At 67.2% G+C, this 57,671-nt stretch carries 42 protein-coding genes (1 of these 42 running past the window's edge); 25 read left to right on the forward strand and 17 right to left on the reverse strand.

What is annotated here, in order from left to right; all coding sequences use genetic code 11:
* The 14 genes from R1101_RS0100005 to R1101_RS0100070 all read left to right on the forward strand — a co-directional run.
* A partial coding sequence (locus tag R1101_RS0100005) for a SpoIID/LytB domain-containing protein (RefSeq protein ID WP_016931436.1) occupies positions 1-1,254 on the forward strand: 1,254 nt, incomplete at its 5' end.
* 143 nt (positions 1,255-1,397) lie between these two features.
* Complete coding sequence (locus R1101_RS0100010; protein ID WP_016931437.1) at positions 1,398-2,153, forward strand: MerR family transcriptional regulator; 756 nt, start codon at positions 1,398-1,400, stop codon at positions 2,151-2,153.
* 72 nt (positions 2,154-2,225) lie between these two features.
* Positions 2,226-3,446, forward strand: a complete 1,221-nt coding sequence (glf, locus tag R1101_RS0100015; RefSeq protein ID WP_016931438.1) for a UDP-galactopyranose mutase — start codon at positions 2,226-2,228, stop codon at positions 3,444-3,446.
* Entirely contained in the window at positions 3,443-5,380 is a 1,938-nt protein-coding gene (locus R1101_RS0100020; RefSeq protein ID WP_016931439.1) for a glycosyltransferase, read from the forward strand. The genes glf and R1101_RS0100020 overlap by 4 nt, the downstream gene beginning before the upstream one ends.
* A gap of 46 nt (positions 5,381-5,426) precedes the next feature.
* Positions 5,427-5,924 carry a phosphatase PAP2 family protein gene (locus R1101_RS0100025; RefSeq protein ID WP_016931440.1) on the forward strand — a complete coding sequence of 166 codons (498 nt, stop codon included), beginning with the start codon at positions 5,427-5,429 and terminating at the stop codon, positions 5,922-5,924.
* Positions 5,921-6,826 (forward strand): decaprenyl-phosphate phosphoribosyltransferase, encoded by a 906-nt coding sequence (locus R1101_RS0100030; protein ID WP_016931441.1) that lies wholly within the window; start codon positions 5,921-5,923, stop codon positions 6,824-6,826. The genes R1101_RS0100025 and R1101_RS0100030 overlap by 4 nt, the downstream gene beginning before the upstream one ends.
* A 4-nt stretch (positions 6,827-6,830) precedes the next feature.
* Positions 6,831-8,792, forward strand: coding sequence for a flagellar motor control protein ZomB (gene zomB, locus R1101_RS0100035; protein WP_016931442.1), 1,962 nt, complete (start codon positions 6,831-6,833; stop codon positions 8,790-8,792).
* Between the two features lie 267 nt (positions 8,793-9,059).
* Positions 9,060-10,070, forward strand: coding sequence for an alpha/beta hydrolase (locus tag R1101_RS0100040; protein ID WP_026002714.1), 1,011 nt, complete (start codon positions 9,060-9,062; stop codon positions 10,068-10,070).
* Positions 10,071-10,328: 258 nt separating this feature from the next.
* Complete coding sequence (locus R1101_RS0100045; protein ID WP_016931444.1) at positions 10,329-12,245, forward strand: alpha/beta hydrolase-fold protein; 1,917 nt, start codon at positions 10,329-10,331, stop codon at positions 12,243-12,245.
* 259 nt (positions 12,246-12,504) lie between these two features.
* Positions 12,505-13,068, forward strand: coding sequence for a DUF732 domain-containing protein (locus R1101_RS0100050; protein WP_016931445.1), 564 nt, complete (start codon positions 12,505-12,507; stop codon positions 13,066-13,068).
* Between the two features lie 27 nt (positions 13,069-13,095).
* A complete protein-coding gene (locus tag R1101_RS0100055) occupies positions 13,096-14,055 on the forward strand; it encodes a cutinase family protein (protein ID WP_026002715.1) in 960 nt (319 codons plus the stop codon).
* Positions 14,056-14,740: 685 nt separating this feature from the next.
* Positions 14,741-16,630, forward strand: a complete 1,890-nt coding sequence (gene fadD32 / locus R1101_RS0100060) for a long-chain-fatty-acid--AMP ligase FadD32 (RefSeq protein WP_016931447.1) — start codon at positions 14,741-14,743, stop codon at positions 16,628-16,630.
* Between the two features lie 53 nt (positions 16,631-16,683).
* Positions 16,684-21,615, forward strand: a complete 4,932-nt coding sequence (gene pks13 / locus R1101_RS0100065; protein ID WP_016931448.1) for a polyketide synthase Pks13 — start codon at positions 16,684-16,686, stop codon at positions 21,613-21,615.
* 8 nt (positions 21,616-21,623) lie between these two features.
* Positions 21,624-23,165 (forward strand): acyl-CoA carboxylase subunit beta, encoded by a 1,542-nt coding sequence (locus R1101_RS0100070; protein WP_016931449.1) that lies wholly within the window; start codon positions 21,624-21,626, stop codon positions 23,163-23,165.
* 82 nt (positions 23,166-23,247) lie between these two features.
* On the opposite strand, the gene R1101_RS0100075 is transcribed toward R1101_RS0100070, so the two are convergent.
* The 3 genes from R1101_RS0100075 to R1101_RS0100085 are packed head-to-tail and all read right to left on the reverse strand — an operon-like array spanning position 23,248 to position 30,382.
* Positions 23,248-23,682: a hypothetical protein gene (locus R1101_RS0100075; protein WP_016931450.1), complete on the reverse strand. Its 435-nt coding sequence runs from the start codon at positions 23,680-23,682 to the stop codon at positions 23,248-23,250.
* Positions 23,683-23,732: 50 nt separating this feature from the next.
* Positions 23,733-27,041 carry an arabinosyltransferase domain-containing protein gene (locus R1101_RS0100080; RefSeq protein WP_026002717.1) on the reverse strand — a complete coding sequence of 1,103 codons (3,309 nt, stop codon included), beginning with the start codon at positions 27,039-27,041 and terminating at the stop codon, positions 23,733-23,735.
* A 44-nt stretch (positions 27,042-27,085) separates the two neighbouring features.
* Positions 27,086-30,382: an arabinosyltransferase domain-containing protein gene (locus R1101_RS0100085; RefSeq protein WP_016931452.1), complete on the reverse strand. Its 3,297-nt coding sequence runs from the start codon at positions 30,380-30,382 to the stop codon at positions 27,086-27,088.
* 153 nt (positions 30,383-30,535) lie between these two features.
* Between R1101_RS0100085 and R1101_RS0100090 the strand changes: the two genes are divergently transcribed.
* Positions 30,536-33,313, forward strand: a complete 2,778-nt coding sequence (locus tag R1101_RS0100090) for an FAD-binding and (Fe-S)-binding domain-containing protein (protein WP_016931453.1) — start codon at positions 30,536-30,538, stop codon at positions 33,311-33,313.
* A 14-nt stretch (positions 33,314-33,327) separates the two neighbouring features.
* Here R1101_RS0100090 and R1101_RS0100095 read toward each other — a convergent pair whose 3' ends face one another.
* From R1101_RS0100095 to R1101_RS0100115, 5 genes are all read right to left on the reverse strand, one after another.
* The gene (locus R1101_RS0100095; RefSeq protein WP_232284632.1) at positions 33,328-33,987 is read right to left on the reverse strand and encodes a hypothetical protein; all 660 of its coding nucleotides are present in this window, start codon (positions 33,985-33,987) and stop codon (positions 33,328-33,330) included.
* The gene (locus tag R1101_RS0100100) at positions 33,981-34,640 is read right to left on the reverse strand and encodes a hypothetical protein (protein WP_037221803.1); all 660 of its coding nucleotides are present in this window, start codon (positions 34,638-34,640) and stop codon (positions 33,981-33,983) included. Before R1101_RS0100100 ends, R1101_RS0100095 begins: the two co-directional genes overlap by 7 nt.
* Positions 34,641-34,648: 8 nt before the next feature.
* On the reverse strand, positions 34,649-35,728 hold the full coding sequence (locus R1101_RS0100105) for a hypothetical protein (RefSeq protein WP_232284633.1): 1,080 nt from the start codon (positions 35,726-35,728) through the stop codon (positions 34,649-34,651).
* 77 nt (positions 35,729-35,805) lie between these two features.
* Entirely contained in the window at positions 35,806-36,081 is a 276-nt protein-coding gene (locus tag R1101_RS0100110; protein WP_016931457.1) for a hypothetical protein, read from the reverse strand.
* Complete coding sequence (locus R1101_RS0100115) at positions 36,078-36,380, reverse strand: SAV_915 family protein (protein WP_016931458.1); 303 nt, start codon at positions 36,378-36,380, stop codon at positions 36,078-36,080. Before R1101_RS0100115 ends, R1101_RS0100110 begins: the two co-directional genes overlap by 4 nt.
* A 127-nt stretch (positions 36,381-36,507) precedes the next feature.
* On the opposite strand from R1101_RS0100115, the gene R1101_RS0100120 reads away from it, so the two are divergent.
* Positions 36,508-36,948 carry a DoxX family protein gene (locus R1101_RS0100120; RefSeq protein WP_016931459.1) on the forward strand — a complete coding sequence of 147 codons (441 nt, stop codon included), beginning with the start codon at positions 36,508-36,510 and terminating at the stop codon, positions 36,946-36,948.
* Here the strand turns inward: R1101_RS0100120 and R1101_RS0100125 are convergent.
* From R1101_RS0100125 to R1101_RS0100135, 3 genes are all read right to left on the reverse strand, one after another.
* On the reverse strand, positions 36,923-38,800 hold the full coding sequence (locus R1101_RS0100125) for a galactan 5-O-arabinofuranosyltransferase (protein ID WP_051017418.1): 1,878 nt from the start codon (positions 38,798-38,800) through the stop codon (positions 36,923-36,925). The two genes, R1101_RS0100120 and R1101_RS0100125, sit on opposite strands and share 26 nt — an antisense overlap.
* A gap of 115 nt (positions 38,801-38,915) precedes the next feature.
* Positions 38,916-39,677: a decaprenylphospho-beta-D-erythro-pentofuranosid-2-ulose 2-reductase gene (locus tag R1101_RS0100130; RefSeq protein WP_016931461.1), complete on the reverse strand. Its 762-nt coding sequence runs from the start codon at positions 39,675-39,677 to the stop codon at positions 38,916-38,918.
* A complete protein-coding gene (locus R1101_RS0100135; RefSeq protein WP_016931462.1) occupies positions 39,677-41,101 on the reverse strand; it encodes an FAD-binding protein in 1,425 nt (474 codons plus the stop codon). The genes R1101_RS0100130 and R1101_RS0100135 overlap by 1 nt, the downstream gene beginning before the upstream one ends.
* A 19-nt stretch (positions 41,102-41,120) precedes the next feature.
* On the opposite strand from R1101_RS0100135, the gene R1101_RS0100140 reads away from it, so the two are divergent.
* Positions 41,121-41,654, forward strand: coding sequence for a GtrA family protein (locus R1101_RS0100140; RefSeq protein WP_016931463.1), 534 nt, complete (start codon positions 41,121-41,123; stop codon positions 41,652-41,654).
* 90 nt (positions 41,655-41,744) lie between these two features.
* Positions 41,745-42,614, forward strand: a complete 870-nt coding sequence (locus R1101_RS0100145) for a DUF559 domain-containing protein (RefSeq protein WP_026002721.1) — start codon at positions 41,745-41,747, stop codon at positions 42,612-42,614.
* Between the two features lie 49 nt (positions 42,615-42,663).
* Here the strand turns inward: R1101_RS0100145 and R1101_RS0100150 are convergent, their stop codons facing one another.
* From R1101_RS0100150 to rfbA, 3 genes are all read right to left on the reverse strand, one after another.
* Positions 42,664-43,101, reverse strand: a complete 438-nt coding sequence (locus R1101_RS0100150; RefSeq protein WP_016931465.1) for a hypothetical protein — start codon at positions 43,099-43,101, stop codon at positions 42,664-42,666.
* Between the two features lie 76 nt (positions 43,102-43,177).
* On the reverse strand, positions 43,178-43,780 hold the full coding sequence (gene rfbC, locus R1101_RS0100155; protein WP_016931466.1) for a dTDP-4-dehydrorhamnose 3,5-epimerase: 603 nt from the start codon (positions 43,778-43,780) through the stop codon (positions 43,178-43,180).
* A complete protein-coding gene (gene rfbA, locus R1101_RS0100160; RefSeq protein ID WP_016931467.1) occupies positions 43,781-44,656 on the reverse strand; it encodes a glucose-1-phosphate thymidylyltransferase RfbA in 876 nt (291 codons plus the stop codon).
* A gap of 33 nt (positions 44,657-44,689) precedes the next feature.
* On the opposite strand from rfbA, the gene rfbB reads away from it, so the two are divergent.
* The 3 genes from rfbB (at position 44,690) to R1101_RS0100175 (ending at position 49,254) form a co-directional block, all read left to right on the forward strand.
* Positions 44,690-45,697 (forward strand): dTDP-glucose 4,6-dehydratase, encoded by a 1,008-nt coding sequence (gene rfbB, locus R1101_RS0100165; protein WP_016931468.1) that lies wholly within the window; start codon positions 44,690-44,692, stop codon positions 45,695-45,697.
* Positions 45,698-45,840: 143 nt separating this feature from the next.
* Entirely contained in the window at positions 45,841-47,745 is a 1,905-nt protein-coding gene (locus R1101_RS0100170) for a glycosyltransferase (protein WP_016931469.1), read from the forward strand.
* Positions 47,746-47,748: 3 nt separating this feature from the next.
* Entirely contained in the window at positions 47,749-49,254 is a 1,506-nt protein-coding gene (locus R1101_RS0100175) for a glycosyltransferase family 39 protein (protein ID WP_016931470.1), read from the forward strand.
* Here R1101_RS0100175 and wzm read toward each other — a convergent pair.
* The gene (gene wzm / locus R1101_RS0100180; RefSeq protein ID WP_016931471.1) at positions 49,242-50,090 is read right to left on the reverse strand and encodes a galactan export ABC transporter permease subunit Wzm/RfbD; all 849 of its coding nucleotides are present in this window, start codon (positions 50,088-50,090) and stop codon (positions 49,242-49,244) included. The genes R1101_RS0100175 and wzm overlap by 13 nt on opposite strands.
* A 131-nt stretch (positions 50,091-50,221) precedes the next feature.
* Entirely contained in the window at positions 50,222-50,635 is a 414-nt protein-coding gene (locus tag R1101_RS0100185) for a DUF2628 domain-containing protein (RefSeq protein ID WP_016931472.1), read from the reverse strand.
* 313 nt (positions 50,636-50,948) lie between these two features.
* Between R1101_RS0100185 and R1101_RS0100190 the strand changes: the two genes are divergently transcribed.
* From R1101_RS0100190 to R1101_RS0100205, 4 genes are read left to right on the forward strand one after another with little or no spacing between them, the layout of a single operon-like run.
* Positions 50,949-52,496, forward strand: a complete 1,548-nt coding sequence (locus tag R1101_RS0100190) for a type I restriction-modification system subunit M (RefSeq protein WP_016931473.1) — start codon at positions 50,949-50,951, stop codon at positions 52,494-52,496.
* On the forward strand, positions 52,493-53,602 hold the full coding sequence (locus tag R1101_RS0100195) for a restriction endonuclease subunit S (RefSeq protein WP_081494008.1): 1,110 nt from the start codon (positions 52,493-52,495) through the stop codon (positions 53,600-53,602). The genes R1101_RS0100190 and R1101_RS0100195 overlap by 4 nt, the downstream gene beginning before the upstream one ends.
* Positions 53,599-54,537, forward strand: coding sequence for a restriction endonuclease (locus R1101_RS0100200; RefSeq protein ID WP_232284634.1), 939 nt, complete (start codon positions 53,599-53,601; stop codon positions 54,535-54,537). Before R1101_RS0100195 ends, R1101_RS0100200 begins: the two co-directional genes overlap by 4 nt.
* Positions 54,538-54,548: 11 nt before the next feature.
* The gene (locus R1101_RS0100205) at positions 54,549-55,133 is read left to right on the forward strand and encodes a hypothetical protein (protein ID WP_016931476.1); all 585 of its coding nucleotides are present in this window, start codon (positions 54,549-54,551) and stop codon (positions 55,131-55,133) included.
* Positions 55,134-56,700: 1,567 nt separating this feature from the next.
* Here the strand turns inward: R1101_RS0100205 and R1101_RS0100210 are convergent.
* A protein-coding gene (locus tag R1101_RS0100210; protein ID WP_232284635.1) for a Fic family protein crosses the window boundary here: on the reverse strand, positions 56,701-57,671 show its 3' portion. The gene runs 70 nt beyond the window's last position; 971 of the gene's 1,041 nt are visible here — the last part of the coding sequence; the start codon falls outside the window, past its right edge; it ends in the stop codon at positions 56,701-56,703.

Genomic DNA, 57,671 nt, shown 5'->3' on the forward strand with positions numbered 1-57,671 from the left:
ATCATCGCCCACTACTACGGCGGCACCGAGCTCGGCACGGTCGACGATCCGATGATCGCGGTGCGCCTCGTCGGCCGCGACGACCACACCCTCGACGTCTATTCCGACACCGGAATGATCGTCGCCGGAAAGCAGCTCGCGCCCGGTGAGGCCGCCCACCTGACGCCCACCCCGGACGGCGGCGCGAACGTCGTCGTCACCGCGGGGTGCAGCGGCGAAGTACTGTGGCAGGCCGCCACCGACCTGCCGTGGGTCGACCCGATCGACCTCGCCGAGGACCGGCCCGCGAACGAGCACCTCACGATGTGCTCGGACGACAAGACCTACCGCGGCGCGCTCGGTGTGGTGCTCGACGGCACCGCCCCGCGCACCGTCAACCGCCTCTCGGTCGAGGATTATCTGCGCAGCGTGGTTCCCGCCGAGGCCCTGCCCGGCTGGGCGGACACCGGCGGCGCCGAGGCCCTGCGGGCGCAGGCCATCGCCGCGCGGTCCTACGCACTCGCCGAGAAGCGTCACGAGAAGTGGCAGACCTGCGACACCACCGACTGCCAGGTCTACGGCGGCTCGGGTGTCGAGGATCCGCGCACCGACGACGGTGTGCGCACCACACGCGGAACCGTCCTGATGAAGGACGGTGAGGTCGTGCGCAGCGAGTTCTCCGCCTCCACCGGTGGCTACTCCGCCGGCGGCGCCTTCCCGCCCGTCGAGGACGAGGGCGACAAGGTCGCCCCGAACCGTGAATGGGCCAAGACCTTCACCGCGGCCGAGATCGGCAGCAAGTTCGGCGTCGGCGACCTGCAGGCCTTCGAGGTGCTCTCCCGGAACAATCTCGGCGCGGAGGGCGGCCGCGTGACCCGGGTTCGGGTGATCGGCTCCGACCGCACCATCGAGACGACCGGCGCCGAGGCGCGGACCAAGCTGGGACTGCGTTCCGACTGGTTCACCGTGAAGGAAGGTATCGACGAGGACGCTCCGGAGATCACTCCGGCGCCCGAACCCGGCCCGGAGGTCGGCACCGATCCCTTCGGCAGCGGCAGCGGCACCTCGCCCATCGAGCAGGCCTATCTGGACCTCGGCGGCGTCGACAGCGTGCTCGGCTCGCCCATCGGCCCCGAACTGATGCTGCCCGACGAGATCGGCAAGTTCCGGGTCTTCACCGGTGGCGCGATCGTGTGGACCCCGGATCTCGGCGCCCAGGTGATCGATGCGAGCTTCCTGAAGGACTGGTTCCCCGCCACGGGTAGCGCCGAGTAACCCGTCACGGCACCTACCGACGACCGGCCGGTCGCCCGAGAAGGGCGGCCGGCCGGTCGTCTCACCGTTGCGGTGCACGAGGGTTGACATTGACGCAACGTCACGATGCACGCTGGTCGCAGCCGGAAGGAAGAGGTGAGCACGTGCCACGCGAATGGTCCATCCAGGAACTGGCCCGAGCTGCGGGCGTCACCAGCCGCACCCTGCGTCACTACGGCGAGGTCGGGGTGTTGCCGCCGTGCCGGACCGGTCGCAACGGCATGCGGTTCTACGACGAGGACGCCCTCGTGCGACTCCAGCGCATCCTGCTGCTGCGCGATCTCGGGCTGGGACTGCCCGTCGTGCGCGACGTGCTCGCCGGGCACGACGACACGACCACCGCGCTGCGCACGCATCTCGACCTGCTCGAACACGAGCGCCGGCAGCTGGACCGCCGAATCGAGGCGGTTCGCACCACCCTGGCGAAGACGGAGAGAGGGGAGGAACTCGTGGCAGACGAAGTGTTCGACGGGTTCGACCACACGCAGTACCGGGACGAAGTGGTCGAAAGGTGGGGCAAGGACGCCTACGACGCCGGCGACCGCTGGTGGCGGGGCATGGACGGCGAGGCGCGAGGCGACTGGACGAAACAGGTCGAGCAGCTGAACCACGACTGGATCGCGGCGGCCGGGGCCGGACTCGACCCGGCGGGCCCCGAGGCACAGGACCTCGCCCGGCGGCACGTCGCCTGGCTGTCGTCGATCCCGGGCACCCCGGGATACGGCACGCCCGAGGGGAGTTCACGGGAGTACGTGCTCGGTCTCGCCGACATGTACGTCGAGGACGAGCGTTTCGCAGCGAACTACGGCGGCCGGGAGGGTGCCGAATTCGTCCGTGACGCACTCCGGCTGTACGTGTAGGTGTGATCGCCCTCTCGGCCCCGATGGACCGAGAGGGCACCCCCACGCGGGAGTCGCATACCCTGGTCTCCCGTGACTGCTGCATCAGCGCCCCAGCCCTCCACCGGTGAGTACGACCTGATCGTCGTCGGCTCCGGATTCTTCGGACTGACGATCGCCGAGCGCGCGGCCACGCAGCTCGGCAAGCGAGTGCTCGTGATCGAGCGTCGCCACCATCTCGGTGGCAACGCGTACTCCGAGCCCGAGCCGGAAACCGGTATCGAGATCCACAAGTACGGTGCCCACCTTTTCCACACCTCCAACAAGCGGGTGTGGGACTACGTGAACCGGTTCACCGAGTTCACGAACTACCAGCACCGCGTCTTCGCGATGCACAAGGGCCAGGCCTACCAGTTCCCGATGGGCCTCGGGCTCGTGGCGCAGTTCTTCGGCCGGTACTTCAGCCCCGAGGAAGCACGCGCCCTCATCAAGGAGCAGGCCGCCGAGATCGACACCGCCGACGCGAAGAACCTCGAGGAGAAGGCGATCTCCCTGATCGGCCGCCCGCTGTACGAGGCGTTCGTCCGCGACTACACGGCGAAGCAGTGGCAGACCGACCCGAAGGAACTGCCCGCCGGCAACATCACCCGGCTGCCCGTCCGCTACACCTTCGACAACCGCTACTTCAACGACACCTACGAGGGCCTGCCGGTCGACGGGTACACGGCGTGGCTCGAGAACATGGCGGAGAACGAGCGGATCGAGGTCCGGCTCGACACCGACTGGTTCGAGGTGCGCGACGAGGTCCGTGCCGCGAGCCCGGAAGCCCCCGTCGTCTACACCGGCCCGCTCGACCGCTACTTCGACTACTCCGAGGGCCGGCTCGGATGGCGCACCCTCGACTTCGAGACCGAGGTGCTGCCCACCGGCGACTTCCAGGGCACCCCGGTCATGAACTACAACGACGCCGACGTGCCCTACACCCGCATCCACGAGTTCCGGCACTTCCACCCCGAGCGCGACACCTACCCGACCGACAAGACGGTCATCATGCGTGAGTACTCGCGTTTCGCCGAGAACGACGACGAGCCGTACTACCCGATCAACACCCCCGAGGACCGCGAGAAACTCAACGCCTATCGCTCCCTCGCGAAGAAGGAAGCCGCGGACAACAAGGTGCTCTTCGGTGGCCGGCTCGGCACCTACCAGTACCTCGACATGCACATGGCGATCGCGAGCGCGCTGTCGATGTTCGACAACGTCCTCGCCCCGCATTTCGACTCGGGAGCGCCCATCGCCGGGGACGCCTCGTGAGCGCCGCCAAGCACGCGGCCGTCGCGAAGCACGAGGCGGCGAGTGCCCCCGCCACCGAGGACGAACTGCTCGGCCGGTCGCTGCTGCAGCGCATCATCCTGCCGCGCCCGGGCGAGCCCCTCGACGTGCGCACGCTCTACCTCGAGGAGTCACCCACCAACGCGCGTCGCGCCCACGCGACTAGCCGGACGACGCTGGCGATCGGCGCCGAGTCCGAGGTGTCGCTGTGCACCTACTTCAACGCCTTCCCGGCGAGCTACTGGCGTCGCTGGAGCACGCTCGGCTCGGTGGTGCTGCGACTCGAACTCACCGGCCACGGCCGCGTCGACCTGTACCGCAGCAAGGCCGACTCGAGCCGCATCCACGTCACCGGCCGCGAGTTCCGCGGGTCCGACACGGTCGTCGAGATCGACGCCGACCTGGGGCCGTTCGAGGACGGTGGCTGGCTGTGGTTCGACGTCACCACCGACAGCGACGTCACGCTGCACGCCGCCGGCTGGTACGCACCTGTCGAGGCGCCCGGACACGCCTCGGTCGCAGTGGGCATCCCGACCTTCAACCGCCCTGCCGACTGCGTGAAGGCGCTGCGTGCGCTCGCGTCCGACCCGCTGGTGATGGACGTCGTCGACGCCGTCATCATCCCCGACCAGGGCACCCGCAAGGTGCGCGACGAGGCCGACTTCGCGGAGGCCGCCGAACCCTTCGGCGACCGTCTCGTCATCCACGACCAGGGCAACCTCGGTGGCTCCGGCGGCTACAGCCGCATCATGTACGAGGCGCTGAAGACCACTTCCAGCCCGTACATCCTGTTCATGGACGACGACATCGAGATCGAACCCGACTCGATCCTGCGCGCGCTCGCCCTGTCGCGATTCGCGAAGAAGCCCATGCTCGTCGGCGGGCAGATGCTCAACCTCCAGGAACGCAGCCACCTGCACACCATGGGCGAGGTCATCCACCGCTCGAACTTCATGTGGGGTGCCGCGCCGAACGTCGAGTACGACCACGACTTCTCCACCAAGCCGCTGCGCGACCGGGAGAACTCGAAGCTCCTGCACCGACGCATCGACGTCGACTTCAACGGCTGGTGGATGTGCATGATCCCGCGTGTCGTCGCGGAGGAGATCGGCCAGCCCCTGCCGCTGTTCATCAAATGGGACGACGCCGAGTACGGCCTGCGGGCACGGGAGGCCGGCTACCCCACGGTGACGATGCCCGGCGCCGCGATCTGGCACATGGCGTGGAGCGACAAGGACGACGCCATCGACTGGCAGGCGTACTTCCATCTGCGCAACCGGCTCGTCGTGGCCGCGCTGCACCAGCACGGCGACGCCAAGCCGATGGTGCTCGACACGATCAAGGCCACGATCAAGCACCTCGTGTGTCTCGAGTACTCGACGGTCGCGATCCAGAACAAGGCCATCGAGGACTTCCTCGCCGGTCCGGAGAACCTGTTCGACCTGCTGCCGCGTGCCCTCGGCGAGGTGCACGCGCTCCGGAAGAACTTCCCCGACGCCGTGGTGCTGCCGTCGTCGACCGAACTGCCGATGGCATCCGGCGCCGAGGTCGGGGCCGTCGGACTGCCCGAGGGTGCGGTCGCGAAGGTCAGGCGTCTCGCGAAGGGTGTGCTGCACAACGTGCGCCCCGAGAACCGCGAGCACCACGAGCGGCCGCAGCTGAACGTGCCCACCATCGACGCGCGGTGGTTCCTGCTCTCGCAGGTCGACGGCGTGACGGTCACCACGGCGGACGGTCGGGGTGTCGTCTACCGTAAGCGCGACCGTGCTCAGGCCCAGGCCCTGCTCACCGAGGCGCTCAGGCTGCGACGCGAACTCGCGCGCCGGTTCCCCGAGATGAAGAAGCGGTACCGGGACGCGGTTCCCGCCCTGACCAGCAAGGAGGAGTGGGAGCGTGTCTTCGGAATCGGCAACTGACCCCGGCACTGCGGCTGCACGTCACTGGAAGAGCACCGACACCGAGGTGCGGGTGCTGCAGACCGTCCAGGCCACCGCCGGTGCCGTACCCGCAGCGACGACGATCGCCCGCGGCATGTCGCACTTCGGTGAGCACGCCCTCGGCTGGATCGCGATCGGCGCCGCCGGTGCCCTCGTCGACCGTCCCCGTCGCCGGAAGTGGGCGAGCGTGGCGGTCGGCGCGTTCGGTGCCCACGCGGCGTCCGTCGTGATCAAGCGGGTCGTGCGCCGTCCGCGACCGGTGGACCCGACGGTGCAGGTCAACGTGTCGACGCCGAGTCGGCTGAGCTTCCCCTCGTCGCATGTGACGTCCACGACTGCGGCGGCGGTGCTGCTCGCCCGCGCCACCGGGCTACCCTTTCCCGCGGTGCTCGTGCCGCCCATGATGCTGTCCCGCCTGGTGCTGGGCGTGCACTATCCGACGGATGTACTGGCGGGGGCCGCGCTGGGTGCGGCATCCGCGGCCGTCGTGGCGCGGGCCGAGACGAAGTGGGGAGATCGATGAGCGAGGAACCGGCACCCGTCAAGGAGGCGCCCAAGAGTCTGGGTGCCGGGATCGTCAAGGCGGTCCGCCCCCGGCAGTGGGTGAAGAACGTCCTGGTGCTCGCGGCGCCGATGGCGGCCGGTTCGGTCACCCAGGTCGACGTGCTGTTGCCCGTCGCTCTCGCCTTCGTCGTCTTCTGCATGGCCGCCTCCGGCATCTACCTCGTCAACGACGCGATGGACGTCGAGGCAGACCGCGCGCATCCCACCAAGCGGTTCCGGCCCATCGCGGCCGGTGTGCTTCCGGTGCGACTGGCCTACATCCTGGCGGTGGTGCTGCTCGTCGGCTCGATCGCACTGTCGTTCCTCGCGAACTGGCAGCTCGCCGCCGTCATGGCGGTCTACATCGGCATCCAGCTCGCGTACTGCTTCGGACTCAAGCACCAGGCCGTACTGGACATCTGCATCGTCTCGTCGGGCTTCCTGATCCGGGCCATCGCCGGTGGTGTGGCCGCCGAGATCCCGCTGTCGCAGTGGTTCCTGCTGATCATGGCGTTCGGCTCACTGTTCATGGCGGCGGGCAAGCGCTACGCCGAGTTGCGCCTCGCAACCCGGACCGGTGCGAAGATCCGCAAGTCGCTCGAGTACTACACCGAGACCTACCTGCGGTTCGTGTGGACCGTGGCCGCGACCGCCGTGGTGCTCTGCTACGGCCTGTGGGCATTCGAGCAGGACAATGTCGCCGGGTCCAACTGGTACGCCATCTCGATGATCCCGTTCGTCGTCGCCATCCTGCGGTACGCGGTCGACGTCGACGGGGGTGAAGCCGGCGAACCCGAGGAGATCGCGCTGCAGGACCGGGTGCTGCAGTTGCTCGCGGTGGTGTGGATCCTGGTGGTCGGCGGTGCTGTCTACCTCTTCTGACGTCGTGCGCGACGTCCACGACAGCGAGGCCGGACCGTCCCGTACGGTCCGGCCCGTTCGGCATGACCGCTTCGCCGGCGGTGTGTTCGCCGCGGGCGTGATCGTCTCCGCGCTCCTGATGTTCTGGGGAGCATGGGAGCGGCGCTGGATCGCCGACGACGGGCTCATCGTTCTGCGGACCGTGCGCAACCTCCTCGCCGGCAACGGACCGGTGTTCAACGCGGGGGAGCGCGTGGAGGCCAACACCTCCACGGCGTGGACGTACATCGTCTACGCGGGTGGATGGCTCACCGGGATCCGCCTCGAATACGTGGTGCTCGCGATCGCTCTGGTGCTGTCGACGAGTGCGATCGTCCTCGCGATGGTCGGCGCGGCGCGCCTGTACCGGTGGCGGCTGCGGGCGGCCTCGGGAACCGTGCTGCTCCTGCCCGCCGGTGTCCTCGTCTACATCGCGGTGCCCCCGGCCCGCGACTTCGCGACCTCGGGCCTCGAATCCTGCCTGGTGATCTGCTGGCTGGCTCTGCTGTGGCTGCTCATGGCCAGGTGGGCGACCCCCGCACCGGGGGGCAATGGAAGGCTGCCGGGCACCGCGCAGATCCTCGCCACCGCCTTCGTCGCCGGGCTCGGCCCGCTCGTGCGGCCCGAACTCGCGCTCGTCGCCGTGCTCGTCCTCGCGGTGTTGTTCCTCGCACCCGGACTCGACCTGCGCATCCGGATCGCGATGGTCGCGGTGGCCGGGGCGATTCCGGTCGGTTACCAGATCTGGCGCATGGGCTACTACGGGCTGCCCTATCCGAACACCGCGGTAGCCAAGGACGCCGGCGGCGCGAAGTGGTCGCAGGGCGCCGAATATCTCGGCAACCTCGTCTCGCCGTATCTGCTGTGGCTGCCACTGCTGTTCCTCGTGCTTCTCGCCGCGCTCGTCCTCCTCACCAGCCGCGACGCCACCGGCCGTGACGCCGCCGGCCTCACCGCCGGTGCCGCACGGCCCGATCCGCGCGACGTGCGGGCCACGATCTTGCGGGTCCAGAATCTGCTGCGCACCCCGACCGCCGTCGTCGTGCTCTTCCTCGGGTCCGGTGTGGTGCTCGCGCTGTACTCGCTTCGCGTGGGCGGCGACTTCATGCACGGCCGCGTCCTCCTGCCGCCGCTGTTCTGCCTGCTCCTGCCCGTGGCGGTCGTCCCTCTGCGGATCCCGGACCGGGCGGAGATCGGCAACAACCGGCCGACGCAGGTCGCGGGCGTGCTGGCCGTGCTGTGGCTCGGCACCGTCGTGTGGACGGCCGCGGCGGCCAACACCACCGGCATGACCGAGGGTGCCGTAGTGGGCCGGTCCGGCATCGTCGACGAGCGCGCCTTCTACGCCCTCAACACCGGGCATCGGCACCCCATCCGGGCCGAGGACTATCTCGATTACCCGCGTATGCGGGCCATGGTCGAGGCCATCTCGAACACCCCGAACGGCGGTCTGCTGCTGCCCACCCCGTCCTACGATGCGTGGGACGTGGTGCCGCCGCCCGAGCCCATCCCGCCGGGCGGGGCCGGGCACACGGTTTTCTTTCTGAACCTGGGCATGACCAGCATGAACACGGGGCTGGACGTGCGGGTCGTCGACCAGATGGGTCTGGCCTACCCGCTCGCCGCGCACACCGAGCGTCTCGAGGACGGGCGGATCGGGCACGACAAGATCCTGTTCCCCGACTGGGTGGTCGCCGATTCGGGCATGGTCGACGTCCATCCGTGGTTGCCCGGCTATCTCGACGAGGACTGGGTGGCGATGGCGAAAACCGCGCTGACGTGTCCCGAGACCCGTGAGATGATCGACTCGTCGAGCGCCGAACTGACGTGGCAGCTGTTCAAACGGAACCTGCGCAACGCCGTCGAGTACGCCTCGTACCGGATCGAACGGGTGCCGGAGTACGAGCTCCAGCGCTGTGACCTGCCGATGCCGCCGCCGCGGGGGTGACGGACGGAACCGAGATCGACTTGGACCCTCACCTGTTGTCTCGATAGGATCACGGCGCATCACGGATGAGTTACTTTCCGGCAGCGTCGCCTTGACCTACGAGTCAAGAGGTGCCCAAGAGCTGTTGAAACCGAGGTTTGTCAGAGATCACGCGGTCCTTTACAGTTTTGACCGCAGTGTGACTTGGGGCGGCCTTCCGCGGCCGTCTTCGCCGGAATCCGGGGGACGCGAACGCGGACGCCGCAGACGAGAAAGAGAGCATTGTTCATGCGTTTTGTCCCGAGGTTGAGGCAGGGCCTTCGCCGGCGACTGCTCGGTACCGCCGCCGCAGCTCTGGTCCTCCCCGTGGCTGCCGGCCTCGTCGGAACCACCGCCGCGGTCGCCGCGCCGGCGCAGGGAGCTCCGGTGTCCCACCGCGCGCCTGCAGGGGGCTTCGAAGAGGTCTTCGTCGACTCCGACATGGGTCCGATCAAGGTTCAGATCCAGTGGGCTGCGCGCGGTGGCGACGCGGCTCTCTACATGCTCGACGGCCTGCGCGCTCGGGACGACGTGAACGCCTGGACGTTGGAGACGAACGCCCTGCAGCAGTTCTCCAACGACAACGTCAGCCTGATCATGCCGGTCGGCGGACAGTCGAGCTTCTACACCGACTGGTACGCGCCGTCCAACCTGAACGGCCAGGATGTCACCTACAAGTGGGAGACCTTCCTGACCCAGCAGCTGCCCGACTATCTCGCCACCCGTGGCGTGTCGCGCAACAACAACGGCATCCTCGGCCTGTCGATGGGCGGTTCCGCCGCTCTGACGCTGGCCGCCTACCACCGCGACCAGTTCAAGTTCGCGTCGTCGCTGTCCGGCTACCTCAACCTGTCGGCTCCCGGCATGCGTGAGGCCATCCGCGTGGCGATGCTCGACGCCGGCCGGTTCAACGTCGACTCCATGTGGGGCCCGCCGTGGAGCCCGGCATGGCTGCGCAACGACCCGTTCGTCTTCGCTCCGAAGCTCGAGGGTCTGTCGCTGTACATCTCGGCCGCCAGCGGTCTGCCCGGCGAGCACGACAACCCGCAGGGCTTCGTCGGCTACTACAACACGGCCAACGGTATGGCTCTCGAGGCACTGTCCCTCGCCCAGACCCGCGCCTTCCAGCTCAAGCTGGCCACGCTCGGTATCCCGGCCACCTTCGACTTCCCGGCGCGCGGCACGCACGCGTGGAAGTACTGGGAGGATCAGTTGTGGAAGGCGCGCCCGCAGATCCTCGAGGCGCTGAACGCGTTCTGATCTCCGGTCCGCACTGCTGGTAAGGACGCCGCCCACCCACCGATCCGGTGGGTGGGCGGCGTCGTAACTTTCTGCAACAATTTTCTCACCTGTCACAGCGCGGCACCCTCGATTCGGGGTGCCGCCGGTGTAGAAACAACAGTCGGGACTCCGGTACCCCGAGTCGGCACACCCAGCCGGGACGCCCTGCCACTGCCGCCGTCGCGGTTCATCCGAAGCCGCACCACGGCAGGAATCCGGCAACGCAGAAAGTGAGCGATGCAGATGCGAACTGAGCTCGAGCACGGTGAGCGACGGACAGGGCCGGCCAGGAGAGCGGCTCGCAGTGCGGGTGCGCGGAGCGGCAGATCCCGTGCGCTCGCCCTGATCGCGGCGGCCCTCGTCGCACCGGTCGCCGCGGGACTGACCACCGTGTCGGTGGCCACCGCCGACCCCCTCATCGCCCAGTCCGGCCCGACGAGTACCGCCGGCGCGACCGTCCGCACCGTCGACTGGCTCACCGACCGTCGCGTCGCCCTGTGGATCGACTCGCCGTCGATGGGCACGCCGATCCAGGTGCAGCTGCTGCTCGCGCGCGACTGGAACAGCAAACCCGACGCGAAGTTCCCCTCGGTGTACATGCTCGACGGCATGCGGGCGCGCGACGACGAGAACGGATGGACGCTCGAGACCGACGCGGAGGCCTTCTTCGCCGACAAGAACGTCAACGTCGTCCTCCCGGTGGGCGGCCAGTCCAGCTTCTACTCCGACTGGGTCGACCAGAACAACGGGCAGAACTACAAGTGGGAGACCTTCCTGACGAAGGAACTTCCCCCGCTCCTCGAACGCGACTGGCGCACCACCGACAAGCGGGGCGTCGTCGGCCTGTCGATGGGTGGCACCGCCGCGATGTTCCTGCCCGCCCGCAACCCGGGCTTCGCGCAGTTCGCGGCGTCGCTGTCCGGCATCCTCACCACGACCACCCTCGGCATGCCCGAAGCCATCCACTACGCGATGCAGGACGCCGGCGGTTTCGACTCGGAGGCGATGTGGGGTGCGCCCGGCTCCGAGGGCTGGGAGTCGCACGATCCCTACCTGCTCGCCGACAAGCTCAAAGGCGTGAGCCTGTACGTCTCGAGTGGCAGCGGCACCACCGGCCCGTACGACGATCCGTCGGGCATCCCCGGTGTCAGCACCAACTACGCCGGCATGGGCCTCGAGATCCTCTCCCGCCTCACCTCGCAGGCGTTCGCGACGAAGCTCGAGAAGCAGGGCATCCCCGCCCAGATCGTGTACCGGCCGTCCGGCACCCACACGTGGAAGTACTGGGAGTTCGAACTGCACCAGCTGTGGCCACAGCTCGCCAACACCCTCGGCGTCGGGGTCGACAAGCCCGAGTGCAACCCCACCGGCGCATTCGGCGACGTCGCGAAGGCGAACGCCTGGCTCGGCGACTGCCTCACTTCCGAATACGGCGTCGCAGGCGGCACGGTGCAGGACTTCCGCTTCGGGCGCGTCTTCTCGTCCGAGGGCACGACCGTGCCGGTCGCGGGTGCGATCGGCGGCGCCTACCAGGGGATGGGCGGTCCGGCCGGGCAGCTCGGTTTCCCGACCACCGAGGAACGCGTCGCTCCCGACGGGCGCGGACGCTTCAACCACTTCCGGAGTGGCGCGATCTACTGGACGCCCGAGCACGGTGCCCACGCGGTCCGCGGCAAGATCTTCGAGGAATGGAAGAACCAGGGCTGGGAGGGCGGCCCCCTCGGTTATCCGATCCTCGACGAGGCGGCGACGCCCGACGGGCGGGGCGCGGTCCAGGGCTTCGAGATCGGCGCCATGTACTGGAGTGAGGGCACCGGCGCCCACGCGGTGCAGGGCATGATCCTCGGCAAGTACGCCGAACTCGGCTACGAGACGGGTGTCCTGGGTTACCCGACGACCAGCGAGCGCCCCGCAGGGCGCGACGGTCGTGCCAACGAGTTCCAGCACGGACACGTCTATTGGAGCCCGCTCACCGGTGCCTGGCCGGTCCGGGGCAAGATCCTCGAGGCCTGGCTCGCGGAGAAGGGCGCCGAGGGGCGCCTGGGTCTGCCGATCAGCGACGAGTTCCCGGCCGAGAACGGCAAGGGTGTTCAGCAGAACTTCCAGAACGGCTTCATCACGCTCGACGGCGACGAGGTGAAGCTGCAGCCGTAACCGATCGCGAAGCGGGTCGGCTCGTGTGGCTGCCGATCGCGAAGCGGGTCGGCTCGTGTGGCTGCCGATCGCGAAGCGGGTCGGCTCGTGTGGCTGCCGATCGCGAAGCGGGTCGGCTCGTGTGGCTGCCGATCGCGAAGCGGGTCGGCCCGTGTAACCGTGGGAGGCGGGACGCTCCTACCGGCCGCACGGGCCGCTCTGTAGCCTGGGGCGCATCTGACCCAGTTCGACCGACATCCGGATGTGAGGACCCCACCACATGCCTGCACGGACCCGCTCGCGCTCGACCCGCGTCCTCGGCGCACTCGCCGCGGCACTGACTGCCACGGCCGTTCTGTCCGCGTGCGGAAGCGACGACTCCACCGCGACGAACACGCCGACGACGTCTGCCACCACCGAGACCTCGACGTCGACCTCGGCATCCGCGGCCGAGACGTCGACGTCCACCGGCGCTGCCGCCCCGGAGACCACGGACGACGCCGACACGAGCGATGCGTCCCCGGCCCCGGCCGCGCCCGGCGCCGAAGGCGACACGGGAGCCGGTCCGGGTGCGGCACCCGCTTCCACGCCCGGAGCGCAGGCTTTCCTCGACGGCCTCCGTGAAAAGGGTGTGGAGCCCAGCGACGAGACCGGCGCGGTGAACATCGCCGACTACATCTGCAGCGCCCAGGCGCAGGGTGGGTCGCCGGACGAGATCAAGGTGTTCGTGACGGCACTCGTGGGTAGTGATGCTGCAGCCGGTGGTGTCGAGTTGTCGGAGGAGCAGGCCTCCTCGACGGCCGACACCTACATCGCCGTCGCCGGCGCGACGTACTGCAACTAGAACCAGGAAGCGCGGGGACAGCACGAGATGGTCAGGACGAAGCAGCGTCGCGGACGCAGAATCGTGGTCGTAGGGGCGCTGCTCGTCCTGGCGATCGTGCTGGTGCTCTGGTATCTGCTCGCAGGGCGGTTGGACATCCCGTCGCCGATCCCCACCCCGCCGGGGCCGGAGGAGCCGCAGTCGCAGCCGGCTTCGTGCCCCGACGTGCAGGTCGTCGCCGTGCCGGGCACGTGGGAGTCCGCGGTGGGCGACGATCCGTACGCTCCGGCCGCCAATCCGTACTCGCTCATGCTCAATGTGACCAGGCCGCTGCAGGAACGTTTCGACGCCCAGCGCGCCGACGTCTACACGGTGCCGTACGTCGCGCAGTTCTCGAATCCCATCGCTATTCCGCCGGACGGCCAGCAGTCCTACAACAACAGCCGTAGCGAGGGCTTCGCGGCGACCATCGACATCCTGACGCGACGTTCGGCCGAGTGCCCGCTGACCACCTATGTGCTCACCGGTTTCTCGCAGGGCGCGGTGATCGTGGGTGACGTCGCCGCGCAGATCGGTGCCGGTAACGGCCCGGTTCCCGCCGATCGGGTCCTCGGTGTCGCGCTCGTCGCCGACGGTCGCCGCGACGGGGTCTCGGGTACCGATATCGGTGCGCCCGTCGCCGGGGTGGGGGCCGAACTGTCGCTCGACGGCCTGCGACTGCCGGGCATCACCATGACCGGCGCGCGCCCCGGGGGCTTCGGGGAGCTCGACGACCGCACCGTCCAGATCTGCGCGCCCACCGACAGCATCTGCGATGCGCCGCCGAACGCGCTGAATCCCGCGAACTGGATGTCGGCCGGTCCGCGTCTGCTCGAGTACGTCAACAATCCGATCCACGCGATGTACAACACCTATGTGGTGGACGAGAACGGCACCACCGCGACGCAATGGATCGCGAACTGGGCGGCCGAGAAGATCGACGGCGCACCGCAACCCGCCGAAGAGTGAGACGGCGGCGCCGTCGGTGACCCGGGTGGTTGCACCCTGAGTGAGCCTTCCCACATATTACTCGTCAGTAGTGTTCGATCTCACCACCCGGTACACTCGGTCGACGGGCTGCCTTTAGACTCATCCCTCGGCTGCGTGCCCGGCCGTCCGGGATCGTGGCGCACGACGACTGCCACAGGAGAAGAGGTTCATGGTGCCAGCGACGGCACGGCGAACGGCCGGCCCCCTCCGGGGGTGTACCGACGGCCCGCGACGGGGAATGATCCTTGTCACGAGCTCTCGTATCGGTCGGTCGTACGTATCCGGGCGCCGTTCCTGGGCAGATGAAGGCGACGGGCTGCACCGCCGGCCGGTACCGGCGCCGAAAACCCGCCGCACACAATTGGATCGTGCGCTCGTCTCGTTCGACGGGCGCGGAATGTGTGCGTGAAGACGACCATGTCGTATCTTTGGGTTTCCCGTAAGTACGGGGAATCGTTCCCTCCCGGCGACCGCACTTCGCGAGGGTGCGCATGATGCCGATCTGTAACATATCCGTGATCTGGGGTCGATGGACACATTCGACGAGTGGACCGCCGGAAGCCGTGGGGGGCGGTGTGGGTACGACGATCCGCCGGCGCGGAGGAAAAGTTAGTGGCGCAACCATGTCGAGTGGTTGTGGGATCGCTTCGACAGGGAGAAGGAATTGAGCGTCGGGTTCGAAGAGTTCATCGATGAGAACGGGCGGATCAGGCTGCCGGAAGGGCAGACCCTGCTCGATCACCTCGAAGAGAACTTCGCTTCAAACGGTGACGACCTCGCCTACCGGTACATCGACTACTCGCGGGAACGCGACGGCGAGGTACACGAGCTGACCTGGGACCAGTTCGGCGTGCGCATCAAAGCCATCGCCGCGCGCCTGCAGCAGGTCACCGCTCCCGGCGACCGCGTCGCGATCCTCGCTCCGCAGGGGCTCGACTACGTCGTGTCCTTCTTCGCCGCGATCTACGCCGGCACCATCGCGGTGCCGCTCTTCGATCCCGACGAGCCCGGCCACACCGATCGACTGCACGCCGTTCTGGGCGACTGCACCCCCAGCGCGATCCTCACCGCCACCTCGTCCGCGGCCGGCGTGCGGCAGTTCTTCCGCCCGCTCCCCGCAGCGCAGCGTCCCCGCGTCATCGCCGTCGACGCCATTCCCGACGCGGTCGCCGAATCCTGGAACCGGCCGCCCATCGGCACCGACGACATCGCCTACCTGCAGTACACCTCCGGTTCGACACGCGTTCCCGCCGGTGTCGAGATCACCCACCGGTCGGTCCTCACCAACGTCATCCAGATGGCCGACTCCATCGAGCTGAACGAGTCGTCGCGCGGCGTCACCTGGCTGCCGCTGTTCCACGACATGGGTCTGCTCACCGTGATCCTGCCCGCGGTCGGCGGCAAGTACATCACCATCATGAGCCCGCGTGCCTTCGTGGCCCGCCCGAGCCGCTGGATCCGCGAGCTCGCCGCCGTCTCCGACGGCGCCGGCACCTTCGCCGCCGCGCCGAACTTCGCATTCGAGCACGCCGCGGCCCGTGCGGTCCCCAAGCCGGGTGAAGAACTCGACCTCAGCAATGTCATCGGCCTGATCAACGGCAGCGAGCCCGTCACCACCTCGTCCATGCGCAAGTTCAACGAGGCATTCGGCCCCTACGGCCTGCCCCGCACGGCGATCAAGCCGTCCTACGGCATGGCCGAGGCCACGCTGTTCGTCTCCTCCACCCGTCACAGCGACGAGGCGAAGGTCATCCACGTCGACCGCACCGCCCTCAACGCCGGCCGGATCGTGCGTGTCGAGCCCGACGCCGAGAACGCCATCCCGCAGGTCTCCTGCGGCTACGTCGCGCGCAGCCAGTGGGCCGCGATCGTCGACGCCGAGACCGGCACCGAGATGCCCGACGAGCAGGTCGGCGAGATCTGGCTGCACGGCGAGAACATGGGTATCGGTTACTGGGGCCGCAAGGAAGAAACCGACAACACCTTCCGCAACCGCATCACCAAGCGCCTGCCCGAGGGCAGCCACGCCGAGGGCACCCCGGACGACGGCACCTGGCTGCGCACCGGCGACTACGGCGTCTACATCGACGGCGAGCTCTACATCACCGGTCGCGTCAAGGACCTCGTGATCGTCGACGGACGCAACCACTACCCGCAGGATCTGGAGTTCTCCGCGCAGGAGGCCAGCTCCGCGCTGCGCCCCGGCTTCGTGGCGGCCTTCGCGGTGCCGGCCAACCAGCTGCCGCGCGAGGTCTTCGACAACGACGCCTCCGGCCTGCAGTTCGACGCCGACGACTCGTCGGAGCAGCTCGTGATCGTCGCCGAGCGCGCTCCCGGTGCCGGCAAGGCCGATCCGCAGCCGATCGCCGACGCGGTGCGGGCAGCGATCTCGTCCCGGCACGGTGTCACCGCGCGCGACGTGCTGCTCGTGCCGGCCGGTTCCATCCCCCGTACGTCCAGCGGAAAGATCGCGCGGCGGGCGTGCAAGACCGCATATGTCGAGGGAACGCTGCGTGGTGGCTACCAGCAGCAGGCCTTCCCGGACAGCGTGTGAGAACGAATGTCCTCTTTCCCGGGTAGCGTGGTGGGTTGATGTCTGACACTGAAATGACGGTCGCGCAGCTGCGCGAATGGCTGCGCAACTGGATCGCCGACGCGACCGGCCAGCCGGTCTCCCAGATCTCGGACGATCGTCCGATGGAGGAGTTCGGTCTGTCCTCCCGGGACGCCGTCGCCATGGCGGGTGAGATCGAGGAACTCCTCGGTGTCACGCTGAACGCGACGATCGCCTACCAGCACCCGACGATCGCGTCCCTCGCGACGCGCATCATCGAGGGCGAGCCCGAGGCCCCCGCCGACGACGATTCCGCCCTGTACACGGTCGGTGCGGTGGCGGGTTCGAAGGACATCGCCATCGTCGGCCTGTCCACCCGTTTCCCGGGCAACGTCGACACCCCCGAACAGATGTGGGAGCTGCTGGCGTCCGGACGCGACGGCATCAGCGATCTGCCCGAAGGCCGCTGGTCGGAGTTCGAGAACGACCCGGCGGTGTGGGAGTCGATCCGCAACGCCAACACCAAGGGCGGCTACCTCGGCGACGTCAAGGGCTTCGACGCCGAGTTCTTCGCGATGTCGCCGCGCGAGGTCGAGATGGTCGACCCGCAGCAGCGTCTCGCGCTGGAACTCACCTGGGAGGCGCTCGAGCACGCACACATCCCGCCGAGCGAGCTCAAGGGCGGCTCGGTCGGTGTGTTCATCGGCAGCTCGGCGAGCGACTACATGCTCCTCGCGGTCGGCGACCCGTCCGCAGCGCATCCCTACGCGCTCACCGGCACCTCCACCGCGGTCATCGCCAACCGCGTGTCGTACTTCTACGACTTCCACGGCCCGTCGGTCACACTCGACACGGCGTGCTCGTCGTCGCTGGTCGCCGTGCACCAGGCCGTGCGGGCGCTGCGCAACGGTGAAGCAGATGTCGCCCTCGCCGGCGGCGTCAACATGCTGCTCGCCCCGGCCGGCACCCTCGGCTTCGACGAACTCGGCGTGATGGCCCCCGACGGCCGCATCAAGGCGTTCTCCGCCGACGCCGACGGCATGATCCGCGCCGAGGGCGGCGGTCTCGTCGTGCTCAAGCGTCTCGAGGACGCCGAGCGCGACGGCGACGACATTCTCGCCGTCATCGCCGGTTCGGCCGTCAACCAGGACGGCCGTTCCAACGGTCTGGCCGCCCCCAACCCCGAAGCTCAGGTCGACGTGCTCCGCCGCGCCTACCGCGACGCGCAGATCCTGCCGTCCGGTGTCGACTACATCGAGGCGCACGGCACCGGCACTGTGCTCGGCGACCCGATCGAGGCCGACGCGCTCGGCCGTGTCGTCGGCCGCAGCCGCGAGGACGACAAGCCGGTCCTGCTCGGCTCGGCCAAGACCAATTTCGGTCACCTCGAGTCCGCCGCCGGTGCGGCCGGTCTCATCAAGGTCGTTCTCGCGATGCAGAACGACCGGCTCCCGCCGACGCTCAACTACACGGCGCCCAACCCGTACATCCCGTTCGACAGCGCTCATCTGAAGGTCATCCCCGAGGGCGCGACGTGGCCGCGTTACACCGGCCGGGCCGTCGCGGGTGTGTCCGGATTCGGTTTCGGTGGCACCAACGCCCATGTCGTGGTGCGCGAGTACACCGGCCCCGCCCATCTCGAAGCCTCCGAGGCCGAGGTCGAGGTGCTGCCCGAGGACATCCCGGCAGCCTTCGAGGAACAGACGGAGGAGAAGCCCGAGACTGCTCGGGAGCTGCCCGTGCTGCTCGCCGTCTCGGCCGCGATGCCGTCACGCCGCCGTCGTGCGGCCGCCGACCTCGCCGACTGGCTCGAGACGGAGAAGGGCAGCACGACGCCGCTCGTCGACGTCGCCCGCACGCTCGCGCGCCGCAACCACGGCCGGTCCCGCGCGATCGTCGTGGCGAGCAACCACGGTGAGGCCATCGCCGGTCTGCGTGCCGTCGCCGCCGGTAAGCCCGCACAGGGCGTGTTCACCGCCGACGCTCCCGCATCCAAGGGCGCGGTGTGGGTGCTGTCCGGTTTCGGTGCCCAGCACCGCAAGATGGCCAAGCAGCTGTACCTCGAGAACCCGGTCTTCGCCGCGGCCGTCGACGAAGTCGACGAGCTGATCTACGACGAGTCGGGCTACTCCATGAAGGAGAAGTTCCTCGACGACGGTCAGGACTACGACGTCGAGACCGCGCAGGTCGGCATCTTCACGATCCAGATCGGTCTCGCCGCGCTGCTGCGTCACCACGGCGCCGAGCCCGCCGCGGTCGTCGGTCACTCGATGGGTGAGGCCGCCGGCGCCTACATCTCGGGCGGACTGTCGCTCGAGGACGCCGTGCGCGTCATCTGCTCGCGCTCGCGTCTGATGGGTGAGGCCGAGTCCGGCCTGACCGGCGACGACATCCGTCTCATGGCCCTCGTCGAGTACAGCGCCGCCGAGATCACCGACGTGCTGCCCGACTTCCCGCAGCTCGAGGTCTGCGTCTACGCGGCGCCGACCCACACCGTCATCGGTGGCCCGCAGGAGCAGGTCAACGCGATCGTCGCGCGTGCCGAGGCAGAGGAGAAGTTCGCCCGGGTCCTGCAGACCAAGGGCGCGAGCCACACCTCGCAGGTCGATCCGATCCTCGGCGAGCTCGCGGCCGAACTCGCCGGCATCGAACCGCACCGCCTGAAGGTCGACCTGTACTCCTCGGTCGACCAGGAGACCCTCTACCGCGCAGGTCACGACGGTATCCACGACGTCGAGTACTGGACCAAGGGCATGCGCCACAGCGTGTACTTCACCCAGGCGATCCGGCAGGCCCTGTCCGACGGGCACACCACCTTCGTCGAGCTCAACGCGAACCCTGCGACGCTCATGTCGGTCGCGGCGACGGCCTTCGACGCCGGTGTACAGGACGGCCAGTTCATCCAGACGCTCAAGCGCAAGGAGGACGAGTCCCTCGGCGTCCTCGCCGCCCTCGCACAGCTGTACGTGCACGGGCAGGCGGTCGACCTGAAGACCCTGCTGCCGGAAGGTGATTACGCCGACCTGCCGCGCACCGCCTTCCTCCGCAAGCCGTACTGGGTCGACGCCCGCATCGGCACCTCCGGCAACGGCCGTGCGCCCGGCGCCCGGGTCGCCCTGCCCGACGGCCGCTACGTCTGGGAGGTGCAGGCCTCCGCCGTCACCGACACGGCCGAGCTGCTCGTCGCGGCGGCCTCGCAGGTGCTGTCCGATGTCACGCTCACCGCGTCCATCCCGCACACCGGCGTCCCGGCGACCGGCACCCTCACCACGACTCTCACCCGGCATCCGGGTGGCGCGTCGCTGCAGGTGCACGCGAACACCGGCGACGGTTTCACGCTCGTCCACGAGGGTGTCGTCACCTCCGGTGAGCCGCTGCCCGCACCCGTCGCGGCTGCTGCGAAGCCCGCCGCACAGGCCGAGGAGCTGCCCGAGGTCGTGGAGTCGTTCGGCGACAAGTGGGATCCGAACGGATCGCAGACCCTCGACGACCGCCTGACGCTGATCGTCGCCGAGTCCATGGGCTACGCGCCCGAGGACCTGCCGGCCGAGATCCCACTCATCGAACTGGGTCTCGACTCACTCATGGCCGTCCGCATCAAGAACCGCGTCGAGTACGAGTTCGACATCCCGCAGCTGCAGCTGTCGGCGGTCAAGGACGCGAGTCTGCGCGACGTCTCGAAGTACCTGCGGTACGCCGTCGAGAATCGCGAGGAGGTCGCGCAGCTCGCCGAGCAGCAGGCCGCCGAGAAGGCAGCCGAACGGGCAGCCACTGCAGAACGGGACGAGCTCCCGCAGGTCGAGGACACCACCGCGGTGGGCGAGGCCGAGCAGATCCTCGCCGAGGCCGAAGCGCAAGCCACGGCCGAGGCAACGGCAGCGACCGAACCCGAGCAGGAGTCGAGCGGAGTCGACGTGCCGCCGCGCGACGCCGCGGAACGGTTGACCTTCGCCTCCTGGGCGGTGATCACCGGCAAGTCGGCCAAGGGCATCTTCAACCCGCTGCCGAAGCTCGACCGCGCCGACGCCGAGCGGCTCGCCGCCCGGCTGACCGAGCGGTCCGAGGGCGAGATCACCGTCGACGACGTGCTCGCCGCGTCGACCGTCGAGCAGCTCGCCGAGACCGTGCGGCAGCACCTCGAATCCGCCGACCGCATCGACGGTCTGGTACGCACGCTGCGGCCCCGCGCCGAGGGATCGGACGCCGTGCCGGTCTTCGTCTTCCACCCCGCGGGCGGATCGACCGTCGCGTACGAGCCGCTGCTGCGCCGCCTGCCGGCGCGCACCCCGGTGTTCGGTTTCGAGCGCACCGAGGGTCCGATCGACACCCGCGCCCAGGCGTACCTGCCGCTCGTCGAGGAGATCCAGGGCGACGGGCCGTATGTGCTGTGCGGCTGGTCGCTCGGTGGTGTCCTCGCCTACGCGGTGGCCCGTCTGCTGCGTGAGAAGGGCAAGGACGTGCGTCTCGTCGGTCTCATCGACACGGTCATGGCCGGTGAGAAGGTCGAGGACACGCCCGAGGAGATCCGCAAGCGCTGGCAGCGTTACTCGGCGTTCGCGAAGAAGACCTACGGGATCGACGCGCCGCTGCCCTACGACCTGCTGGCCGAGGCCGGCAGCGACGAGGAGCAGATCGGCATCCTGATGGGGCTGCTCGAGTTGAGCGGAGCGCAGATCCCCGGCGGCATCATCGAGCACCAGCGCACGTCGTGGCTCGACAACCGCGCAATCCAGACCGCGGATCTCGCGCCCTACGACGGCAAGGTCGTGCTGTACATGGCCGACAAGTACCACGACGACGCGATCGATCTCGAGCCGGCCTTCGGCACCCGGCAGCCCGACGGTGGGTGGGGCGAGGTCGTCGGAGATCTCGAGGTCGTACACGTCGGCGGCGATCACCTGCAGATCGTCGACGAGCCGTACATCTCGAAGGTGGGGGAAGACCTGACCCGCAAGCTGGCCGACATCGAGGCCTCGAGGAGCTGAACGAAGAAGTGAGCACCACGGCACAGAAGCTGGCCGAGCTGCGCGAGAAGCTGGAGGTGGCGAAGGAGCCTGCGGGCGAACTCGCCGTCGCCAAGCGCGCGAAGAAGGGCATCCCGAGCGCCCGCGAGCGCATCGACATGCTGCTCGACAGGGGCAGCTTCGTCGAGATCGGCGCGCTGATGAAGACGCCCGGCCGCGACGACGCCATGTACGGCGACGCCGTCGTCGTCGGGCACGGCACGGTCGACGGCCGTCCCGTCGCGGTGTTCTCCCACGACCAGACGGTCTTCGGTGGCAGCGTCGGTGAGATGTTCGGTCGCAAGGTCGCCGCGGTCCTCGACTTCGCGCTCAAGGTCGGCTGCCCGGTGGTCGGTATCAACGACTCCGGTGGCGCCCGCGTGCAGGACGCCGTCACCTCGCTCGCGTGGTACGGCGAGATCGGCAAGCGTCACGAGCCGTTGTCGGGTCTGTGCCCGCAGATCTCCGTGATCGTCGGCAACTGCGCCGGCGGTGCGGTCTACGCGCCGATCAACACCGACGTCGTGGTCGCCACCGAAGGCGCCCACATGTTCGTCACCGGGCCCGACGTCATCAAGGCCGTCACCGGCGAGGACGTCAGCCTCGAGGAACTCGGCGGCGCCCGCAAGCAGGCCGAGTACGGCAACGTGCACCACGTCGCACCCGACGAGAAGGCCGCCTTCGAGTGGGTGCGGCAGTACCTGAGCTACATGCCGTCCAATGCGCAGGAGAAGCCGCCGGTCGTCAATCCCGGTCTCGAACCGGAGATCACCCCCGACGACCTCGAACTCGACACGTTCATGCCCGATGCCGACAACTCCGGCTACGACATGCACGACATCCTGCTGAAGATCTTCGACGACGGCGACTTCCTCGAGGTCCGCGCGCAGACCGCGCCGAACATCATCACCGGCTACGCCCGCGTCGACGGCCGGGCGGTGGGCGTGGTGGCGAACCAGCCGCTGTACCTGTCGGGTGCGCTCGATGCGGCCGCCGCCGACAAGGCGGCGCACTTCGTGCGCGTGTGCGACGCCTACGACATCCCGCTCGTGTTCGTCGTCGACACCCCGGGCTTCCTGCCCGGTGTCGAGCAGGAGAAGATCGGCGTCATCAAGCGGGGCGGCCGGTTCCTGTTCTCGTACGTCGAGGCGTCGGTCCCGAAGGTGACGGTCGTGGTCCGCAAGGCCTACGGCGGCGGTTACGCGGTGATGGGGTCGAAGCAGCTCGGCGCCGACATCAACTTCGCGTGGCCCACCGCGCGTATCGCCGTGATGGGTGCCGAATCGGCTGTCGCGGTGATCGGGCGCCGGCAGATCGAGGCCGCGGGCGAGAACGCTCCGGCGGTCCGCCAGCAGCTCATCAACTTCTACAACGAGCATGTCGCGACGCCGTACATCGCGGCCGAGCGCGGATATGTCGACGCGGTGATCGAGCCGTCGACCACCCGTCTCGAAATCCGCAAGGCGCTGAACCTTCTTCGCGACAAGGAAGTGTTCAAGAACCCGCGGAAGCATCACCTGCTGCCGCTGTAGAGCCGTTGCCGACGGGGCCTGTGCACCAGTGCGTGCACGGGCCCCCGTCGTGTGCATCCGACGCCGCCCCACCGGGCCGGGGTCAGGGAACGATCCAGGAACCCCGGCCCGGCAGGAAGGTGATGTCGGTGGTCGTCACGACCGCCTCGATACGTCCGGAGCCGGTCTCGAACCATGGGTATTCCCACCCTGCGGAGGGGATGGGCGGGTAGATCGGCAGGGTGACGGTGCCACGCTGTCCGGTGGTGACGTTCGTCCAGTTCACGAGGCACGGGCACTGGAAGCTGCTGCCGAATCGCGAGAAGCCGGGGCGCTCGGGGTCCACACCGACGGTCACGCCCTCGTTGACGAGGAGACCTCCCCACCCTGCGGAGCCGGTCCCACCGACCGCGCCTATCACCGGACTCAGGGTCGTAGCCACCACAGGCTCCGCGGATGCTGCGGGAGCGGTGACCGCACCGAGCGCGAGCGCCGCGCCCAGGGCTGCCGTGAATGCGATCTTCCTCGTGGTCGTCATGCCCTGTGTGTCGCCCGTCGACGTCACTTCCGTTACTCGCGCCTCATCCGTCACTCGTAGACGCGCATCGGCGCGGGTTTCCACAGCCCGGACCTCGTCACCTCGGTGGTGGTCAGTTCGGCCGGCTGCGCGTTGGGGTAGAAGCGCACGTACCGCTCCACCGAACCCCAGTCGCGGCCCCAGTCGTTCTCCAGGTAGGTGGGAACCTGCTCGGGTCGCGCCAGGACCTCCGCGAAGCCGAGCGGGCCACCGTTGTCGGCGGACTGCCAGGTGTCGGTCGACGACACCGCGAGCGGACGGTCGGGAAGGATCCGATAGTTCGGCATCTCGGCGACGCCGGCCCAGTGGTCGAACGGTCGCTGGCACGGGAACTGCAGACCCACGGCCCAGTCCAGCAGGAGCGGCTGTTCGGAGCCGAGCTGGGTATCGAGTCGCTCGAGCGTCGGGACGCGCGGCGGCGTGAACGCCAGCCACTGGTCGCCGGTGAGGTTGGGGTCGTTGGCGACGATACGGACGGCGTCGACCTCGTCGGGCAGGTCGGCGAGGGGCACACGCAGGTTCCGCCACGACGGTGCAGGACCGATGTCGCGCGGCAGGTAGGTGCCCTTCGCCTCGACACTGCCGTCGGCCTGGCGGGTGCCGTACTCGACCAGCAGCGACTGGCCGTAGGTCAGTGCGCCGGTGTCGTCGTACGACCAGATGCGCCCGGCCGCGGAGATCACGATCAGCGGGGTCTCGTCGGTGATGTCCGGCAGTGCGTACCAGCTCGAGGTGAGCGAGGCGGGTTCCTGCACACCGTCCTGGTAGCTGCCGAGCACCGGGGTGACGGCCGGATCGAGTCCGAAGGGCAGACGTACGGTGCTGCCGTTGACGGTCTGCTCACCCGAGCCGCCCGTGGTGCCGCCGCCCGCGCCGGTCTCGAAGGTCGGGCCGACGCTCTGGTTGTCGGTGTTGCCCTGACCGGGCTTCACCTCGACGTAGTCGGCGGTCAGGTCGGACGGCACGCCGTCGGGAGTGAAGCCGCGCGGCGCAGCACCGGCGAGCGGATCACCGTTCGCCGGGGGATCGGTGGGGTCGATGATCGGTTCGAGGCGCCCCTCGTCGGGGTCCGCCTCGACGAGCACGTCGTTCGCGAGACCGCAGGTCTGACCGGCGACCGCACCGATGTTCGAGCGGGCGAGCGAGTACGCCGGGTACTGCGACACCGCGCCCTTGAGCAGCGACAACACCTCGAACAGCACCATCGCCGCGGCGACGACCGTGAGCGGCGCGGCCGCGAGGGCGCGGATCCGCCGGCCCTTCCTCGTCTCGGGCGACTCCGGCGGCGGTGCGTAGCCCTCGCGGAGGTACTGCCACGCGACGAGCACGAGGGCGAGACCGAACAGGATCAGGAACAGCGAACTGGACTGGTAGCCGCTCAGCGAGACGGTCTTGTCGAACCACGGCACGCCGTAGCTCGAGACGTACCACCAGCCGTTGATACCCGCGAACGACACCGCCAGGACGAACAGCAGTCCGGCGAGGAAGATCGTGCGGTTGCGCCGCGACCGCAACGCGCTCGCGGAGACCACCACGGCGGTGACCGTCGCGAGCGACCCGGCGATGCCTGCGTACGCCCCGAAGTGGTGGGTCCACTTCGTGGGGTTGAACATCATGAAGAAGATCGTGCCGAAGACGATGCCGAGCAGACGCCAGGTCGGGCTCACGGCGACCCCGGGGATGCGGCGGCGGCGCAGCAGCACGAACAGCGTGGTGAACAGGCACAGCAGCATGACGAGGAACGCGAAGCGGCGCGGCAGCGAACCGTCGACGGTCTGAACCATCAGGTAGTAGTAGCGGAGGAAGTCGTTCCACCACTCCTCGTTGGGGCCGATGATGGTGCGCACGCGGGTCGCCTCGAGGACCGCGGCGAGCGTCTGATCCGAGAACACCACGACCAGCACGAGCATCCCGGCGGCACCGATCGGGGCGAGCAGCGGCAGGGTGCCGACCTCCCGGTGGCGGCGCACGATGATCCGCGTCATCGGCCGGATGCCGGCGATGAGCGCGGCGATACACATGAGGCCGGTCGGAGCCGCGGCGAGGGTGAAGGCGCCGATGAACACCGCCGTCGCGGCGGGCAGCAGACGACCGGTCGCGATGGCGCGTTCGATCGAGCACCAGGTGAGCAGCGCACCGAGCGCGACGATCGGCTCGGGCCGCAGACCGTTGTTGTACGGCAGCCAGAAGGCGAGGAAGACCAGCCCGCCGGTCCACAATGCGATGCGATTGTGCCGCACGGCCCGGCCGAGACGGGGCACCACCTCACGGCTGATGACCATCCAGCACAGGATTCCGGCGATCAGCGCCGGGATGCGCATCCACGGGCTGGCCGTGGAGATCTTCGCGAAGGCCGCCAGCACGTCGTAGTACCAGCCGAAGGGAGCTTCGGGGACACCGAACCAGCGGAAGTAGTTGGCCATGTAGCCGGAGTTCTCCGCCGCCCTGGCCATGGTCAGCAGGTAACCGTCGTCCGAGGTGTTCGCACCGAAGAAGTGCCAGCCGACGAGCGTGACGACGACGACGACGTCGACGCCGGTGAACTTCCACCACCGGGACGGCAGGAACCGGCGGTGCCCCCGACCGTCCGTGCCGTCGAGCTTGGCCAGCGCGCCGAGCGCGAGCGCCGTCGACAGCACAGCAAGGATCATCGCGAGGGACTTCACCAGAGTCGGCGACGACGTGAACCGGGAGTCGACGTCCACAGTGACGTCGAGGCCGGGAACGGCGGTCGGCAGGTCGCTGAACACACCGACGACGAGCGGTCGCAGGTCGCCGGTGAGCTCGCCGGCCCGCGGGTTGCCGTTCTCGTCCGAGAGGCCGACGAACTCCGCGGTGGTGCGTTCGGAGTCGGAGAAGATCCGCAGTTCGCTGCACGCACCCGACTCGACGTCGGCGCGCGGTGCGGTCGTGACCACCACGTTGCGGTCGAGGACATCGACGTTCTCGTCGCCGACCCGTACGAACATGGCGTTGAGCGCGGCGTCCTGCCCGCTGGTGGGGGCGGTCGCGAGCAGCATGCCGCCGTCGGCGGGCATCCCCGCGATGGCGGTGCACGGCACGGTGGCGCGGAACTGCAGGGGGACCTGCGACATCAACGGCAGCTCGACGTCGGTCGCCGCCGCGTCCTGCGGCCACGACATCGTCGCCTCGGTCACGCGGACCGGAAGGAACGGTGTGGCCAGTGCCGAGATCATGCCGAGCAGCCCGGCGACGACGGCGACGAGCCGCGCGGTCCGGTACCGAGTGCGAAGGTCCTCGCCCATCGACCGTGGGGCGGTCGGAGTGGGCGCGGGTGAGGTCGTCACGTCGTCGGGCACGGGAGTCGATGGTATCCGGCGACGTGGTGTGACGGCACTCGCCCTTACTCCAACAGGACCGGAACCCCGTCACGGATGCGGCCGGGTGACCACAGGCCGGAGCGGGTCGTCACGTCGGTGGCGACCTCGGCAGGGGAGGCCTCCGGATCGATCGGGAGGTACCGCTCGAGCGATCCCCAGTCGCGATCCCAGTCGTGATTCAGATAGGTGGGCACCGTCTCGGCGTTCAGCAGCAAGGGGATCCAGCCGAGCGGGCCACCGCCGATGTCGTCCTGCCAGCCGTTCGTCGCGTCGGCCCCGACGCGGTCGGGCAGGATGCGGTACTCGGGGACCTCGGCGACACCGTTGCGGTGGCCGAACGGACGCTGGCACGGGAAGGCGAGGCCCACCGACCAGTCGATCAGCACCGGAGCGTCGGATCCGACGACCTCCTGGAGGGTCTCCATGCGCGGCATCCGCGGCGGGGTGACCGCGACCCACTGATCGGAGGAGAGGTCACCGTCGTTCACGACGATCCGGACGGCGTCGGCGTCGGCGGGGATCGCGTCGCTCGGCACGCGCAGGTTGCGCCACGAGGGCGACGGGCCGATATCGATCGGTGCGAGCGTGGCCAGCGGCGTCACGTCGTCCCCGGACGACGATCCGAATTCCAGCACCACGTCCTGACCGGGGGTGATGACGCCGTCGGGGTCGACATAGCGCACGCGTCCCGCGGCGGTCACGACCAGCAGCGGTGTCTCAGCGGTGCGCTCGGGCAGCGCGTACCAGCCGGACTCGAGTTCGGCCGACTGCTGCACCCCGGTGCGGTAGCTGCCGAGGACCGGGGTGGTCTGCGGGTCGAGTCCGAACGGCAGTTTCACGGTGCTGCCGTTGATGCCTTCGTCGCTGGTGCGTCCACCCTCGGTGCCGGCGCTCGTGGAGGTGGTGGTGCCACCCTCCTCGCTGTCGACGGTGTTGGCGCCACCGGTCGTGGTGGTCTCCGCGTCGGCCGTGAGGTCGAGCGCCACTCCGTTCGGGGTGAAACCGACGGCGGTACCGGCACCCAGGGCCTTGCCCGGATCCCCGTCGAGGGGCTGAAGCATGGTCGCGTTCGGGTCGGTCTCCACGAGCACTTCGTCGGCGAGGGCGCAGTGGTTGCCGGTGAGCGCCGCCGCGTTCGACTTGGCGATCGAATAGGCCGGGTACTGCGAGACCGCGCCCTTGAGCAGGGACAACACCTCGAACACCACTACCGCCGCCGCGACCAGCGTGAGCGGCGCCGACGCCAGGGCCCGCACCCTGCCGTTGCGGTCGGGGCGTGGCGTGGTGAACGGCTCGCGCAGGTGGAACCACGCGGCGAGGAGCAGTGTGAGCACCGTCAGCGCGAGCAGTGCCGTGGAGAAGGTGTGGCCGGAGATCGACGGCGGCTTGTCCCACCACGGGATGCCGTAGCTCGAGACGTACCACCAGCCGTTCGAGCCGGTGAACGCCATGGCCAGGACGAACAGCACCCCGGCGGTGAACAGCGCCCGGTTGCGCGCCGAGCGGATACCGACCGCTCCCACCCCGATCGCGGCGAGCGCCGCCACCGACGCGGCCAGGCCCGCGTACACACCGAAATGGTGCGTCCACTTCGTGGGCGTGAGCATCATGAGCAGCAGCGACGCGAAGACGATGCCGAGGATGCGCCGCGAGGGTCCGATCGCGGTGCCCGGGATGCGGCCCTTGCGCAGGATCAGCATGACGCACACGACCAGGCACAACAGCATCACGAACACACCGAACCGGCGGGCCAGCGAACCGTCGGGGGAGACGGTGAGCAGTGCGTCCCAGCGCAGCCGCTCGTCGAACCACGGCACGTTCGGGCCCACGGCCGAGCGCACACGGGTCGCCTCGAGGACCGACGCGAGCGTCTGGTCGGCGAAGACCGCGATGAGCACGACGGTGCCCGACGCGAGGATCGGTGCGAGGGGCGCGACGACACCGACGAGATGCCGGCGCGCGACCAGCACCTTCACCAGGGGGCGCAGCCCGGCGAGGAGCGCGGCCACCGCGATCAGGCCGGTCGGGCCGGCGGCGAGCGAGAAGGCCGCGACAAGCACCGCGATCGCGGCGGGCAACATGCGTCCGGTCGCGATGGCGCGTTCGACGGAGCACCAGGTCAGCAGCGCACCGACCGCGATGATCGGCTCCGGGCGCAGGCCGTTGTTGTAGGGGAGCCAGAAGGCGAGGAAGACCAGTCCGGCCGTCCACAGCGACACCCGGCTGTGCCGGACGGCGACACCGAGCCGGGGGATGACCTCGCGGCCGATCACCATCCAGCACAGAATCGCCGCGACCAGCGTGGGCAGACGCATCCACACACTCGAGGTCGAGACCTGCGCGAACACGACGAGCACGTCGTAGAACCATCCGAACGGCGCCTCGGGCACACCGAACCAGCGGAAGTAGTTGGCCATGTACCCGGCCTCACCGGACACCCGCGCCATGTTGAGGATGTAGCCGTCGTCCGAAGTGTTCGCGCCGACGATGTGCCAGAGCAGCAGGGTGCCCACGACCACGACGTCCACGGAGGTGAACCGCCACCAGCGGGCCGGCAGGAACCGGCGTGCGCGGCGCCCGTCGATCCCGTCGAGTCGATGCAGGGCGACGAGCGAGACCAGCGTCGCGAGCGCGCACACGATCATCGCGAGAAGCTTGAGGACCGTGGGGGTCGAGGTGAACCGCGAGTCGAGCTCGGCGCGCACCGACAGTCGTTCGGCGGAGTCGCCGCCGTCGGGTTGGAAGGCCTCCGCAGGGCCGGTGAGCTCGCTGAAGACCCCCACGACCTGGGGACGCTCGTCACCTTCCAGTTCGACCGTGACCGGCGGATCCGCACCCACGATCTCGGCGGCGGTGCGTTCGGAGTTGGATGCGACGGTCACCGCCGTGCACGGCGCGTCGAGCGGCGCCGAGACGAGCACGGAGTTGCGCAGGACGGCCTCGATGGTGCCGGGGGCGCCGCCCTCACCGGGAACCGCCCGGATCACGAGGCCCTCGGCGGTGGCGTCGGGGGAGCCGGACGGAATGGTCGAGACGAGGGTCCCGCCGTCGGTGCCGAGCTGCGACGCCGCCGCGCACGGCACGCTCACCCGCAGTGTGAGCGGGGTGTAGGTGACGAGTGGCGCCTCGACGCTGTCGACGGTGCCGTTCTGCGGCCACTGCAGCTCACTGATCTCCTGCCGTACCGGCAGGAAGGGCAGGCTCAGCGCCAGCACGAACCCGAGCAACCCCGACACGATCGCGACGATCCGCGCGGTGCGGACGCGCGATGCCGGATCGGACGAATCGGTTTTCCCGGGCGAAGTGGTATCGGCTGGCACAAGCGTCGATGCTAGGCGAGTCGAGTCACGGGGCCGGCGCGTGCCACTGCGCGAGCGCCGCGGTGGCAGGGCCGCCGCACTCCTGCCGGCGCACTTCCGCGGTTCTGCCCGACCACCTCCGGCACGGCGTCCCCGCCACTAGCATCGCTGTCTATGAAGACCTCCACCCCGATCGGGCGCGCTCTGCGCGCGGCGGGCATCGGGGAGGTCTGCGACGACTCGACCACGCGCGCGCTGTACTCGTCCGACGCCTCCCTGTACCGCGTTCCGCCGCAGGCGGTGGTGCGCGCCCGATCGATCGACGAGGTCGCCGCGACGCTCGACGTGTGCCGGCGAGAGGGTGTTCCCCTCACCTCCCGCGGCACCGGCACCTCGCTCGCGGGCAACGCTGTCGGGCCCGGCGTCGTCCTCGACTTCTCGCGCCATCTGAACCGAGTTCTCTCCGTCGACCCCGAGACCCGGACCGCGCGGGTGCAACCGGGTGTCGTGCAGGCCGAGCTGCAGCGCGCCGCCGCTCCGCACGGTCTGCGCTTCGGTCCCGATCTGTCCACTCACAACCGGTGCACGATCGGCGGGATGATCGGTAACAACGCGTGCGGGGCGCGTGCGCTCGGTTACGGCCGCACGTCCGACAACGTCGTCGCTCTCGAGGTACTCACCGGCACCGGCCACCCCCTGTCGCTGCCCGGTGAGGATCCGATGCTGGAGCCGTTGCGGGAGATCGTCGCCCGCGACCTCGCGACCATCCGCACCGAATTCGGCCGCTTCGGCCGGCAGGTGTCGGGTTATGCGCTCGAGCATCTGCTGCCGGAGAACGGTTTCGACGTCCGAAAGCTGTTCGTCGGTAGCGAGGGCACGCTCGGGATCACGACCGAGGCGACGGTGCGGCTGGTCGTCGATCCCGCCTTCCGCACGATGGTCGTGCTCGGTTATCCCGACATCGTCGCCGCCGGGAACGCCGCGCACGGACTGCTGGGTTTCCGGCCCACGGCGTGCGAAGGGCTCGACTCGCGGATCGTCGACATCGTCCGCGCTCGGCGCGGACCGGACGCGGTACCGCCGCTCCCTTCGGGTGCGGCATGGCTGTTCGTCGAACTGGCCGGTGACGACGCCGACGAGGTCCGCGACCGGGCATGTGCGCTCGCTCAGGCCGCCGCCGCGACCGACCTGCTGCACGTCGAGGACCAGGCGCGTGCCGCTGCGCTGTGGCGTATCCGGGAGGACGGGTCCGGCCTGTCGGCGAGAAGCCCGAAGGGATTGCCCGCGCACGCGGGCTGGGAGGACGCCGCCGTCCCCGCCCACCGCGTCGGCGACTATCTCCGCGATTTCGAGGAACTGCTCGCCGGATACGATGTCACCGGCTACCCCTACGGGCACTTCGCCGACGGCTGCATCCACATCCGCCTCGACATCCCCCTCGAGGTTCCGGGTCTGTTCCGCGAATTCCTCTTCGAGGCAGCCGAACTCGTCGCCGAATACGGCGGGTCGATGTCGGGGGAGCACGGCGACGGGCGTGCCCGGAGCGAACTGCTGCCCGTGATGTACTCACCCGACGCGCTCGCACTGTTCGGGGCCGTGAAGTCGGTCTTCGATCCGGAGAACGTCCTCAACCCCGGCGTGCTCGTCGACCCGCGGCCCGTCGACGCCGACCTGCGCGTCCCGGCGGCCCGGAAGATCCGGGAGGGCCTGGCCTTCCGCTATCTCGAGGACGGCGGCGACTTCACGCAGGCCGTGCACCGGTGTACCGGGGTCGGCAAGTGCCGCGCCGACAACACCGGCACCGGCGGGGTGATGTGCCCGTCCTTCCTCGCGACCCGTGAGGAGAAGGACTCCACCCGAGGACGTGCCCGGGTGCTGCAGGAGATGCTCAACGGTCACCTCGTCGCCGAGTCGTGGCAGTCGCCGGAAGTGCACGAGGCGCTCGATCTGTGCTTGTCGTGCAAGGGATGTCTGTCGGATTGTCCGACCGGAGTCGACATGGCGACCCTCAAATCCGAAGTCCTGCACCAGACCTACCGGGGACGGAGGCGGCCCGCCAGTCACTACGGTCTCGGCAGGCTGCCGCAGTGGGCGGCGATCGCCTCCCGTGCACCACGCGCCGTCAACGCCCTTGCCCGCGCTCCGGGGGTCGCCCCGCTCGGGTTGACCGTCGCCGGTCTCGACCGCCGCCGCCGTGTACCGAGGTTCGCGCCCCGCACCTTCCGGAAGTGGTTCGCCGACACCCTCTCGCAACGATCCCGCACGGGCGACCCGGTGCTGCTGTTCGTCGACACTTTCACCGAGTACTTCACCCCGGAGATCGGGGTTGCCGCCGTGCGCGTGCTCGAAGCCGCCGGACACAGCGTGCACCTCACCGACGAACCCCGCTGCTGCGGCCTGACGTGGATCACCACCGGACAGCTCGACCAGGCCCGGAAAATCCTGGGCCGCACCGTCGCCGAACTCTTCCGCAGCGGCATGCCGATCGTCGGTCTCGAACCGTCGTGTACCGCCGTCCTGCGTTCCGACGCGGTCGAACTGCTCGGGTCCGCACCTGCTCGCCTCGTGGCCGACAGCACCACAACCCTCGCCGAACTCCTCGCCGACTGGGAACCGCCGTCGCTGGACGGCACACGGATCGTCGCACAACCCCACTGCCACCACCACGCCGTCATGGGATGGGGCGCCGACGCCGCCCTGTTGCGACGCGCGGGTGCCGACGTGCAGCGCCTCGCCGGCTGCTGCGGCCTGGCCGGGAATTTCGGAGTCGAACGCGGGCACTACGACGTGTCGGTGGCGGTCGCGCGAACCCAACTGCTGCCGGCGGTCGAGGCGGCATCCGACGACGCGGTGATCCTCGCCGACGGCTACTCGTGCCGTACCCAGCTGAGCGACCTCACGACGCGGCGCGGCACGCACCTGGCCGAGTTGCTGGCCTCACGACTGCCGTAGGTACGGCGGGCTCATCATCTGCGGCGTCGCGCTCTGGTGCGCTCGCTTCGGGTGGGGCGCGGCCCGAGTTCGTAGGGGATCTTCAGGATGTGGCGGGTCTTGGCATCGATGTCGCAGCTGCCGAAGGCGACGGAGTGGAGGATGCCGTTGTAGACGAGGTCCCACAGGTCAGGGTTTCCTTGAATATCGCTGATCTTGAACGAGTGGATCTCGTTGCCGTGAGCGTCTTTGAACCGGAGGACGCGGTTCGTTCCGTCGGCGGAGAAACGTATACGGGTGAGGTGGTAGGTGTCGACCCAGCTGTCGCGACATTGCACCCATGTGGATCCTGCTGCCGTCCAATGGTTCCTGATCCCGCGAAACATCAGCCAGCCACCCGCAGTGATGATGAGCCACGCACCCCACCAGTGAATCCAGCGAAGATCCCCGTTGGAGATTGTGAAGAACGCGACCGTAATGGTCATCAGGGTAAATGCGCTGATGTATTTTTCGCGGACGTGAGGTTGGAACCATTCGAGAGTGGGACCGAGATGGTCCGGTGCATCTGGTGGGTTCCGTGGGTTGCGTTCGAGCGGTGTGTATTCCGTGCCGTGGTAGATGCGGGGCGCCCGGGGTGGGCGGGGTTCGCCTGTGATCGAATCCGGCATCGGTGGTAGATCGATGGGGTTCACCATCTGCGGCGTCGTCCTCTGGTGCGTTCGCTTCGGGTGGGGCGCGGCCCGAGTTCGTAGGGGATTTTCAGGATGTGGCGGGTTTTGGCGTCGATGTCGCAGTTACCCGACGCGACGGAGTGGAGGATGCCGTTGTAGACCAGGTCCCACAGGTCGGGGTTACGTTGGATCTCACTGATCTTGAACGATTGGATTTTGTTGCCGTGGGCGTCTTTCAGTCGCAGGACACGACTGGGCCCATCAGCGGAGAAGCGGATGCGAGTGAGATGGTAGGTATCGACCCAGCTGTCGTGCCATTGGACCCAGGTGGCGCCGGCTGCGGTCCAGTGGTTTCCCTTGCCGAAGAACAACAATAGTGAACTTCCAGGGATGATGACCCACATGATCCACCAGTGGATCCAGCGAAAGTCTCCATTGATGACGGTGAGGTACACGACCAAGATTGCCGCTATGAGGAATGCGCCGATGTATCGGTCGCGCACGGTGGGTTGGAGCCATTCGAGAACGGGGCCGAGATGCTCCGGTGTTTTCGGCGGCTTACGGGGATGTCTGTCGGCCGGTGTGTATTCGGTTACGTGGTGGATGCGTGGCGCGCGAGGTGGGCGAGGCTCGCCGTTAACCGCGTCGGGCAGCGGAGGAAGATCGGTTGCGTTCATTAATGTCCTCAGAACAGATTGCCCACCCAGCGTGCCGCAGACCCGGCAGCACCGGAGATGTCGTCCCAGTGTTCGATTACTTCGCCCACACCGAACGCGACACCGACCCCGGCACCGACGGCGAGCAACGTGACGGGACCGCCGGCTGCGCTCGCGAGTATTAGTTCGGTCGCTACGGTTCCTGCGACGAACCCACCGACATCCTTCGCGACTGCCTTTACCGCTTCTCCGGTTGTTTCGGCATTCATCACGTCACTTGCGGTCTGGCCAGCGGTGAGAGCCAGTCCTAGATAAGGAACTTTCGAGCCCACACCCGCCAGAGTTGATCCTTTGGGAAACAGGTCGCCGAGGTTACCGCCGACACTCGAAACGAACTTGTTGTCACCGAGCCCGGCAAGCAGTCGAGAGTTCTCCGCAGCAAACCGCGCAGCATCGTCCGCTCCCCCTTGGAAGGCCCGAACAGCCCTGGCCGCAGTAGCTTCTGGGTACGGATCACCCAACCGCGCCGCTTCCGCGGCAAGCTCACGCAGCCGAGCAAGGTTCGCGCCGCGTGCCTCGGCCAGGTCTCCCCATTTCGACAGCTCGGAAACCGCCGTAGCCAGATACCCACCGACTGTGTGTAGAACCAGCCATCCCCACTGGGCTTCTGCGTCCTTCAGAATTGTCGTCGGCCCGCGCAGGGCTTCCGCGAGCGCGCTGTGCGCTGCAGTTTCGGCCGCGCGACCTTCCGTAACGAACCCCGCAGCCGCCTCGTAGGCTGCGATCTGTTTCGCCCGAAGTACCTGGGGTGCAATGTCGTACGAGTTCGGATCGACGTTGAGTGGCCCACCGATCCCGACGCCGAACTCCACGGGAATACCGGCTTCCGCCGCTGTCGCCTCGGCCTGTGACATGCGTGACCGGACGGTGACGAGTCCGTCGGCGAATGCGCGCAGGGCAGCGGCGATCACGTCGATCTGGTCTGCGGCCTCGGTCGTCCCCGTGATGATGCGGTCGAGCGTCGTGCGGAACGCATCTCCCGCAGGGCTTCTGAATTCGTACTCGGACTCGGTGCGTCCGTCGCGTGCCGCCTTCAGTCGGTCGTTCACACCCGTGGCGAGGGCAGTGAGCGAATCCGCGCATGCATAGCAGGAGGTGGGGTCGCCGAAGACTCGGGTGTCGAGGCTCATCCCTCACCGGCCTTCGCCATCTCCTGAGCAGTGTGCGACTCGGCGTCCTGGTAGGCGCGCAGACTGTCCTGGGCGGCGTCTGCTGCATCGGCCAGCGACCGGACCGCTGCGTCCAGCGCGGAAGCAATCGACCCGAGAGTGTCGACGAGCAGTGCTGTGGCGGCACCCGCGTCGGGTATCGGTGCTGGATCGGATCCGAGTTCGTCGATGCCCATCGCTCCGGTCGCCAGGTGCTTCGCGACCGTGTCGAGGTCGCCGATGTCGATGCTCACCGGGTCTCTCTCCTGCCGAGTGGGGCCTCGAACGGACGGTCGTCGTCCCCGACCGGGGGTGGCGGTGGTTGTCGGCCGTCGAGCAGGACCACGTCGTACCCGGTGGTCCGGTGGATCTCCTGCAGCCCTGTGCTGTCGACGCCCATCCACGGCTGCTGCGGTCCGCAGCAGCGGGCCAGTTCCTTCGGTGAGGTGTAGGCGGGCAACGCCAGCCGGCCGTCGGGCAGTGTGCGCATCTCGAGCCGAACGTGCCCGGAACTGTCGCGGCGTCGGATCGGCACATACAGAACGTCGCTCATGAATCCCCCGATTCCGTCGTACCCCCCGTACGACTCGCCGCGACCTTACCGCAGCGGCGATGAGTTTCCGGCTCCTGCCCGGTCGGTATCTGCGACAGCACCGCTGCCCACCTACCAGGAGGCCGTCATGAATACCTTCACCGCATCCACCACCGGCACCCGCGACGACATCGCCGCGGCACCCTCACGCGCCGCCCGCATCGCAGGCCTGATCGTCAGCGGTCTCGTCGTCCTGTTTCTGCTGTGGGACTCGATCATCCACATCGCCAACGTTTCGCAGGTGCAGGAAGCGATGGCCGATCTCGGGTTCGACCCGAGCCTCAACCGGGTGTTCGGCGTCGTCCTACTCGTCTGCCTGATCGCCTACGTCCTGCCGCCTACCGCAATCCTCGGCGCCGTACTCCTCACCGGCTATCTCGGCGGTGCTGTCGCGACGAATCTGCTCACCGAACAGCCCATCGTCAGCACGACTCTCTTCCCGATCTACACCGGAATTCTGGTATGGGGTGGATTGTGGTTGCGCGACATCGGAGTTCGTCGCATCATGCCGATTCGCCCGTCGCGGTGACGACGACGAACGGCCCCACCTCGGTCACGGTGAATCGGGGATCGTCGAACAGTTCCTTGGGGAAGGTCACCGTGTACCGCCGCACATTGGGATCGTTCGGGTAGACGTCCTCGGCCAGACGCAGCGTGTAGCCCTCGGCGCCCTGTCGGAAGACGACGGCGTCGGGGGCTCTCCACGGCAGCTCCTCCCACGCGGCGAGCAGTTCGCCGGGGGAGGAGAGCTCCGACCACTCCTCGATAGCTGCGGCCCGCGCGGAGAACTCCGCCAGCGGGTTGGCGTAGTGCGAGGTCAGGGCCTGGAAACCGAAGTACGGGTAGTAGGCGAGGAAAGACGTGTCGGCCGTGAGGACCACGTGGTCGTCACGCTCGCCGCCCAACTGCGACAGCAGGACGTCATCCACCTCGGCGTAATAGGACGCGGCACCGGCGGGTCGCTGATCGGCGCGTTCGCCGGCCCCGTCGGTATCGGTGTAGGCGACGGTGATCTCGCCGGCGAGTACCTGCGGAATGTTCTGCGCGAACGCCAGCGCACCCAGAGCCCCCACAGCCACGAGCACCCGGCGCACGCGCGGGTTCTCGCTGGTGGCCAGGCTGATCCACCGCGAGAAATCGACGAAGGCGAATGTGCCTGCGGCAGCGAGCAGTACGAGCAGGATCACCTCGAGCCGGAACGCGAGCAGGGTGTTGCCCACGGCGGTCGACGCCATCGACGCGAGGTACCAGAGGTAGACCGCGATCACGCCGAGGCCGAGCGCCTGCGCCCGATGCGACGACGACGCGCGGCCCACGAGCCACACGGTGCCCAGCAGAGACAGCAGTCCGATCAGGGACATGTGGAACATCGGCAACGGCAGTCGCGCACCGGCATCGGGGAGATAGTGGGTCGCGGTCCCGGACTCGGACGGGGGATTACCGCCCAGCACGTCGAACACGAACGGCGCCCACACGATCAACGCGACGAGCACCGCGATCGACGCCATCACCACGAGACGGACGAGCACCGGGAGGACCGCGCGCCACGACCCGGTGGCGCGACGCGCGAGGTACGCCGCGACGACGGCCATCACCGTCACCGCGAACGCCGCGATGCCGAGATAGAGGGTGTAGAAAGTCGCGGCGAGTCCGAGGAACAGGCCCGTCCCCACCACGGCGCCCCAACCCTGCCGTGCGCGTTTCCGGTAGTCGGAACTACCGGAAACACGCACGGGTGCGAACGCACCCCAGGCCAGCACCAACGCCGGCGCGACCAGCACGGCGATCACCGCTCCGTAGGGCTCCGGCGAACCGTAGGCCAGCACGACCAGCGTCGTCGCGGTAGCAGCGAGCACCGCGAGATCGGAGCGGACCAGTTCGGACCACAGCACCAGCGCGACGACCGCTGCGACCGTCAACGAGCCGATCGCGTACGGCTTGAACGCTTCCCAGCCGTCCATGCCCAGCAGATTCGCGACGCGACCGCCGACCCAGAACCACCCGGCCGGATAGAACGACGGCAGGTCGGCGTAGTTCATGTCGCGCAACGCCGCGCTGTCCGTCAGTCGTGTGAGGAACTGGGTGCGGAACTCCTGGTCGACGGAGATGCCGTGCAGGTAGAGGCGGGTCGCGGCGAGCGGCATCCCGAGGGTCGCGGTGACCAGACCCGACAACGCCGCCCACGACAGCACCCGCGCACCCGTCACCCATCTGCGGCGACGCAGCAGATAGATCGACAGGCCGAGCACGGCGAGTGCCGCGAACTGCATCACGGTGGTGACGGCCTGCGTCACGTTCGACGAATTGAACGCCGGCCACTGCACTCGGTCGAACGCGAACAGCCCCACCGCGGACACGACGATCGCGACGACCACCGCCATCGTGAGACGGCCTGCGGTCGTCGCGATCTTCCGGAGTGGGGCGACGGGAATGGTGGTGCTGCTCGCGTCTGTCACAGGAGCCGAGCCTACTGACACCACCGGTACCGGCAGGGGGTCAGATGGGCAGCTTGCGGAAGATCGCGCGCGGCAGGTGACGCAGCACGATCATCACGAACCGGAAAGTGCCCGGTGCCCAGACGATCTCCTTGCCGCGATCGGAGGCCGCGACCGCGAGCTTCGCGACGTCTTCCTTGTTCACGGTGAGCGGCGCCTCGTCGACGTGCGCGCTGAACTGGGTGCGCACCTGGCCGGGGCGCACGACGGTCACGCGCGGCCCGAACGGCCGCAGTGCCTCACCGAGTCCGAGATAGAAACCGTCGAGGCCGGCCTTGGTGGAACCGTAGACGAAGTTGGCGCGCTTCACGCGTTCGCCCGCGACGGACGACATCGCGATGATGCGGCCGAAGCCCTGCGCCTTCATCTTCTCGCCCACCAGCACACCCACGGAGACAGCGGCGGTGTAGTTGACCTCCGCGACCCGCACGGCCGTGCTCTGGTTCTGCCACAGCTCCTCGGCGTCGGCGTCGAGGCCGAAAGCGACGATCGCGATGTCGACGTCGCCGTCCTTCCATGCCTTGTCGATGACGGCCGGGTGGCTCGCGGTGTCGAGTGCGTCGAAGTCGATCAGGTCGACCTGGGTCGCGCCTGCGGACTTCGCCTGGGCGACGGCGTCCTCACGACGCGGGTCGCCGGGCAGGGCCGCGAGGATCACGCGGGCCGGTGCCTTGCGCAGGTACTCCTCGACGATGGCCAGGCCGATCTCGGAGGTGCCACCGAGCAGCAGCAGGGTCTGGGGATTGCCGACGGCGTTGATCATCAGTGGAGTTCCAACCTTCTGGACATATCGGAGGCGAAGACGTTCGTGGGGTCGACGGAGCGGCGCACCTTCAGCCACTCGTCGATCCGCGGGTACATGGCGTGGAAGGTCTCCGCGTCGGTCCGCGAATCCTTCGCGGTGTAGAGGCGACCACCGAACTCGAGGACCCGCTTGTCGAGCTCGCGCACGAACTCGTTCAGGCCCGCCTTGATCGGGAAGTCGACGCAGATGTTCCAGCCCTTCATGGGGAAGCTCAGCGGCGCCTTGTTGCCCTCACCGAACAGCTTGAAGACGTTCAGGAAGGAGTAGTGCCCCGACTGCTGGATATCGACGATGATCTTCTTGAACTCGTCGACCGCCTCGGGCGGCACCACGAACTGGTACTGCAGGAATCCGCCCGGGCCGTAGGCGCGGTTCCACTCACCGAACATGTCGAGCGGGTGATAGAACTGCGTCAGATTCTGGACCTTGCCGGTGTAGTTGCCCGACTTGCGGTACCAGACCTCGCCGACCGCCGAGAAGGTGTACTTGTTCGCCAGGCCGTTCGGGAAGATGTCCGGGAAGGTCAGCAGGGTCGGCGCGTCGAACTTCAGCGGGTTCTTCTGCAGCTTCTTCGGTAGCTGATCGAGCGTCGCGAGAGATCCACGCGAGATAGCGGCGCGGCCGAGCTTCGGTGGCGCGGCAACCGCGTCGAACCAGGCACTCGAGTAGTCGTAGTTCTCCTCGGAACCGTCGCTGTGCACCGCGATCGTCTCGTCGAGGGACGAGGTGACCACGCCGTCGGCGATGAAGTACGCCGTCTCGGTGGCGGTCATCTCGATGGTCGCGCGCAGGATGATGCCCGTCAGGCCCATGCCACCGACCGTGGCCCAGAACAGCTTGGAGTTGCGTCCGGTGGGCGTGCAGGTGCGGACCTGACCGTCGGCCGTGAGCAGGTCGATGGACTTGACGTGGTTGCCGAAGCTGCCCGCGCTGTGATGGTTCTTGCCGTGGATGTCGGAGCCGATGGCACCGCCGATCGTCACCTGACGCGTACCCGGCAGCACCGGAACCCACAGGCCCAACGGCAGCGCGGCACGCATGAGCTGGTCGAGATCGACGCCGCCGTCCACCACCACGCGCCGCGACTCGCGGTCGATGCTGTGGATCTTGTTCAGCGCCGTCATGTCGACGACGAGTCCGCCCGCGTTCTGCGCGGGGTCGCCGTAGGAGCGTCCGAGCCCGCGTGCGATCACGCCGCGCCGCAGGTGCGACGGCTTCGTCTCGTTGTCTTCCGCGACTCGCGCAACGGCCTTCGCGATCACGTCGACGTCGGGAGTGGACAGCACCTCTGCGGTGGTCGGCGCGGTGCGCCCCCAGCCGGTCAGGGTGCGGGTCTGGGTGGGGAGCGGCTCGCTCGCCTGCTCCGTAGCTGTCGTGGACATCGGGATAAAGGCTACCCGTGTGTCCTGGTCACCCGGCAAGATGCTGTTCCTCACGGGCGTTACCCTCGTCTGCGTGCCGGAATCCCACGACCATGTGCAGCCGCTGCCGGAGCATCACGCCCCATTGGCTCCCGAACTGCCGTTGACCGATTCGACGGCCGACGAAGCGCTGGACCTGAAGACGCAGCTCACGCGGTTCGTCCTGACCGGTGGGTTCTCGGCGATCGTCGACTACGGCCTGTACGTCCTGCTCATGGCGCTGGGTGTGACCCGCGACGTCGCGAAGGCCCTGTCGTTCGTGGCCGGCACCACCACCGCCTACCTGATCAACCGCCGCTGGACCTTCAAGGCCCCGCCCAGCCGCGTCCGTTTCGCCGCCGTGGTGGTCCTCTATGCCGTGACCTTCGCCGCACAGGTCGGCATCAACCGCGTACTCAACGAATCCCTCGGCGACGAGTGGTGGGTCACGCCCTTCGCCTTCGTCGTCGCCCAGGGCGTCGCGACGGTGATCAACTTCGTCGTCCAGCGGGTCGTGATCTTCCGCCTGCGCTGATCTGGTTGGTTCGACGGCGACATACACGGTCGGACCAACCAGATCCGAGCCGTGTGGAACCGGTCCGGCTCCGGCGGCGTCGAACCGGATATGTCACGCTCCCGAGCACACGCGATCATGGCCAGGCAGGACGGTGTCGTCACCCGCGATCAGGCGGTGCGGTGTGGTCTGAGCATCGCAATCATCGATCACTACGTGCGGTCGGGTGAATGGGTCTCACTGGTTCCCGGTGTGTATCTCCGTGCCGATCGGGAGCGGACCCCTTCGGTGCACCTTCGCGCCGCCGTCTACGGTGCGGGACGTGCGGCGACGGCATGGGGTCCGAGCGCTGCGTGGTGGCACGGAATCCTCGATCGACCGCCGGCGCGTCATTTCGTCACCGTCCCGCATTGCCGGGCGATCGTGAGGAACCGCAGCGTACAACTGCGTCGCAGGGACCTCCCCGCCGACGACGTCAGGATCGTCCGCGGTCTGCAGGTCACCGGGGTGCCGCTCACCGTGTTGGAGGCGGCAGTGGAGTTGCGGGAGGGCTCGGTCCTCATGGACAGGGCGTTGCAACGCCATACGTCGTTGCCTCTGCTGGAGCGGTCCCACCTGAGGAATCCGGGACGACGAGGCTCTCGTGCCGCCGAGAAGTTGCTCTGCACGGCTCGTGATGGTGGCCACTCCGGAGCCGAACGGATCTTCCACCGGCTGCTACGACAGGCGGGTTTCACCGGTTGGCGTGCGCACGTCATGAGCTGTGGATACGAGATCGACGTGGCGTTCGAGACCGATCGGGTAGCGATAGAGATCGACGGCTGGGCGTGGCATCGCGACGCGGAGCGTCATCGTCACGACACCGCTCGACAGAACGTCCTGATCAACGCGGGTTGGCATGTTCTGCGATTCACCTGGCACATGTTGACGCAGGACCCGGACGGGGTGGTCGGACAGATTCGTGCGGCACTCGCTCGGTGATCCGGTTGCTTCGACCGCGCCGACCGCCGTCGAAGCAACCGGATCGGGGCTATCGAGCGGTCCAGCCGGCGACGCCACGCACGAGCGTGAAGCTGACATTGCCGTCGATGGTGACGTATGCGGAGATCTTCCCGGCTCCGGTCTCCGAAGGAAGCAGGTTGCTGTTCGCGGGCACCTTCCCGCGCTCACCCGTGGTCTCGTTGTGCCAGTGCACGGTGCACGGGCAGAACGGGGAGCCGATACCACCGACCCACAGCGGCAGTTCGGGGGAGGCGGGGTCGGTTCGGAGCACAATCGGCGCGTCGATGAAAGGTGTTGCATTACCGGCGTATCCGCTCGAGCCCGTATCGAGGTACATACCCACCGTATTGGTGAACGACGTCCATCCCGGGTCTGCGGAGGCGGTGGAAGCGCCGGTGACAACGAGACCGGCTGCGACGGCGGCCGTGATGCCGGCGCTCGTGACGCGCCGAAGGGTTGCATTCACATTCACAGTAAGGTCCTGACTGTTCGGAAATCGGCAAGGGCGCACTGTGAGAGCTATCGACAAGCGGGCCGGGATGTTACAAACCGTTACTCGTTCCCTGGAAGTGCGGGAGACGACCCGCGTCGCGGGCGTCGGCCAGGGTGGGTGCCGCCCGGTCCTTCGCCGACAGTTCGTAGGTCAGCGACCTGCCGTCAGGTCCCGTTGTCGGCCAATCGATCCCGATCTCCGGATCGAGCGGGTTCACCTCGTGCTCGCGGTCGGGGTTGTAGCCCGTCGAGCACAGGTAGACGACGGTCGAGTTGTCCTCGAGGGCAAGGAAACCGTGACCGAGGCCCTCGGAGAGGAAGATCGCGCGTCGGTCCTTGGTGTCGAGCAGCACCGAATCCCACTGCCCGAAGGTCGGCGACCCCACCCGCAGGTCGACGACGACGTCGAGCACCGACCCCGACACACACGTGACGTACTTCGCCTGTCCCGGAGGCACATCCGCGTAATGGATGCCGCGCAGCACACCGGCGGCGGAGACCGAGCAGTTCCCCTGCGCCAGCTCCAAGGGGCGGCCGGCGGCGTCGGTGAAACTGTCCTGCTTGAACCATTCGAGGAACACACCCCGGTCGTCGCCGAACTGTTTCGGCGTGACCTCCCACGCCCCGGCGACCTTCAGTTCGCGGTAGTGCACCTAGCGGTCCTTTCCTCGTTCGAGCAGATCGAGCAGGTAGCTGCCGTAGCCCGACTTCACCAGCGGCTCGGCCGCGGCGCGCAGTTGCTCGTCGTCGATGAACCCGAGGCGCCACGCGACCTCCTCGGGCGCACCGATCTTCAATCCCTGACGTTGTTCGATGGTGCGCACGAAGTTCGACGCGTCGAGCAGCGAGTCGAAGGTGCCGGTGTCGAGCCAGGCGGTACCGCGCGGCAGCACCTCGACCTGCAATTTCCCCGCTTCGAGGTAGGTGCGGTTGACGTCGGTGATCTCCAGTTCGCCGCGCGCCGACGGCTTCAATCCTCGGGCGATCCCGACGACGTCGTTGTCGTAGAAGTACAGCCCCGGCACCGCGAAGTGCGACTTCGGGTCGTCGGGTTTCTCCTCGAGCGACAGGGCGCGGCCGGTGGAGTCGAATTCGATCACGCCGTAGGCCGACGGGTCGGATACCCGGTACGCGAACACCGCACCGCCGTCGATGTGGGCGAACCGTGTGAGTTGGGTGCCCAGGCCGGGGCCGTAGAAGATGTTGTCGCCGAGGATCAATGCGACCGGCTCGGTGCCGATGTGACCGGCGCCGAGGACGAACGCCTGCGCCAGCCCGTCGGGCGACTGCTGAATCGTGTAGGTGATGTTCACCCCGAACTGCGAGCCGTCGCCGAGCAACCAGCGGAACTGCTCGGCGTCGTGCGGGGTGGTGATCACGAGGATGTCGCGGATCCCGGCGAGCATGAGCGTCGACAGCGGGTAGTAGACCATCGGCTTGTCGTAGACGGGCACGAGCTGCTTGCTCACGCCCTGGGTGATCGGATGCAGACGCGAGCCCGTCCCACCCGCGAGGATGATTCCGCGCATGCCGGACAGTCTCGCATGAGTAGGCTTGCGCCAATGAGGCTGCTCGTCACCGGTGGTGCCGGTTTCATCGGCGCGAACTTCGTCCACCAGACCGTCGCGGAACGACCGGACGTGCAGGTCACCGTGCTCGACAAGCTCACCTACGCCGGCAACCGCGCCTCCCTCGACCCTGTCGCCGAGAAGATCACCTTCGTCGAAGGTGACATCGCCGATGCCGACCTCGTGCACCGGCTCGTCGCCGAGACCGATCTGGTGGTGCACTTCGCCGCCGAATCCCACAACGACAACTCGCTGGCGAATCCGGGACCGTTCGTGCAGACGAATCTGGTGGGCACCTTCACCCTGCTCGAGGCCGTCCGCAGGTACGACGTGCGTTATCACCACATCTCCACCGACGAGGTCTACGGCGACCTGCCGCTGAACGATCCGATCAAGTTCACCGAGACCACCGCCTACAATCCGTCGAGCCCCTATTCGTCGACGAAGGCCGGCTCGGATCTGCTGGTGCGCGCCTGGGTGCGTTCGTTCGGCGTCCGCGCGACCATCTCGAACTGCTCGAACAACTACGGCCCCTATCAGCACGTGGAGAAGTTCATCCCCCGCCAGATCACGAACGTGCTCACCGGCGTGCGGCCGAAGCTCTACGGCACCGGCACCAACGTGCGCGACTGGATCCACGTCGACGACCACAACAGCGCGGTGTGGACGATTATCGACGAGGGGGCTATCGGCGAGACCTACCTGATCGGCGCCGACGGGGAGACCGACAACCGCACCGTCGTCGAAACCGTTCTCGAGCTGTGCGGCCGGGACCGCAGCGAGTTCGATTTCGTCACCGACCGCCCCGGCCACGACCTGCGCTACGCCATCGACGCGACCCGCCTGCGCACCGAATTGGGCTGGGAGCCCCGCTACCGCGACTTCCGTGAGGGGCTGGCCGCGACCATCGACTGGTACCGCGCCAACGAGCAGTGGTGGACACCACAGAAACAGGCCACCGAGGCCGCCTACAGGCGCGTCGAACGCGTTCTGGGCGGATAACCCGCGCCGTTCGGGGCGGTCCCGGCACAATTCGCGAATGGGTCGAAACACCGGTACACGACGCACGCAACCGTGGAGCTCCTGTTTCCGCTGCTACTGTCGCATCGAAAACAGCGGATCGACCACGAGCGGGGAGTAGCCCGATGGAGCAGGCAGCTGCCGGCGACACAAGCACGATCGGACATGAGGCGGACACACTGGACGAGGTTCTCACCGAACCGGTGCGCCGCGACCGGCTGATCGTCCAGCGCGGCGTCTTCGCATCTCTGTCGCCGCGCGTGCCGGAGAAGATGTACGTCCACACGAAGGGTGGCGCGGCGTCCGACCGCTACGGGCTGCAGCTCGCCGACGGCGCGACCGCCCACACCAACACCTATTTCGGCCGCTTTCCCGCGACGTTCTGGCAGCGCTGGACCGACGTGAAGACCGTGAACCTGCAGCTCACCTACGGCTGCTCCGGTACGGCTGAGTTCACCGTGTGGGCGTCCGATGCACGCGGACGCGAGCGGATCGTGACGGTCGAGACGGTGTCGGGTTCGGGCGAGCTCGACCTCGAGTTGCCGATCGAGCGGTTCGTCGACGGTGGTGCGATGTGGTTCGCCGTCGATGCCGGCAACGGGTCGGTGCTCGTCTCCGATGCACGCTGGACGGTGGCCGCCCCCGAGCATCTGCGTCCCGCGGCCGTGGTCATCTGCACGTTCAACCGCGCCGACGACTGCACCGTCACCGTCGGCACCCTTGCCTCGGACGACGGGGCGATGGCCGACATCGAAGCGGTGTGCATCGTCGACCAGGGCACCGATCAGGTGCGCTCGCGTTCGGCGTTCGCGGAGGTCGCCGACAAGCTCGGCGACAAGCTCATCTACCTGACCCAGCCGAATCTCGGTGGCGCGGGTGGTTTCTCGCGTGGCATGTACGAGATCACCGGTTCCGCCAAGGCCGAGCACGCCAACGTCATCGTCATGGACGACGACATCCTGTGCGAACCCGAATCGGTGTTGCGTCTCAACGCTTTCGCGAACATGACGGTGCAGCCGACGATCGTCGGCGCCCAGATGCTGTCGCTGAGCAATCCCCAGGTCCTGCACGTCTCGGCCGAGCGTGAGGTGCTCGACGAGATCACCGCCGGCGCACTGACTCCGGGTGCACGCATGGGTATCGACCTCGTGAAGAAGAAGCAGGACATGCGTTTCGACGCCGGCTGGAACGGCTGGTGGACCTGCCTGCTGCCCGCCGAGATCATCGCCGACTGCGGTCTGCCCATCCCGCTGTTCTTCCAGTGGGACGACATCGAATACGGCATCCGTGCCCGGTACGCCGGTCACCCCACGGTCACCCTGCCCAATGCGGGTGTGTGGCATGCCGACTTCTATCTGAAGGACTACGACGACTGGGCGCGCTATTTCAGCATCCGCAACGGTCTGATCGTCTCGTCCATCTACGGGCGCTTCGACGGTAACGACATGTCGAAGTACCTGTTCCGCAAGATCAGCGAACTCATCGTCTCGATGCAGTACGGTCTCGCCGCGACCTTCATCAAGGCCGCGGAGGACTTCCTCGCCGGACCGGACCTCCTCTACGACGGCGGCCAGTCCGTGCTGAAGGAACTGCGCGAACTGCGCGACCGCTATCCCGAGACGAAGCCGCTTCCGGCCGCGCAGGTGGGCAAGGAATCCGATCCGCACACGCAGATGTCGGTCTGGCAGTTCGAGCCCGACAAGAAGCGCGAGGGCCTGGTGCTGCTCAAGCGTGCCGTGCAGCAGTTCGCCGGCAAGGTCGACCGCCGGACGGTCACCGTTCCCGCTCACTTCGCATCGTGGTGGCACGTGTCGTTGTTCGACAAGGCCGTCGTCACCGACGCCTCGCAGAACGCCGTGCGGGTGCGTCACCGCGACAAGGACACCGCCGTCGACCTCGCGAAGCAGGCCGCGAAGGTGTGCTGGCAGCTCCGCAAGGAAGCGCCCCGGATGAAGACGGTCTGGCAGGAAGCGCTCCCCAAGCTCACGAGCCGCGAGAACTGGGCGCGCCTGTACGGCATCGACGGGTAAACCGTGAGGGCATGGTCGCTTCCCCTGCTGATCGGGGTTGCGACCGTGCTCGTCGCAGGGGCGTTCTCGTGGGTCCCCTCGCTGTGGTGGGACGAGGCCGCCACCATCTCGAGTGCCGACCGGTCGGTCGAGGGGATGCTCCGCGTCCACACCCGGATCGACGCCGTCCACGGCCTGCACAATCTGCTGCTGCACTACTGGTTCTCCCTCGTGGGCGTCGACGAGTTCACCGCCCGCCTGCCCGGTGTGCTCGCGCTCGGGGTGGGTGCCGCAGCCGTCACGGCGACCGGCCAGGTGCTGGCGGGTCGTCGCGTGGGGATCGCCGCCGGGGTGCTGTTCGCGCTGTCGCCGCGGGTGACCTGGGCGGCCACCGAAGCGCGGTCCTATGCCTTCGCGGCGGCGCTGGTCGCGGTGTTGTCGCTGCTGGTCGCGCTCGGGTGCACGACCGGCCGTAGACGGTGGTGGGCGCTGTACGCACTCGTCCTGCCGATAACGACGGTGATGTTCGTGTACTGCGCGACGGTCGTCGTCGCGCACGCCGTCACCGTGGCCGCACGTGGCCGTGAACGCGGCGCGTTCCTGCTGTCCGCCGGAGTGGGTGGCGCGTTGTCGGTGCCGTTCGTGCTGCTCGCGTATTCGCAGGCCGAGCAGGTCGCGTGGATTCCTCCGCTCGATTCGACGATCGTCCGCACGATCGTCCTCGATCAGTGGTTCCCGCAGGCCCCGTGGACGGCTGCGTTGTTCGCCGCGCTCACCGTCGCCGCAGTGGTCGCCGCGCGTCGTCGTGGCGTGGACGCGGGGGAGCGCACCCTACTCTGGCTCGCGGTACCGGGCTTCGCCGTACCGATGGTGCTGCTGCTCGGCTACTCCCTGCTGGGCGACAACATGTACCTCGAGCGTTATCTGTCCTTCACCGTCCCCGCGATGGTGCTGCTGGTGGGCTGGGCCGCAGCCACCCTCGCGACGCGTTGGTGGTCGACGCTGGCGGTGCTGACCGCCGTCGCCGTCAGCGTCGCCCCCGCCTACGTGCAGCAGCGACAACCGTTCGGCAAACCCGGCGGGATGGACTACAGCGCGATCGCCGACCGGCTCATTGCTCGTTCCGAACCCGGCGACTGCGTCGCTTTCGAACCACGCGTCTCGTGGGCGCCGACGTCGTTGCGCGCGGTCGTCGACGCCCGGCCCGACGCGGTGGAGGGCCTCGACGATGTGGGGCTGGGAGACGACGCCGTCGACCGCGTCAACCTGTGGTCGACCGACGCCCCACCTTCGGAACTCGCCCGACGCGCGGCCGCCCGATGCGAAGTGCTGTGGGTGATCGCCGACGGCGAGCGCGAGACCGGTTTCCGGGTGTGGCACCCGAACAACGTGTGGTGGCGGTTCGATCCCCACCGGTTCACCGAGACGGACACCTACCGGGAGCTCGGGGCCGTCGGTTTCCGCATCACCGACCGGGAGCCGATCAACCGCTCACAGTTGATCCGGCTCGAACCGGTTCAGACCCAGTAGGCGACACGCGAGCGGTAGTTGCGCATGGCGAGCAGGGCCACACCCCAGCCGACGACGGTGATGATCAGGACGATCACCCAGTGGTAGAGCTGCTGGTCGCCGCCGAGCAGCGGAGTCCGCACGATGTCGAGGAAGTGGTACAGCGGGTTGAGCTCGGCGATCCGCGCCCGGCCCTCGTTGCCGGTGCCCTCGAGCGTCTTCTCCGTCCAGATGATCGGCGTCATGAAGAACAGCAGCTGGACGATGCTGCCGAGCAGCGGCGCGATGTCGCGGTAGCGCGTGGCGAGGATGCCGAACACCAGCGACACCCACACCGCGTTGATCGCGATCAACGCCAGCGCCGGGATGGCGAGGAATGCCGTCCAGTACAGCTGACGGGGGAAGACGATGAGGATGCCGATGTAGATGACGATGTTGTGCGCGAACAGGATCATCTGCCGCCACACCAGCCGGTAGACGTGCACACTCAACGGCGTCGGCAGCTGTTTGATCAGGCCCTCGTTCGACATGAACACGTCCGAGCCCTCAAGGATCGAACCGCTGATCAGGTTCCAGATGATGAAGCCGAGCGCGACGTACGGCAGGAACTCCGGGACATCGAGATTGAACAGCGTGCCGTAGAGCACACCCATCGCGATCGCCGACACACCCGTGGCGATCGTGATCCAGAACGGGCCGAGCACCGACCGGCGGTAGCGCTGCTTGATGTCCTGCCAGCCGAGCAGCAACCACAGTTCGCGGTGGTTGAAGCCTTCGCGCAGATCCTGGAACGCGCGCCGGAACGAGCGTGAGGACGACTCGATGGGTTCGTCGTCGACGGTGAGGGCATCAGACACGGGTCCCGAGCCTACCCGCGGCGCAAATGTGACCTGCCGGGGCGCGGGGTGGGCGGGACTCCCGACGGATGCGCAGGTCCTGTCGATCTTGCATGATTTTCTCGACGAGACGTGCACGCCGGAGCCTGTGCCTACAGGCTCCACGTCTGCCAGCCGAGCACCCGGTTCTCGTAGTGGTAGACGTTGACGCGACTCGCGACGAAGATCCACAGGCCGAACGTGAGAGCCGTGTCGACCGCCGAGGGCAGCGCCAGCGCGGCTGTGAGGACGCCGAGTACGATACCGACGCCGAACACCACCAGCGCCTTCTTCCACAAGCGCAGGTACAACAGGTAGAAGATGCCGAAGAGGAACCCGAGCAGGTTCATGTTCAGCTTCATTCGCTGCCGCATCGGCAGGGCGCGGAAGGCCGCGGTGTACTCGGGAGACGTCTTCGTCAACCCCGGTGTGCCGTATGCGGCGAAGAATCCGAAGCGGAACCGCCACGTCTCGCTCAGACCCTCGAACCTGTCGGAGCCGGCTGCGGGCATGCTGAGGTCGGTCATGATCCCCCCGATCGTCGCGGTCGTTCCCCCTGAACGACCCGCAACAGTATGCACATCTGCCACGCGGGAAACACGATCGGGTGCAATCGAGTCCGACGTTGTTGTCGAATTCTCGGCGTTTCCTCGCACACAACGTCGGACTCGATGCCTCCCCGTCGTCCATAGATCGGAGTCGCCCAGCCGCGCACTGGCGACGAGCGCACCGGAGGTGATCACGTACTTGTTTGCTGCACCTCCCGGTGGGGACGTGTCGGCCACCTCGTCTATACAGTTCTGTTGGTCTCCTTCGAGCAGGACAAGGTGGTAGCGCCGAGTGATTACCGGTGACGTCAAGAGCAAGGTCGACGCGGTCTGGGACGCGTTCTGGACGGGTGGCATCTCCAACCCGCTCGAGGTGATGGAGCAGATCACCTATTTGCTGTTCATCAGGCGTCTCGATGACGAGCAGACTCGTGCGCTGAACAAAGCCAACATGCTCGGACGTGATCCGGAGGGCAACCCGTTCCCGATCGGCACCGACGAAGAGGGCCGCGACTACAACGACCTGCGCTGGTCGGTGTTCAAGAACATGCAGGCCGACGACATGTTCTCCACCGTCGGCGAGCGCGTCTTCCCCTTCATCAAGAACATGCGTGGTGAGGAGTCGACGTACGCGCACTTCATGAAGGATGCGCGTCTGACGATCCCGAACGCCGCGATGCTGGTGCGGGTGGTGGATCGGCTCGACAAGGTGCCGATGGAGAACCGCGACACCAAGGGCGACATCTACGAGTACCTGCTCGCCAAGATCGCCAGTGCCGGCCAGAACGGGCAGTTCCGCACGCCGCGCCACATCATCCAGTTGATGGTGGAGATGACGCAGCCCAAGCCCGGCGACCGCATCGTCGACCCCGCCTCGGGTACGTGCGGCTTCCTCGTGGCTGCCTCGGAGTACATGCGCGAGAACCATGCCGACGAGATCAACTCGGGCGCGGGTCGCGAGCAGTTCCACCACGACATGTTCCACGGCTTCGACTTCGACAACACGATGCTGCGCATCGGCTCGATGAACATGCTGTTGCACGGCATCGAACAGCCCGACGTTCGCTACCGCGATTCGCTGGCAGAGGCCAATACCGATGACGCGGGTGCCTATTCGTTGATCCTTGCGAATCCGCCGTTCGCAGGGAACCTCGATTACGAGAGCACCGCGAAGGATCTGCAGCAGATCGTCAAGACGAAGAAGACCGAACTGCTGTTCATGACACTCTTTCTTCGGTTGCTGCAGCCGGGTGGTCGCGCGGCGGTGATCGTGCCCGACGGAGTGCTGTTCGGTTCGTCGAAGGCGCACAAGACGTTACGGAAGATTCTGGTCGAGGATCACAAGCTCGACGCTGTGGTGAAGTTGCCGTCGGGTGTGTTCAAGCCGTATGCGGGTGTCTCGACGGCGATTCTCTTCTTCACGAAGACGGATTCGGGCGGCACCGACAACGTGTGGTTCTACGAGGTGCAGTCCGATGGTTACTCGTTGGACGACAAGCGCACTCCGCTGCTCGACGAGAGCAAGCTGGGTGTTCTCGCGGGTGAACTGTCCGACGACGAGCACGCGAAGAACAATCTGCCGGATGTGCTGAAGCGTTGGTTCGATCGCAACGACGGTGAACTGAGCCGTGAGCGTACGGAGCAGTCGTTCTGCGTCCCCAAGGACGACATTGCGGCGCAGGACTACGACCTGTCACTGAACCGCTACAAGGAAATCGTCCACGAGGAAGTGGAACACCGTGCACCCGAGGAGATCCTGGACGAGCTGGACCGGCTCGAGAATGAGATCGTGGACGGGATGGCGAAGTTGCGGGAGATGCTGGCCGGGGGTGTGGAGTGAGCGCGTGGGCAAAAGTTAAGCTTGGTGAGATCTGCGAGTTTAAGTACGGCAAGAGTCTGCCGCAGGGGGCCAGGCAGGCTGGCGAATTTTCGGTATACGGGTCTAACGGAATCGTTGGATCCCATAGCAGATCTCTCACTACCGGGCCAACTATCGTCGTAGGCCGTAAGGGATCCCTCGGCGAAGTTAATTACTCGGAACTGCCTTGCTGGCCAATAGACACCACGTACTACGTCGATGAATCTGCGACAGACGTGAACCTGCGTTGGTTGTATCATTGTCTAGGCTCCCTCGGCTTAACGCGGCTCAACCGAGCTGCAGCGATTCCGGGGTTGAATCGCGAAGACGCGTATCGGTTGTTGGTCCTACTCCCTCCTATCGATGAGCAGCGTCGGATCGCGCAGACCCTCGACCACGCCGACACCCTCCGCGCCAAGCGCCGCGAAGCGATCGCCCGCCTCGACGAACTGACCCAAGCAATCTTCATCGACATGTTCGGTGATCCATCTGCAGATGCTGCGAAAATTGAGTGGACCACGATTGGTGCGATGCTTCAGTCCGCTCAGTATGGAACCAGCGAAAAAAGCGGTTCCGAGGGTGAGTTTCCCGTCCTTAGAATGGGAAATATTACTTATGATGGCCGGATCGACTTGTCAGATCTGAAGTACATGGACCTTCCGGCGGAAAAGGTCGCGCGGTTCACGGTGCGATCGGGTGACATTCTATTCAACCGGACCAACAGTGCTGAGCTGGTCGGCAAGACGGCAGTGTTCCGAGGTGATCGACCAGTCTCCTACGCCGGATACTTGGTGCGGTTGCGGGTGAAAGAAGGGAATTCGCCAGAGTATATCTCGTCTTTTTTGAACTCCAAGTACGGAAAAGCTGTGCTGCGAGGTATGTGCAAGAGCATCGTCGGAATGGCAAATATCAACGCGAAGGAAGTGCAGGCGATCCGGATCCCCGACGCCGATCAAGCTGTGCAGCAGCAATTTGCTGAGCGTTGTAAACGCATAGAAGACGCTCGATCACAGCACCTCTCGGCGCTGGACGATCTCAACTCGCTGTTCTTGTCTCTCCAATCCCGCGCCTTCCGGGGTGAGCTGTGACCCTGCCACAGCCAATCACCGTCCCTGTCTGGCAGCAGTTCATGCTGCCAGTGCTGAAGGTGCTGTCCGATGGCGCAGTCTGGGCTCGTCGTCCGCTGCGTGCTGCGGTGTTCGAGTACATGCAGTTAACCGAAACCCAACTTGCGGAACAGCTTCCGAGTGGACAAGGACGGGCGAACAATCGCGTAGGGTGGGCAACATCGGCTCTTGCCCGTGCCGAGGCGGTTACGAAGCCGGAGCGGGCACACTTTCAGATCACCGATGTCGGTCGTGCGCTCATCGAGCAATATCCGAACGGCTTCACGGAGAAGGAACTGCAGGCTCTCCCTGCCTATCAGGCCTACGAACCGCAGACGAGAACCCCGGCGCCCCTGGCCTCCTCGGCGGAGGTCGCCGAATCGGACCTCGATCCGGTTGAACAGATGGAAGCCGGCGAACGACGACTGCACGCTGATGTCGGCGTCGAACTCATCAAGCGACTCCGCGCACAAGCACCCGAGTTTCTCGAACACTCCGTCCTCGACCTCCTCGTGAAGATGGGCTATGGAGGCACGGAGAAACTTGTGCAGCGAATCGGTGGTAGCGGAGATGGTGGCGTTGACGGCGTCATCGACCAAGATGCACTCGGTCTCGACCGTGTCTACGTCCAAGCCAAGCGATACGCCCAAGGCAACGTGGTGCAGCGACCCGATGTCCAAGGGTTCGCCGGCGCGCTCCAGGGTGTCGGCGCGAACCGCGGAATCTTCATCACCACCAGTTTCTTTTCCCAAGGTGCGATCCAGTTCGCGAAGAACATCTCCGACTCGGCAGGCAACACCCGAATCGTGCTCATCGACGGGCAACGCCTCGCGCAACTGATGATCAAATACGGCGTCGGCGTACAGAGTGTCCGAACATTCACCATCGTCGCAGTGGACGAGGACTACTTCGAATAGCAAGGAAAACAATGGCTTTGAACCCGGCCGCCTCGGAAGAGAACTTCCGCAGGCTCGAACGCGACGAAGAGATGTTCGTGGGGTCCATCGGTCTGATCTCGGCCTACCTCGAATGCGCTTTTCCTGATCCTGCGTCCGAAGTGGTCGAGCGGTGGACGCTGAGCTGCCTGCCGTCCACCAACCGCGGCTCACGGCTGTTCACGCTCAACATCGGCCCGATGGAAGTGTTGTTCGTCGACCGAGCCGACGCTTCGGGCGACGATCTGACAGCAGAGTTCATATCGCTGTACGTGTCGCGTTCCGCGCTCGAAGAAGAGAGCGGTACGTCGATCGAGGCGCTGGAGCAGTCGGCGACGGCGGTCGAGCTGATTCCGAGTCGGCTCGCGTCGGCCGACGGGGACGCGATCCGATTGGTTGCTCATGCCGCGGACGACACTGCCGTCGCGGAACTTGATGCGCTCGTAGGCAGTGGACTTCCTATCCGTCGTTTGATGGAGAAGCTGGTGACGAAGGGGAAGGGTCCGTACGAGCAGTACCACAACCGGTGGTTCGCTGCTGCCGTGCTCGGCGAGATCGAACGAAACGCTGCGGCCTGAGAAGAGACGAAAGAAGAGGGCGTCCTGCGGTCGGCTGTGCATGACCGATCGGAGACCTTCGGGTCCCTGAGCCTGTCGTCCCCTTCCCCAAGGCTGCCCGGTCGCCATGCCCCGATAGACCGTCTCGGCCAGCACTTCTGGCCCCACGTCGCAGAGGACGTGTGGCTTGTACTGGACCCGGTCGTTCGTGTCGACCCTCACGATCGGGTGCTCCACCACCAGCTGTGGAGACGAAGGGTACTGGTGCCCAGTCGGTTTCGAACGCGAGGAATGGCACCCCGGTTCGCAGCGTCGAGCGCTGACGTCGGACTGTGGGAGACGAGCGACGAATGCGTCGATGTGCCTCGGATACCGGAACGGCCCTCGTGCACGTCGAAGCGCAGGAAACGACTCGAGCCCTCCGGCCATCACGGTCGGAGGGCTGAACAGTCAGAGCGTCGGTGATGAACCTGGTGGCCAGGTGAAGAATCGGCCGGCGCGGGCCAGCGCGCTCGCGGCTGATTGCTGATGCTCGCCTCTGGAAGGCGTGTGGATAGAATCCACCCTACGGTGCATGACAGCTCTTTCTGTCGTGTGCCCAGACCCCGGAGTGGTGTTGGTAGCACCTTCCGGGGTCGACCTATATTCAGGCCGGTGGAGGGATGATTGCATGGCCGTCGGCCACGGTCAACTCGAAACTGTTTTCGAAGGATCGGCAATGATTACCCGCAGGACTCCCTCGGCTGGCGGTCTGCGTGCACCACTGCCGTGAGCGAAGGCGCGCCTTCCGGTCGGTCCCGACGCTGTCTTGACTGTGCGCGCCCTATCTGGCAGCCAGCTCGAGGGTCAGGGCGCCGCCTCAAATAGACAATCATATACAGACTTGAGTGTCTATTTGATTGGTAGTAGTAGATGCGATGGTAGGGAACTCCTCCGAATATCGCTCTGATCTGCGAAAATATATAGAGGCAAATAGGGAATTAGAACATGCAATCCGCTACCCGCACGGACCACATCCAAGGTCAACTCGAACACGCGTTCGTCCCGAGGGTATATCAACTTTTATATGGTCAGTCCTTATAAACGATGTTCGGCCTCTGCGGCGTCGAACTCTTCGGAAACCCCCTACAACGGAGCAGGCTACTCAACAGTGTGAGCGGCCGGCTCCGAAGCAGGGTGGTCGTGCTTGCTCATCTGTCCCGGAGCGTACGACCGGAGTTTCCGCTGCAGGAGAGAAAGCGCAGTGCGACAAAGACATGCAACTTCCCTTCCCCATCGGGCTCTTGAAGCCGGGCCAGGTACGTCGTTTTCCGGGGCCACGAAAAGGGTTGACACACAAGGGGATTGTGCGGTCAAATCGAGCGTTGAGGTTCCAGAACGCTCGCTATCACTCGCCAACCGGTGCTGCCAATGCTGCGGCTGGAACCTCCAACAACGAAGGTCGGCAGAGGGAGGGATGTACTCGGACAAGGCGGTTTCCTGTCAACGTCGTTACTCCGCGGATACGTGGTGTTCCGTACGGAGTGCACTCGCCTGTACGAGAGCCGGACAGATTTGCACAACCCTCCGACAAGTTCGTGACGGCTCTCTACTTGCCGCGGGGAACCGCAGGCGCGCGACCGTGAGGTGGCGAGATTCGCGTGTCGAAACGTGTGCTGGCGAGTCGACGCTCGGCCAGCCCCACCAAGTCGAGGATCTCCCGCGCGATGTACCCGGTGGTACCGCGCTCGACGCTCTTACGGGAGAGAATGCCGGCTTCGGCGAGTTCCTCCAGGGAAGCCCGTGCCGCCGGAAACGAGACTTCGAGAATTCTCTCCACCGTTCTCGCCGTCAGAACTGGGGCCTCGGGGAGGCGATCCAGCAGTCGCGATGTAGCAGAACCTGCACGTGGTTCGGGACGCAATCCCCGTCCGGTGCGGAATGTGGTCAATCGCTCGGACCACGACGATCGAAGCTCTGCCACGTCGTCCGCCAGCTTCCGCGCCTGCTCGGTGGCGATGTGCGCGGCCTCGATGAAAAGGCTCAACCACGCGGAGACGCCCTCAATCGACTCGGAGGCGGTGGCGTCACCGAGGTATCGGTACGCGGTGAGGCCGTCGACGTACCGTTCGCTGAGGGTGGCCAGCACCAAACTGATCGGGAGTACCGCGTCGGGTGAAAGTCCGCGCCGCGCGAGAACGGTGTGGATCAACGCCCGGCCGACCCGGCCGTTGCCGTCGGTGAACGGGTGGATCGTTTCGAACTGGGCATGGATCAATCCCGCCTGCACCAGCGGTCCGTGAAGCCCGCCGTTCAGATACGCGACGAGATCCTCCATGTGGCTCGGCACCAGTTCGGGAGCCGGAGGAACGAACTCGGCATCCAGCGGATGCCAGTTCGTGCCGCCGATCCAGTTCTGGACTCGACGCAATCCGTGATGCCGTTCGTCGGGTAGCAGTGCGGCGTGGAGTGATTCGATGTCGCCGACTGTCACCGCCTCTGTGGAGACGAGTTCGTTCGAGGCGCGGCGAAGGATCGTGATGTTGTTTGCGACGAGCCGTGCTTGCGCGCTGAATCCGC

The organism is Rhodococcus sp. R1101, assembly GCF_000278445.1.
GTDB lineage: Bacteria > Actinomycetota > Actinomycetes > Mycobacteriales > Mycobacteriaceae > Rhodococcus > Rhodococcus gordoniae.

Excerpts from the sequence above, each read along its gene's own strand:
- R1101_RS0100050 (WP_016931445.1), top strand. The coding sequence starts at position 12,505 with ATGCCTGCACGGACCCGCTCGCGCTCGACCCGCGTCCTCGGCGCACTC.
- R1101_RS0100075 (WP_016931450.1), bottom strand. The coding sequence starts at position 23,682 with ATGACGACCACGAGGAAGATCGCATTCACGGCAGCCCTGGGCGCGGCG.
- R1101_RS0100055 (WP_026002715.1), top strand. The coding sequence starts at position 13,096 with ATGGTCAGGACGAAGCAGCGTCGCGGACGCAGAATCGTGGTCGTAGGG.
- R1101_RS0100095 (WP_232284632.1), bottom strand. The coding sequence starts at position 33,987 with ATGGTGAACCCCATCGATCTACCACCGATGCCGGATTCGATCACAGGC.
- R1101_RS0100030 (WP_016931441.1), top strand. The coding sequence starts at position 5,921 with ATGAGCGAGGAACCGGCACCCGTCAAGGAGGCGCCCAAGAGTCTGGGT.
- R1101_RS0100100 (WP_037221803.1), bottom strand. The coding sequence starts at position 34,640 with ATGAACGCAACCGATCTTCCTCCGCTGCCCGACGCGGTTAACGGCGAG.
- rfbB (WP_016931468.1), top strand. The coding sequence starts at position 44,690 with ATGAGGCTGCTCGTCACCGGTGGTGCCGGTTTCATCGGCGCGAACTTC.
- rfbA (WP_016931467.1), bottom strand. The coding sequence starts at position 44,656 with ATGCGCGGAATCATCCTCGCGGGTGGGACGGGCTCGCGTCTGCATCCG.
- R1101_RS0100170 (WP_016931469.1), top strand. The coding sequence starts at position 45,841 with ATGGAGCAGGCAGCTGCCGGCGACACAAGCACGATCGGACATGAGGCG.
- R1101_RS0100125 (WP_051017418.1), bottom strand. The coding sequence starts at position 38,800 with ATGGCGGTGGTCGTCGCGATCGTCGTGTCCGCGGTGGGGCTGTTCGCG.
- R1101_RS0100040 (WP_026002714.1), top strand. The coding sequence starts at position 9,060 with ATGCGTTTTGTCCCGAGGTTGAGGCAGGGCCTTCGCCGGCGACTGCTC.
- R1101_RS0100135 (WP_016931462.1), bottom strand. The coding sequence starts at position 41,101 with ATGTCCACGACAGCTACGGAGCAGGCGAGCGAGCCGCTCCCCACCCAG.
- R1101_RS0100130 (WP_016931461.1), bottom strand. The coding sequence starts at position 39,677 with ATGATCAACGCCGTCGGCAATCCCCAGACCCTGCTGCTGCTCGGTGGC.
- R1101_RS0100145 (WP_026002721.1), top strand. The coding sequence starts at position 41,745 with ATGTCACGCTCCCGAGCACACGCGATCATGGCCAGGCAGGACGGTGTC.
- R1101_RS0100120 (WP_016931459.1), top strand. The coding sequence starts at position 36,508 with ATGAATACCTTCACCGCATCCACCACCGGCACCCGCGACGACATCGCC.
- R1101_RS0100185 (WP_016931472.1), bottom strand. The coding sequence starts at position 50,635 with ATGACCGACCTCAGCATGCCCGCAGCCGGCTCCGACAGGTTCGAGGGT.
- R1101_RS0100045 (WP_016931444.1), top strand. The coding sequence starts at position 10,329 with ATGCAGATGCGAACTGAGCTCGAGCACGGTGAGCGACGGACAGGGCCG.
- R1101_RS0100115 (WP_016931458.1), bottom strand. The coding sequence starts at position 36,380 with ATGAGCGACGTTCTGTATGTGCCGATCCGACGCCGCGACAGTTCCGGG.
- R1101_RS0100205 (WP_016931476.1), top strand. The coding sequence starts at position 54,549 with ATGGCTTTGAACCCGGCCGCCTCGGAAGAGAACTTCCGCAGGCTCGAA.
- R1101_RS0100090 (WP_016931453.1), top strand. The coding sequence starts at position 30,536 with ATGAAGACCTCCACCCCGATCGGGCGCGCTCTGCGCGCGGCGGGCATC.
- pks13 (WP_016931448.1), top strand. The coding sequence starts at position 16,684 with ATGACGGTCGCGCAGCTGCGCGAATGGCTGCGCAACTGGATCGCCGAC.